Source organism: Pandoraea sp. (assembly GCF_041919235.1).
Lineage (GTDB): Bacteria > Pseudomonadota > Gammaproteobacteria > Burkholderiales > Burkholderiaceae > Pandoraea.
The window spans coordinates 1-57,671 of the sequence record NZ_JAYRUC010000008.1 but is presented as its reverse complement, the minus strand read 5'-3'; the positions used below and the strand labels follow the sequence as shown (position 1 = coordinate 57,671).

The window sequence follows — 57,671 nt, the reverse complement described above, 5'->3', positions numbered from 1 at the left end:
AGAAGCCAGCTTCGCACTGCCAGACGAGAGACCAGACGCGTAACGGGAACGCTGTTGTGCTTCGCCGCGCTGCTCGCGTGCGGGGCCACGGTGCCGATGCGTCTGGCCGACGCCGCCGGCACCGCCTCGCGCGCCGGATCGCGATCGCTGACGCTGGGCGTTCACGATCAGTTCGAGTTGCACGTGCCGGGCGCGCTCGAGCGCGTTGCCGTGGCCGATCCGGCCGTGGCAGACGTGGTCGTGCTCAAAGGCTCCGGCGGTCGGCCCGGCTCGGTGCTGGTCGTCGGCAAGAAGGCGGGGACTACGCAGATCGCTGCATGGCCGCGTGGTGGCGAGCCGGTGCGTTGGGAAGTGCACGTGACGGGCGATTTGCAAGGCGCCCTGGGCGACACCGGCACGGCGAGTGTCGACGCGCGGGGCAACGCGGCGCTCATCAAGGGACATGCGAATAGCGTCATCGAACACAGCGGGCTGCAATCGGCGGCCGTCGATGCGGCGGGCAAGGGCGGTGTCGTTGTCGATCGCTCGACGGTCGGGGAGACCGGCGTGGTGCAGGTCGACGTCAAGATCGTGGAAATCAACCGCAACATTCTCAATCAGTTGGGAGCGAGCTTCGGCGCGTCGAAGAAGAGCGGCTCGGGCGGCTTTGGCGTGAGCTCGGCGCTCAACTCCGCGTTCGGCGGCACGAGCGGTGTGCCGAACTTCGGCTCGTTCTTCGGCTCGATCACCCGAGGCGCGTTCAGCCTGTCGGCGGAGATCGACCTGCTGCAATCGAACGGTCTTGGCCGTGTGCTCGCCGCACCGACGCTGGTTGCGCTCTCGGGCCAGAGCGCGAGCTTTCTCGCGGGCGGTGAGATTCCGGTGCCGCAGTCGGGCGGCCTCGGCACGACCACGATCGTCTACAAGCCGTTCGGTGTGGGGCTGACGGTCACGCCGACGATTCTGTCGCCGAACCGGATTGCGTTGAAGGTGGCGCCTGAGGCGTCGGACATCGACTATACGAATGCCATCGTGACCGATTCGACCCAGATTCCTGCGATCACGACGCGCCGTGCGGACACGACGGTCGAATTGGGCGACGGCGAGAGCTTCGTCATCGGCGGCCTGATTTCGCGCACGACGACCGCTGCCGTCGACAAGGTGCCGTTGCTCGGCGATCTGCCGTTCATCGGCGCATTTTTCCGCAATCTGAAGTACAACAGCGCCGAGAAGGAGCTGGTGATCGTTGTCACACCGCATTTGGTCAAGCCGGTTGCCAAGGGGGTCGCGATGCCGTTGCCGGGCGATACGCGTGAGCGTCGTCCGGGGCCGGTGTGGGGCGCCTACCTGATGGGCGGGGCGAGCGACAGCGAATTGCCGGGATTCTCGAAATAACGCCGATACGGGCGCGAAGGCGGTATCGAGCGGCGCAAGGGCGAGAGCCAGGACAGGGCAGTAAGGAGTGCACACATGAACGCACCGACGCGAATACTGGACACCATGACAGAGTTGCATCGCTTCCTCTTCTGCAGTGCGCACGCCGGCCACGGTCAGTGGCTTTCGGCGGCATTGCGCGAGGAGGGCGTGGTGTTGCAGGAGGCCGGCCGTCCGGCGCAACTGCAGCAACGCATCGGCGATCTCGATCCGCAGGTCGTGCTGCTCGATTTCTCCGGTGAACCGACCGGCCAGGCCGACGAAGCCCCCGATGGCGGCATCGCCGGCGCGGTCGAACTCGCGCACATGCTCAAGCGTGTGGCGCCCAAACTGCCTCTGGTGGCGGTGGGCTCGATGGCGCGGGCCGACGGGATGAAGGCGGCGATCCGTGCCGGCGTCCACGATTTCATCGATATGCAATCGCCGCACGACGAAGCGCTCGACGTCATTCGCCGGGTGATCGATCAAACGCCGAAGGCGGGTATCGCCGCGCCGCAACGCCACGGCCGCTTCGTGGTGCTGCTCGGCGCGCGTATCGGTGTCGGCTGCAGCACGCTCGCCGCCCATTTGGCGCAGCTCGGACAGGAAATGTTCGTGGGCGCCCACCCCGACAAGGCGGCCAGGACCCCGAAGCCGGCGAACAAGGACGACAAGTTCGACGCCTCGCTGCTCGGTCATGTGGCGCTGCTCGATCTGGGGCTGCCCTCGGGGGACGGCCTGCTTTATCTCAATACGCAGAGCCAGTTCAGTTTTGCCGAGGCAGTGCAGAACCTGCGGCGTTTCGACGAGACGCTCGTGCACACGGCCGTCTCGCATACGCCCAGCGGTCTGGCGGTCCTGCCGCTGCCGCTCGACCTGGGCGACATGCGCAGCGTGGCTGCGGGCGACGCGCTGGCGCTCACCGACCGGTTGCGTGCGTTCTTCGATTTGATCGTGGCCGATCTGGGCGGCTTTTCGAATCCGGCGTTCGTCGCGAGCCTCGTGCGCGCGGCCGACGAGGTCTGGCTGGTGGTCGATCAAAGCGTGGGGGCCATCGTCTCGCTCGCCTCGATGCTGCGTGATCTGGAAGAAAAGAGTGTCGAGCGTACGCATCTGCATCTCGTACTCAACCGCTACGACCCGCGCTATGGCATGGCGGCCGACCAGATCGCCAAGCGATTCGACGTTCCGTTGCTCGCCACGCTGCCCGACCGACCGCTCGCCATGCTCTCGTCGACCAACCAGGGCAAGCTGATTCTCGATACCGCGCGCAGCGACCCGTACGTGCGCGCGTTGCAACCGCTGGTCGAACGATTGCTCAGCGCGCAACAGGCGCGAGCCGCAGCACATCGTCAGTCCTCGGGCTGGCTGGGCCGATTCATGGGAAAGCACTGATATGACCGACTCCATCGAATTTGCCGACGACAAGCGCGCGTTTGCCAATTCACAGCAGTTTCAGGACATCAAGACCGCAGCGCATGAACATCTGCTCGCGCGGATCGAGGAACTCGGCGCCGAGTTCGGACGTTGGAGCCGCAGCGCGATTCAGCAGTTCGTCGATCTGGAAATGGACGGCTTCGTGCGTTTGCGCCGTATTCCGATCAACGAATCGGAGCTGCGCCAGATCTCCGATGCGCTCACGAAAGAGCTGGCCGGATTCGGCCCCATCGAGGATCTGCTCGCAGACCCAGCGGTGGAAGATATCTTGATCAACGGTTACAACGACGTGTACGTCTCGCGTCAGGGCGTGCTGGCCCGCGAGGCGTTACGCTTCTCCGACAATCAGCATCTGCTGCGCATTGTGCGACGCATTCTTGCGCCGATCGGCCGCCGGCTCGACGAGTCGAATCCGATGGTCGATGCGCGCCTGCCCGACGGCGGGCGTCTGAACGTGGTGATCGAGCCGCTGGCGGTGGACGGCCCAGTGGTCTCGATTCGCAAGTTTCGCAAGGACCCGCTCAAGCCGTCCGACCTGCTCGCACTTGGCAGCTTCAACGAAGAGATTTACGGTCTGCTCGAAGCGGCGGTGCGCTCGCGTTGCAACATTCTTGTCTCCGGCGGCACCAGCTCGGGCAAGACGTCGCTGCTCAATGCGCTCGCGAGCTTCATTCCGGCGACCGAGCGCGTGGTGACGGTCGAGGACACCGCCGAACTCTCGCTCAACCATCCGCACGTGGTACGGCTCGAATCGCGTCAGGGCGGCTTCGACGGATCGGGCGAGGTGAGCATTCGCGATCTGATTCGCAACAGTTTGCGCATGCGTCCCGACCGGATCATCGTGGGCGAAGTGCGCGGCTCCGAAGTGCTGGAAATGATGCAGGCCATGAATACCGGCCACGAAGGCTCGATGGCGACGATTCACGCCAACTCGCCGCGCGAATGTCTCTACCGTCTTGAGATGCTCGCGGGCTTTGCCGGTTTTCAAGGCAGCGAGAGTAGTCTGCGCCGGCAGATCACGAGTGCGCTCGATTTCATCGTGCAGATCGGCCGGCTCTCCAGCGGACGCCGGCGCATTCTGTCCATTACCGAGGTCACGGGGGTCTCGGATACGGTGATCTCGACGCAGGAGCTCTTCCGTCACGAATCGGTCGTGGGTCCCGACGGCGAAGAGAAGGATCGCTGGGTCTCGCTCGGCCTTCAGCCGCATTCGCCGAAGTTGCAGCGCTATCGCGAGCAGACGCGCAACGCCGCTGCGGCCGCGGCCGCACAGGCGCAGGCCAACACGCCGCCGGATTCGGGCGGCGGTGGTGGCTTCTTCGGGCGCCGGCGATGAATGCCGTCGTGCGGTGGGTCATATGCATTGCGCTGCTGCTCATCGCGGCAGGGCTGGAGCTATGGCGCCGCACGCACCAGCGCGTACGCGCGCAGGCGACGAGTGCGTTTCTCGATCGACAACTCGCCCAGAACGCGCCGCGGTTTGCGGCAGGCGAGGGGTCCATCGAGCGCACGCCGCGCCGCAAGTCATTGCCGTGGGAGTTCTTCTTCGAGCGCGCGGGCGTGCAACCCAACCCGATGTTCTACGCAACGCTGGTCGCGCCGGGGCTGCTGCTGGTGCTGGTGTTCTGGGCTTGGCATGGGCCGCTCTCGGCCATCGTCATTCTGCTGATGTACGCCGTCGGTACGGTGATGCGCTACTGGTTCAAGGCGGCGCGCCGGCATCGCAACATCGTGCGTCAGTTGCCGATTTTTCTCGACGGCATGGTGCGCATGTTGACGGTCGGCAATAGTTTGCCGGCCGCGTTCCAGACGGCGGCCGGCAACGCCGACATGCCACTGCGCGAGTTGCTGGACCGGGCGGTGCGGCAGGTTCAGGCGGGTGTCGATCTGGACGTTGCGCTCAAGCAAATCGCGCGCGTGTACCACGTCGAGGAGATTTATCTGTTCGCATCGGTGGTCGATCTCTCCACCCGCTTCGGTGGACGCGCCGACCAGATTCTGTCGCGCATGGCCGGCTTTATGCGCGATCGCGAGCAGGCGCAATCGGAACTGTATGCGTTGTCGTCCGAGACACGGATGTCGGCGTGGGTGCTGGCGGCGCTGCCGATCGTTGTCAGTGCCGTGCTGATGTTGCTGAATCCGAAGTTCTTCGAGCCGATGTTCCAGGAGGGGTCAGGTCAGAAGCTGCTGGCGATCGGCTTGGGGCTGGAAGTGTTCGGCGGCTTCTTGCTGTACCGGCTGGCCAAGTCGCTGTGAGCGGGAGGAAAGACACTGTCATGACGCTTTCGTCGCTGTCGGGCAACTCGCACCTGTGGATGATGCTGGGCCTGTTGATGGTTGCGGCCGGGCTGCTGCTGGCGGCGTCGGCCCTCGTGTTGCGCGCGGTGCGTCAGGGGCGCAGTGAACGCATGATCGATCAGGTGCTGGCCAGCCGGCAGCAACAGGCGCTGGCGGCGCTTCGTGCGGCGAGTGCAACGGGCGGGCTGCGTGCCCAGGGCGATGACGACGGGCTGACGAGCGGCGAGGGGGGGCGGCGCGGTTGGCGCGCCTTGTTCGATCGCGCGGCGGCGCTTGGCAAACAGTGGTCGGAAACACGTCTCGGGCAGTATTTGATCGCGGCCGAAGATCGTTTGCTGCTCGCACAGTGCGGCTATGACAGCGTGCGCGCCAAATCGCTGTTCCTGTTTTCGCGGGTGGCGCTGGCGGTGGTGCTGCCGCTGCTTGTCTGGTGGTGGTTCCCGGGCAATGGCGGGCTCGGCACGATGCTGCGCCTGATTGGCGCGGCGGGGGCTGGACTGCTGGTGCCGAAGTTCTATGTGCAGCGCAAGGCGACCCAGCGCCGTCGCGATCTGGTCGACGAACTGCCCTTGCTCATCGATCTGTTGCGTCTGCTGCAAGGGGTGGGCCTGTCGATGGATCAGAGTCTGTACGTGATGGTTACCGATTTTCGCGAAGTCTTGCCGATCTTGTCCAAAGAGTTCGAGAGCGCCAATCGCCAGCATGCTTCCGGACGTGGGCGCGAGGCGTCGATGGCCCGGCTGCGCGAGGTGTACGACAACGACGATCTGCGTGCGCTGGTGCGGCTCATCGTGCAGGTGGAGCAGCACGGCGGTGCGGTACAGGAGCCGCTGCAGCAGTTCAGCGACCGCTTGCGCGAGCAACGTCGCCAGACCATGAAGGAGCGCATCGGCAAGCTCACGGTAAAGATGACACTGGCGATGATGCTGACCCTGCTGCCCGCGCTGATGCTGGTGGTCGCGGGGCCGGCCATCCTGTCGCTGACCAAATCGATGGAGGCCATGCAGTGATCCTACGAAGCGAGATATCCCGCCTCACGCGGGCCGCTGCGGCACCCCGCGTGCACGGCGAAGGCAGGGCCGGCCGCGCGACGGCGAGCGGACTGATTGTCGTGCTCTGTGCGGCGACGCTTGCCGGATGTGGCGGGCCACGCATCGGCGGTTACGGTGCGCCGACGGCTGCCGCGTTCATGCAGGCCCAGCAGAACGACGAGGAAATGGCCAAGGCCGCCAAACCCGATACGCGCGAACTGTACCTGTCGATGATTCGGCAGATGCAGGAGCAGGGCGCGTACTTCGCGTCGCTGGCGCACATCGATCAGTTCCGCATTCAGTACGGTGCTGCGCCGGATATCGACGTTCTGCGCGCCGACGCCTTGCGCGAGACGGGGCAACCCGACGCGGCCGAGCAGGCGTATCGGACATTGCTGAGCGGCAGCGAAGCGGCGGCGGCATGGCATGGCCTGGGGTTGATCGCGGCGCAACACAAGGATTACGCGAGCGCGGTGCAGGCACTGCGCGAAGCAGTGACGCGCGCGCCGACGCAGGCGTTCTATCTGAGCGATCTCGGCTTCGCGCTGTTGAACAATGGCGATACGGTCGCCGCGCGAGTGCCCCTCGCTCAGGCGGCCGAGCTGCGGCCCGAGAGTCGCAAGGTATTGAGCAATCTCGCCGTGTATCTCGTGGTGGCGGGCGAGCGCTCGCGTGCCGACGAGATGATGACGCGCGCAAAGATGCCGCAGACCACGCGCGATGCCATCGACAGACTTGCCGCCGAGATCGGTGCGCAGGTGAAGGCGCGCCGGGCGGCGGCGCAGGCTGCGGCAGCACGTGCTGCCGTGCAGGCGGCCGCATCGATCGCGCCGACCGCACAGAAAGCCGCGCCGATGGTGACGGCAGCGCGCGGCGCGGCGGGAAGTGAAGCAAGTGCGGCGGGCGTTGCGGGCGCGGATGCGCCGGTGGTCGTCCGTCTGACGCCGGGTGGGTCGCCCGACACGGGGCCAGGCAAGACGCCGGGCGACGCGGCCTCGGTTCCGGCGGCGATGGCGCATGCCACGCTGGCGCGGGCCACAGAGGCCACCCGCAGCGACATGCCGACGTCGATGCTCGAGCGTTTCAGCCATTCGGAGTAACGCGATGGCTTACTTATTGACGCGTGGCGCAGCGCCCAGGATGCGCGCCACGCAATATCACGGAGACGCCATGATGGCAGTCGAGAAACCACAGGCGACATCGGGCTTGCGACCGCGAGCGGTGGCGCGGTTCGCGGTGGCCGCGCTCGCGCTTTGGGCCGGCGCGGCCGCCGCGCAAAGCAATGCACCGATCACGGGATCGATGGGCGGCGTCGACGCGCGCGCCGTCGCCGCACCGACACCGGGGGCGCGGGTTGTGCCGTCTGCACCGTCTGCGCCGGCCGTGGCCGACGCCGGGTACACGCAAGGGGTTCAAGGGGCTAAAGGGGCGCGCACGGCGGAGGTGCCTGCGGCGCAACCGGCACGCGTGCCACGCGACGTGGTTCGGCGCGACACGCCGTTACGCGTGGGCGAGCACGCCCCTGACGGCATGTTGGGCGACGAGACCGAAGCGCTGCTCACGCTGCAAGCGAACAATCTGGCCGCGGGGCCGGGGCTACCGATGCTTGGTTCGACGGCTTCGCGCGCCTACAAGCGCTATCTGGACAGCTTTACGTACGCGATTCCTCAGTTCTATCCGACGATCGTCCAGAGCGACAGCGGGACGGGCAACAGCGGTGGCGGCGGTGCGGCGGCCGCGCCGGCAGCAACGGGGGCTGGCGCAAGCCAGTGACGCGTCATGATTGCGCGTGAGCGTGTGCGCCAAATGGGTCGTGCGGCCTTCGCCCGGGGGCGGCAACGCGGATCGGTGCCGATTCTGGCGTTCTCGTTCGTGATCGTGGTGCTGATTCTCGCGTTCGCCATCGATGCGGGCTACGCGTTCATGAAGCGGCGCGACCTGCAACGCGCGGCCGACATGGGAGCGCTCGCCGGTGCGCAGACGTTGCCGGGCTGTGCCAATGCGACGTCGTTTGCCACGGTCGTGCAGGCGAACGTGACGTCGAACATGGGCAGCAACGTCTCTGGCTTGCAGGTGACGTCGTCGTGCGGCATCTGGACTTCGTCTGCGGCATCGGCCACCGTACCTGGAACGTTTGTCGCGGCTAACTCGGGCAATGCCGCGAGCGGCAATGCGGTGTCGGTGACGCTGTCGCTGGCCGTGCCGTCGTTCTTCCAACTCACGGGCACGCGCACCATCACCGCCACGGCCATCGCCCGTAAGGCGCCCGCAGTCGTGACGTTTACGGTCGATTCGGGATTGCTGAAGCTTGATACGAACAAGTCGCTGCTTGCACCGTTGCTTCAGGCAGTCGGCATTTCACCAACGCTCTATGTCGCCGCGGCGCAGCAACTCGTTGGCGTCAACGTTACGCCGCAGGGATTGTTGCAGGCGCTTGGGGTCCCGGTCACGGGGGATGTCAGCGTTGCGTCGCTTTCGGGGGTGGCGGCGGTGAAGAATCTCACCGTCGGGCAATTGCTGAGTGCGACGAATACGGCATTGATCACGCAGAACGGCGCGCTCTCGGTGTCGGTCGCGGCGATGAACAATCTCATCAATGTGTTCGCCGGCAGCCCGGTGCTGAACCTGCCCATCAACTTGCTGGGTACGGCGACGACGCCCGGCATCATCGCAAACATCGACGCAGCGGGAGTGAGCGCTGCCAATGCACTCAGCGCCAATATCGGCGTGGCCGATCTGATATCCGCTGCCGTTGTTGGCGCGAACGGCAGCAACGCCGTGGCGATCCCGTCGCTCTCGATTCTTGGCGGAACGGTGTCGGTCGTGGCCCGCGTGATCTCGCCGCCTCAGGTCGGCGTAGGCGGCGTCGGAGCGACGGCGACCACGGCACAGGTGCGCCTGTTCCTGACGGTCAACTCGTCGGTCGGTACGCTGGGCGGGGTGCTCAGCGGTCTGGGCACGCAGTTGAATCTACCGCTCGTAATTGAGGCGGCGCAGTCGACCGCCACGGTGACGGCGCTGCAATGCGGCGCGACACCTTCCGCGACCATGCAAGTCAATTCCGGGTTGGTGAATGTCTGTGTGGGCGGCACCGCGAGCGGTGTGAATGTCGCAAGCAACCCTGCAAGCTGCACCACGCTCATGACGCAGCGTACGAACATCGCGACCTTGTTGGGTTTGGTGAACGTGGGCGGAAACGTCAACCTTTCGCTGGTGACCAATTCGCCTACGCCATACACCTTTACCGGACCGTTCCCGCAGGTCCACGACTTCGCGTCAAACCTGGATCTCTCTCAGATTATTGCGAAGATTGTCCCTGCGTTGCTCACGAGCTTGTCGCTCGACGTAAGTAAGTCTGGGACGTCGTCGTCAAACACGATCAGCACAGGTCTGGTCGGCAACGTGCCGACGGCGGCCTTCACCATCTCGACGGTCAACTCGTTTCTCAGTTCGGCGGCGGCTGGACTCCAGACGACGGCGAATGCCCTCGGCAGTACGCTGGGCGGTGTGGTAACGCTCAATTTTCCGCAAATCTTAGGGGGCTTGGGCGGACTCGTCTCGGGACTGGTCAATACGCTCGACGGAATCGTGAATGGGCTGTTTGGCGGGGTATCGGATCTAGTGTGCAATCTGTCGGGCAGCGCGGCGAATCAATGTCGCATCAATGCCGTGTCGGCATCGATCGGCACCGCCGACATCTCGCCCGTGCTCGGCAGCATTCTTTACACATTGCTCAACCCGTTGCTCAACCCGCTCAGCACGGTGCTTAACACGCTTCTCACGTCGTTGGGCGTCTCGCTTGGCACGACCACCGTCACCGTGGACAGCATCAACTGCCAGAACGGACTCGTACAACTGGTGTATTAGCGGCGCCGGACAGGCGCCAGGCAGCCAAGCGGCCAACACGGCCAGGCCCGACGGCCCGGCCGGACCGAAGCACCGAAACACCTCATGACGGACACCTCCGGGGTGTCCGGCAACCAGCGGACAAGCATGAAAAGCAAGCCAGTACGTGAAGACCTCGACGTGTACGTGTGGGAAGGCAAGTCGGACATTGCCGACCGCGTTGCGCATTGCCTCGCGAGCTTCGACATGGAAGTCATTCGCGCCGACGGCATCGATCTGTCGCGCGAGCGCACCAAGGCGCGCCCGTCCATCGCGGTGGTGAGCGTATCGGTGATCGAAGGCGCATCGACCAACGCGCAAGAGTGGCAGTTGGGCCACGGCATGCCCGTCATCTGGGTGGCGACCACGCCGCGCGAAAACGATCCCCGCGTCTACCCGCCCGAGTACAGCAACATCCTCACGCTCGACTTCTCCGGCGCGGAACTGCGCACGCTCATCTTCAAACTCTGCGGCGCCATTGCAGAAGCCGACCGCACCCCGGCGCCCGCCGACCCGCTCGTCGCCCAGTCGAGCGCCATGCTCGACCTGCTCGCCGAGGTCGACGCCTTCGCCGATTGCGATTCGAACGTCCTCATTCATGGCGAGACCGGCGTGGGCAAGGAGCGGATTGCGCGTCTGCTCCACGACAAGCAGACCCATTACGGGCAAGGGCCGTTCGTTGCCGTGAACTGCGGCGCGATTCCCGACGGCCTGTTCGAGTCGCACTTCTTCGGGCACGCCAAAGGCGCGTTCACCGGCGCCCTCTATTCGCACAAGGGCTATTTCGAGCAGGCTAACGACGGCACGCTCTTCCTCGACGAAATCGGCGATCTGCCGCTCTATCAGCAAGTCAAGCTGCTGCGGGTGCTGGAAGACAGTGCCGTCACGCGCCTCGGTTCGGCGCAGCCGGTGAAGCTCGACTTCCGGCTCGTGGCCGCCACCAACAAGAACCTCAAGACGATGGTGCGCGACGAATTGTTTCGTGCCGACCTGTTCTACCGACTCGCCGTGATCGAGCTGCATATCCCCAGCCTCGAAGAGCGCGGGCCCGTCGACAAGCTCGCCGTCTTCGCGGCCTATCTCGGCAAGGTCGTCGGCGACAGCGAGATCGGGGCGCAAGTGCCGCCGTGGCTGCGCGAACGGGTCGAGTGCGGGGTGTTTCCCGGCAACGTGCGCGAGATGCGCAACATTGCGGAGCGCGTTGGCATCATCTATCGGCAACTCGGCGGCTGGGACGAACGGCGCATCCGCCCGATCTTCGATGCGCTCGCCATCGGCGCGCCCGCCCGCGCCGACGACGCACTGCGCAGTGGGGCGCTGGCCGAGCGAGGCCGCTGGGACGCGACCGAGCGGGCGCGCATCGTCGCCGCGCTCGACGCCAACGGCTGGCGCCGTCAGGACACCGCCAACGCCCTGGGCATCAGCCGCAAGGTGCTTTGGGAAAAAATGCGCAAATATCAGATTCTCGGCAACGATTCGGAACTGGCCAGCGAGGAAGAGGGCGGTGCCGGCGGCGCACCCTAGCGATGGCGCCGAAGCGCCGCGCACCCGGCCCGCAATGTTGGCAAACCGAAGGAAACGGCTGAAAAGCGCACTTCCTGACGATAGCCGGACGTTACCCCCCGCCAAAACGATCCGTGCCTGCTTGTCACGTCTCTTGCGTGGGCAATGCCTCAATTTCCACTTGGATGACGGGATTTGTCTGACATGTAGGTTCCCTTCGGCGGAACTCGCGTGGACCCCGGAGTTGCGCGGTATCAACAGATGAAATCGGGCGGGCGCAATAACGCATTCCCCGCTTGGAAGAGCGCGCCTCAATGGATAGAATTGTTGGCTATTGCGGGCATGCGGTTATCATTCCACAAATTCGCAGGTGTCAGATCCTCGGGACGGCGTCCGGGGGGTGAGTGAAAGCGGCGAACAAGGATCGTGAAACGATCCGGTCGATAACAGGAAAACAGATCAGATGAAAATCAGTGATTGCCGGGGGCGGTTTTGGTTGGGCGTGGGGGTGGCATGCCTGGCGGCCTGGGGGATGTCAGCGCGGGCTGCAGACGCGGTCAAGGACGTGACGGGCGCAACATCCGCACAGCTCGCGGCGCCGGCAGCGCCTGCGCAATCGGCCACGGCTCCGGCAGCCGCTTCGGGGGCGATCCAGGAACTGCGAGATCGCATTCAGAACAAGGAAGTCTCCGAACTTCGCACTACCTACAACGGCCGCTATGGTGCGAGCCTGTTGTTCTATCCGCAGACGATTGGGTACTACGTCGCGCTGTTCCACGAGGGCCAGTTCTGGCGCGTGGTCAAACTCAGCAACGAGAAGAAGGCCGAAGCGCTGTATGCCGACTTCGTGCGTCAGACGCAGGTGCTCGCCGATGTCGAAATTCGCCGCATCAAGCTCGAAGCCCAGAAAGCACTGATGGAGCGCCAACTGGCCGCGAGCGAAGCGCGTCTGAATGCGGTGCAGAACGATCTGACGATTCAGCGTCAGCAGGAGCAGGCGCTGGCCCAGAACCAGCAGGCTGTGCGTGAGCAAGCCTCTGCGCTGGAAACGGAACGTACCGCTGCCCGTCTGCGCCTGAACGACCTGCAAGGCCAGATCCGCTCGCTGGAAGCCGAGCAGAACAGCGCCGACTCCGATCTCGTGCGCTCGGTCAAGAGCACAGTCAACCGCAAGCCGCCGCATCGTCGTTGAGTCGATGGCCCATCGGCCATTGTTCGGCCGACGCCTGTCGATGTGGAAAAAACCGCCTTCGGGCGGTTTTTTTATGGTGCGCGACACGCTGACCGTGACGCGAAATGTCGGGCGCGCACGGGGCGCGAGGTGTCGTGCACGCTGGCGCTACACGCATTTGACGAGGCTGTCGACTCGTGAATCGCGCATGCTGGCCATATGTCTCGCATTTGCAACTCGAAACGCGCCGTCGCACGCACAACCCTTTGGTGGCTTGGGGCGGCAAAACCCTTGTCGCGCCACACTGGTCACGGCGCGCGGCTCGAATTATCCTAGCTAAGCCTGTCACGTACGACGTTCGGCACTCAGCACCTGTCCGGACTGGCGAGGGAGCCGGCGCCCAGTTAGAATAGCGCCCACTTTGTGCAGCGCAATAAAGCGATTACCCAAACCTTATGACGCAAAACATACGACACGGGCAGCGCCCTCAGGCTTTGCCCGCGCTCATCGTGGCGGCCATCGGCGTGGTCTTCGGCGATATCGGCACCAGCCCGCTCTATGCGCTCAAGGAGTGTTTCGATCCGCAGCACGGCATTCCGTTCAACCAGCAAGCCGTGTTCGGCATCATCTCGCTGCTGTTCTGGGCGCTGGTGATCGTCGTCTCCCTCAAATACGTGCTGTTCGTGATGCGCGCGGACAACCGCGGTGAAGGGGGCGTACTTGCGCTCATGGCGCTCAGCCTGCGCAGCGTGCGTGCCGGCAGCAAATGGGCGTCGGTGCTGATGATGCTGGGCATGTTCGGCGCCTGCATGTTTTACGGCGACGCCGTCATCACCCCCGCCATCTCCGTGATGTCGGCGGTCGAGGGGCTGGAAATCGCCGCCCCTTCGCTCTCGCGCTTCGTGCTGCCGATCACCATCGCCATCCTGATCATCCTGTTCTCGATGCAGAAATCGGGCACGGCCAAGGTCGGGCGTCTGTTCGGCCCGGTGATGGTGACGTGGTTCCTGCTTCTCGGCGTGCTCGGCGTCAGCAACATCGTCGCCGCGCCTGAGATCATCAAGGCGATCAACCCGTACTACGGCATCCACTTCATCCACACGCACGCCCTGCAAGCCTATATCGTGCTCGGTTCCGTGTTCCTGGTGCTGACCGGTGCAGAGGCGCTGTATGCCGACATGGGGCACTTCGGCATTCGTCCGATCCGGTATGGATGGTCGTTCCTCGTGTTCCCGTCGCTGGTGCTGAATTACTTCGGTCAGGGCGCGTTGCTGCTCACGAATCCGAAGGCCATCGCGAACCCGTTCTTCCTGCTCGCCCCCGACTGGGCGCTGATACCGCTGGTGATCGTCGCCACTGCGGCTACCGTGATTGCATCGCAGGCCGTGATTTCCGGGGCGTTCTCGCTGACGAGTCAGGCCATTCAGCTCGGTTATGTGCCGCGCATGAAGATTCTGCATACGTCGGATCGCGAAATCGGCCAGATCTACATGCCGGTGATCAACTGGGCGCTGCTGGTGGTCATCATCTGGATCGTGCTGGCGTTCAAGTCGTCGAGCAATCTCGCGGCGGCGTATGGCATTGCGGTGACGACAACGATGGTCATCACGACGATTCTCGCTTGCGTGGTCATGGTCAAGGTCTGGAACTGGAACAAGTTCCTCGTAGCGCTGATCATCACCGGTTTCCTCGTGGTCGACTTCGCGTTCTTCGGTGCGAACCTGATCAAAGTCGAAGAGGGCGGCTGGCTCCCGCTGGCGCTGGGCGCGTTCCTGTTCTTCATGCTGATGACCTGGCACAAGGGCCGTCAATTGCTGCGCGAGCGCACGGCCGCCGACGGTATACCGCTCGCCCCGTTCCTGCAGGGCCTGCTCGCGCATCCGCCGCATCGCGTGGCGGGCACCGCGATTTACCTGACCGGCGGCAATTCGCTGGTGCCGGTGAGCCTGCTGCACAACCTCAAGCACAACCGCATCCTGCACGAACGTACGATCTTCCTGACGTTCCGAACCGTCGATGTGCCTTACGTCGAGGACGCCAACCGCCTCGAGGTCAAAGACCACTCCGGCGGGTTGCACAGCGTCGTGGCAACGTTCGGTTTCAACGAGACGCCCGACGTGAAGGAAGTGCTGAATTGGCTCGAGCAGAAGACGGACATGCACTTTGAGTTGATGGACACGTCGTTCTTCCTCGCGCGTGAGACGGTGGTGCCGACCAAGCTGCCGGGGATGTCGATCTGGCGCGAACGCCTGTTCGCATGGATGCATCAGAACGCGGCCAAGCCGACCGACTTCTTCAGCATTCCCGCGAACCGCGTGGTTGAACTCGGAACCAAGATCGAGATTTGAGGCGCGGCCAGTGCCCCGTTGGCCGGGGCCGGGCGCGAAGTTCGACATTAGCCGGTGGAGCCGTCTCTCTGAGCTGCACCGGCTTTTTTGCATCTGTTGGATAAACAAAAGGCCCGCGATCCGGAGATGGCGGGCCCGTCGCGCATCGCGATTCGCGATTCGCGATGCGCGGCTCAGGCGGCCGCGCGTCGGTCTTCTTGCCTGGTTCAGCGCTTGAGTTTGGCGAAGGCGGCCGCCATGGCGTTGACCGTCTCCGGCTCGCGTTGACGTTGCGCGCCACCGCCGCGCTGGCCACCGCCGGCACCGCCGCGTCCGCTCCCACTTCCACCGCCGCTGCCTGGGCGATCGCTCGCCCCCGCCACCGGCAGATCGTCGTTCAACCGCATGGTGAGCGAGATGCGCTGACGGCGCGGATCGACTTCGAGCACCTTCACCTTCACGATGTCGCCAGCTTTCACGACCTCGTGCGGATCCTTGATGAACTTCGTCGACATGGCGGAAACGTGCACCAGGCCGTCCTGATGGACCCCGATGTCGATGAACGCGCCGAACGCGGCCACATTCGTCACCACGCCTTCGAGCTGCATGCCCGGCTTGAGGTCGGTCAGCTTCTCGACACCTTCCTGGAACGTCGCCGTCTTGAACTCCGGTCGCGGATCGCGGCCCGGCTTCTCGAGTTCGGTGAGGATGTCCTTGACGGTCGGCAGGCCGAAACGCTCGTCGACGAATTCAGTCGCCGAGACGCTGCGCACGACCGAGCCATTGCCCATGACGTCGCCAATGGTCTTCTTGATCTTCGCCAGAATGCGCTCGACAACCGGATACGCTTCCGGGTGCACCGACGAGCGATCGAGCGGATTGTCGCCGCCGTTCACGCGCAGGAAGCCTGCGGCCTGCTCGAAGGTCTTGTCGCCCAGACGCGGCACCTTCTTGAGGGCTTCGCGATTCGCAAACGGGCCATTGCTGTCGCGGAAGTCCACGATGTTCTTCGCGAGCGTGCTGTTCAAACCTGACACGCGCGCGAGCAAGGGTGCCGAAGCGGTGTTGACGTCCACGCCCACGGCGTTCACGCAGTCCTCGACCACGGCATCGAGCATGCGCGCCAGCTCGCGCTGGTTCACGTCGTGCTGATACTGGCCTACGCCGATGGCCTTCGGCTCGATCTTGACGAGTTCGGCCAGCGGATCCTGCAGGCGGCGGGCGATCGACACTGCGCCGCGAAGCGAGACGTCGAGTTCGGGAAATTCCTTCGCCGCGAATTCAGATGCCGAGTACACCGAAGCGCCCGCTTCCGAGACCACGATTTTCTGAAGCCTGAGTTCCGGATGGCGCTTGATCAGCTCGAGTGCGAGCTTGTCGGTTTCGCGCGAGGCCGTGCCGTTGCCAATGCTCACGAGTTCCGCGCCGGTCGCGGCGGCGATCTTCGAGAGTCGCGAGAGCGAGCCGTCCCAATCGCGGCGCGGCTCGTGCGGGTAGATGGTGTCGGTGCCCAGCAGCTTGCCCGTGGGGTCGACCACCGCCACCTTCACGCCGGTGCGCAGACCCGGGTCGAGGCCGATCACGCTCTTCGGGCCGGCCGGCGCGGCCAGCAACAACGCCTTGAGGTTGCGAGCGAACACGCGAATGGCCTCGCTCTCGGCGCTTTCGCGAATTTGCGTGAGCAGTTCCGATTCGAGGTGCGGCTGCACCTTGACGCGCCAGCACCAGCGGCACACATCGCCGAGCCACTTGTCGGCGGCGCGGTTCTGCTGGCGAATGCCGAAGTGGCCCGCGATCACGCCTTCGCACGGATGCGGGATCTGGGCGTCGAGTTCCTCGCCCAGGCCGAGCTTGACCATCAGAATGCCGAGGTTACGACCGCGGAAGAGGGCGAGCGCGCGATGCGACGGCACGGCGGCGATCGGTTCGGCGTAGTCGTAATAGTCGCGGAATTTCTCGCCTTCCTCGTTTTCCTTGCCTTCGATGACCTTCGACGAAACGACCCCCTGATGCCATAGGTAATCGCGCAGTTTGCCGAGCAACTCGGCCGTCTCGCCGAATTGTTCCGACAGGATGTCGCGCGCGCCATCGAGCGCGGCCTTGACGTCGGCCACGCCCTTTTCGGCGTCGACGAACTTGGCGGCTTCGATTTGCGGGTCGAGCGTCGGATCGGCGAGCAATGCCTGCGCGAGCGGTTCGAGACCGGCTTCGCGGGCGATTTGCGCGCGGGTGCGGCGCTTCGGCTTGTAGGGCAGATAAAGGTCTTCGAGCGTCTGCTTCGTGTCGGCAGCCTCGATAGCGGTGCGCAACTCGTCGGTCAGCTTGCCCTGCTCGTCAATGCTCGCGAGGATCGACGCGCGGCGTTCCTCAAGCTCGCGAAGATAAAGCAGGCGCTCTTCGAGCGTACGCAACTGCGTGTCATCGAGGTTTTCGGTCACTTCCTTGCGGTAGCGAGCGATGAAGGGCACGGTGGCGCCTTCGTCCAGCAGTTTCACAGCCGCCGCGACCTGACGCGGCTGCACGCTGAGTTCGTCGGCGATACGTTGAACGATCTGAAGGGCTACGTTTTGCGTCATGAGTGTTGCGAGTTACCCAAGTGCCAGGAGCGGGGCATTTTGCCATAAACCGCGGGCGCGTCCGGGCAGGCAATGTTAAAATTTGGCATTACTCTGCTCAACCTCATGATTTCCTTCGCAAAATTGTTTTCGCGCCTGTATTCGTGCCGTCCTGCCGCAGTGGGCGCGTTCGGCATCGTGACGGCGATGGCCGTCGTGCCGGGCGCGTCGTTCGCGCAGGGACTCTCGGCAGTCGAGGCCGCCGGGCGCACGACCGAACAGCTCCGCGTGCCGCATGTGCCTTTCGACGCCACGGCCGATCGTACGCCGTCGCCGGCCAGCCAGGCCGACGCCGCAGCCCTCGCCGAGGACGACAAGCCCGTCGCGTACGACGCCCCACTCGATCTGCACCCGGCTGACGACGATTTCGCGGGCCGGCGTGCCGTGCTCGATCGTCAGCGTGCCTGGATCGACTATCGTTTCGAAGAGGCGAAGTACGAATGCGCGTCGAAGTTCTTCGTGAATTACTGTATCGACAGCGCGCGTGACAAGCAGCGCACGGCGCTCAAGGCGGTTCGCAGCCAGCGGCTGGTCCTCGAAGATCAGGAGCGCAAGGCGCGCGCGCAGGAACGTGATGAGCGTCTCGCCGAGAAGCGCGCTCAAACCGCAGCGGAAGCCCCGCAGCGGGCCGCAGAACGCGCGCAGAACGTCACAAGCTATGAAGCCAAGCAGGCCGAGTATCAGCAGCGTGTGACCGAGCGCACCGGGCAGGCACCGCAGCGCGCTGCCAACACTGACCAGTACAATGCCAAGCAGGCCGAGCAGCAGCGCAAGCTCGACGACGCGAAGGCGACGGCGGCGCAGAAGGCGGCCCAGCGCGAAGAAAACGTACGCAAGTACGACCAGAAGCAGAAGGACGCCATCGAGCGTCAGAAGAAGTCGGATGCGCGTCGCAACGAGTCCCAGTCGGGCAGTTCACCGGCACAGAAGGCGATGCCGGGACAGTAGGCGATGTCCCGGGCGACGCCGCCATTTGCGTTGGGCGTTGGGTGTTGGGCATTGGCCGCCGGCCTGCCCGCGAGCGTCATTGTTTGACACGGCTTTGGGTGACGACGGTTGTCGCCGGAGCCGGAATCTTTTGAGATTCGCAGGAGAGTGGCCACGATGCAGCACGATCTTCACTCCGTTGGGCGTCGCATCATCGAGTTGCAGATCGAACACCGCGATCTCGACTTCCTGATCGACAAATTGCTGACGGCGCCGACGTACGACGAACTCCAGGTCACGCGGCTCAAGAAGCGCCGTCTGAAAATCAAGGACACGATCACCCTGCTGCAAGTGCAGCAAATGCCGGATCAACCCGCCTGAGCGGGTGCTTCGCGCGACGTTGGCGAGTTTGGCCTGAACGACCGCGCGATTTTTTTCCATTGCCAGCGTTGCGAATCCCGTAGGTGAGATTCGCGGCGCCTTTGAGCTCTCCTGCCGTTTTGACCGATTCCGCCGCACCCAGCGATTCCCCCGACATCCCCCAAAGCCCCGAGGCGCCCACCTTTCACGGACTCAAGCCGCTTGCCGCCAAGCGCGAGCGCGAGTTGCAGGAAATCTTCGGCGACGGCGGGATGCTTGCCCGCGCGATCGACGGCTACCGCTCGCGTGAGCCGCAGACCGAGATGGCGCGTGCGGTGGCCGCTGCCATGGACACGCACGACACGCTGATCGCCGAGGCGGGGACGGGGACGGGTAAGACATATGCATATCTCGTGCCTGCCATGTTGTGGGGCGGCAAGACGATCATCTCGACCGGCACCAAGCATTTGCAGGATCAGATCTTCGCACGCGACATTCCCACGGTGCGCCGGGCGCTTGCCGTGCCCGTGACGGTGGCGATGCTCAAGGGCCGCGCGAACTATCTCTGTCATTACTATCTGGAGCGTGCCCAGCAGGAGGGCCGCTTTGCTTCGCGCCACGAAGCCGCGCAATTGCGCGAGATCGTGACGTTCGCGCAAATCACGCACAGTGGTGACAAGGCGGAACTGGCATCGGTGCCCGAGAACGCGCCAATCTGGGCGCAAGTCACGTCCACGCGCGATAACTGTCTCGGTCAGGAATGCCCGCGCTACAAGGATTGCTTCGTCATGCAGGCGCGCAAGGAAGCGCAGCAGGCGGACCTCGTGGTCGTTAATCATCACCTCTTCTTTGCGGATGTGATGTTGCGCGACACGGGGATGGCCGAACTGCTGCCGAGCGCGAACACGGTGATCTTCGACGAAGCGCATCAGTTGCCGGAGACGGCCACGCTTTTCTTCGGCGAGACGGTCTCGACGGGGCAGATGTTAGAACTGGCGCGCGACTGCGTGGCTGAAGGGTTGATCCATGCGCGCGACGCGGCTGACTGGGTCAAGCTTGGTGCCACGCTTGAGCGGGCGGCGCGCGATGTGCGTCTCACCTTCGGGCAGGACAACACACGCATGTCCGCCGCACAACTGGCGGACGATCATGCGCTCTTCGGCGCGCTCGACAGCGTGGACGTTGCGTTGCAGGACGTGATCGAGACGCTCCAGCACCAGTCAGAGCGGGCCGAGGCGCTGGGCGCTTGCTTGCGCCGCGCGCTGGAACTGCACCAGCAACTGGAGCGTTGGCAGACGGGCGCGGCCCCGCCCACGCCTGGCGAATCGCCACTGCCGCTGCTCGATCCGGATGCGCCGCGGGTCACGGACGGCAAGCGCGAAAAGGCCTCAAAGTCCGCCAAGGCCGCCAAGGCCGCCAAGGCCCGCGAGGCGGACGCGGTGCGCCTCGCGGCCGAAGCGAAGGCGGCGCAAGCGGCACCGATGGGCGAGGGCGAGGTGGGAAAAACCTACACACCGCCTGAAACCGTGCGCTGGATTGAGGTCTTTTCACAGGCGGTGCAGTTACATCAGACACCGCTCTCGATTGCGCCGATCTTCGCGAAACAACGTGCGGGGGCGCCGAGGGCCTGGATATTCACGTCGGCCACGTTGTCGGTAAAGGGCAATTTCATGCACTATGCCGCGCAGTTGGGGCTCGATGCAGGCAAGTCGCTCACGCTCGCCAGTCCATTCGATTACCCGAATCAGAGCCTGCTGTATGTGCCGCGCGGGTTGCCGCAGCCGTCATCGCCGGGGTTCACCGACGCGGTGCTCGATGCGGCCTTGCCGGTACTGGAAGTGAGTGGCGGGCGGGCCTTTGTCCTGTGCACGACGTTGCGCGCGGTGAACCGGGCGGCTGAGCGTCTGCGTGAGGAGTTCGACCGGCGTGGCTGGCCTTATCCGCTGCTCGTGCAGGGCGAGGCGAGCCGCACCGAATTGCTCGATCGTTTTCGCGCGCTCGGCAACGCTGTGCTCATTGGCAGTCAGAGTTTCTGGGAAGGGGTGGATGTGCGTGGCGAGGCGCTCTCGCTCGTCATTATCGACAAATTGCCGTTCGCGCCGCCCGACGATCCGGTGCTGGCCGCACGGCTCGACGCACTGACGAAGAAAGGGCTCAGCCCGTTTGCCGTGCACCAGTTACCGCAGGCGGTCATCACGCTCAAGCAGGGGGCAGGGCGGTTGATTCGCTCCGAGGAGGATCGTGGCGTGTTGATGATTTGCGATCCGCGCCTGGTCGATAAACCCTACGGGCGCCGGATCTGGCAGAGCCTGCCGCCGTTCAAGCGCACGCGCGAGTTGCCCATCGTGCGGGGCTTTTTCGACGAGATCGCTGCCAGCGAAGGCGGCTGAGATGCGCAGGCGCAGCGCGCCTCGATCGAGCGGAATCCTTTAATCCTGGCACGGCGCGTAATGCCGCGTAATGCCGCGTAGTACCGTGTATTGTCGCGTCATGCGGTTCAGTTGAGCATGTGTGGCGCTGGGTCGTCCGACGCGAGGCGCCGCAGGATGGCGAAAAAAATGCCGCTTCGATTTTGCATCGAAGCGGCATTTTTTGCCTTAACCGACGGGCCTACAGGCCTTCCGATCGGATCGGCTGCGCTGGCTTAACGCCAGATCTGCCACCAGGACTTCTTGTCGCTGCCGTTGCCGTCCGTGCGATGGCCGACCGTCAGATAGCCACTGTTCGGATAGGTCTTCTCCATCACGCGGCGAGCGTCGTCACGCAGTTCGGTCATGCCGAGTTTGTCGTACGACTTGATCATGATGCCCAGCGCATCTTCCAACGCCGGCGCTTGATCGTAGTCCTTGAGCGCGCTTTGCGCACGGTTCACGGCCGCAAGGTACGCACCGCGGCGATAGTAGTACTCGGCGGCATGCACTTCGTGGGCGGCCATGGCGTTGACAGCGTAGCGCATACGCAGTGCAGCGTCGTTTGCGTACTTGCTGTTCGGATAGTGCTCTACCAGATACTTGAAGCTGTCGTAGGCCGCGCGCAGCGCCTTCGGATCGCGTTCGCTGAGGTCCTGACCCGAGAAGCGGCCGAACAGGCCCAGATCGTCGTTGAAATTGATCAGGCCCTTGAGGTAGTAGGCGTAATCGATCGACGGGCTGTCCGGATGCAGCCGAATGAAGCGGTCAACGGCGGTCAGGGCCTGCGCCGGCTCGTTGTCCTTGTAATACGAGTAAGCCGTATTGATCTGCGCTTGCTGCGCGTGCGGGCCGAAAGGATCGCGACCTTCGAGCAACTCGTAGTACTTGGCGGCCTTCGTGTAGTCGCCAGCATCGAAGCTGTCCTTCGCTTCCGAGTATAATTTGGTCGTCGACCAACCGGCCGTTTCGTCGACCTTCTCCGGCAAAATGCCGCAGGCGGCCACACCGCCGACCACGACTGCGGCCAGCGTCAGATGTTTGACAAGTTTCAGGGCTTGCATGCTCGTTGGCTTCACTTCTCGATGACCCATTCAATTCTGCCGGATTATAACGTAACCGCCTCATTCGCCACGGAAAATGCGGAGGATTCGTCTGACGACGACCTCGACTCGCTTCCCGAGGCTTTCCCGAGTGCCGCCCATGGCCCCCTTCCGGGGGCTTCCTTATCGATGGCCGCGCTGTCGGACGGGGCTGGCGTCAATGCGCCGCTGAGCGCGACGCTGCCCGAATCGCTCGCCGGTGAGCGTCTCGACAAAGCGCTCGCGCAATGTTTTTCCGAATACTCCCGCAGTCGGCTGCAAGCGTGGGTCGAAGACGGCCGTGTGACGCTCGACGGCGAGATTGCCAAAGTCCGTCAGAAAGTGGCCGGCGGTGAAGTCGTCCTCATCACGCCGGCCGCGCTGCCCGAACAACTCGCCTTCGCACCGGAACCGGTGCCGCTCGACGTCGTCTACGAAGACGCCACGCTCGCTGTCTTCAACAAGCCTGCCGGCCTCGTGGTGCACCCGGCGGCGGGCAACTGGTCCGGGACATTGCTCAACGGCCTGCTGTATCGCTATGGGCAAGCCGCCGCCGAGCTGCCGCGTGCGGGCATCGTTCACCGGCTCGACAAAGAGACGTCGGGCCTGATGGTCGTGGCGCGTACGCTGATTGCGCAAACCGATCTGGTCCGTCAGTTGCAGGCCCGCACGGTCAAGCGTCATTACGCCGCGTTGGTGTGGGGACGTCCGCCGCAGCGCACGGTCGTGGACGCACCCATCGGCCGTGACCCGCGAGAGCGCACCCGCATGGCGGTCGTGCCGGGACAGGGTGGCAAACCGGCGCGTACGCGTGTCGTGACGGTCGCCACCGCAGAATGGGACGGTTCTCCCGTGTCGCTCGTGCTTTGCTCGCTCGATACGGGGCGCACGCACCAGATTCGCGTTCATCTCTCGCACCTCGGTCATTCGCTGCTGGGCGATCCGCTCTACAAACCCCGCCACAAGCGTCCCACGCTGCCGGGCGATTTCGCGCGACAGGCGCTGCATGCCTGGCGACTGGGGTTGATCCATCCCGACGAGGGCCGTCCTGTGCACTGGCAAGCGACGTTGCCCGATGACATGCGCGGACTCATGGCCGCGCTCGGTCTCGAATTCGATTTTTCTACGCTCCCCGAATCGCTAGATGACTTCTTCCCTGCCTGAACAAGATCGGATGCCTGCGGATTGGATCGTGCCCGACTGGCCCGCCCCGCAGAATGTCCGCGCCATATTCACAACGCGGGCCGGCGGTGTGAGCGAAGGGCCGCAAGCCACGTTCAACTTGGGTTACAAGGCAGATGACGATCCTGCTGCGGTACGCATCAATCGGGCGTTGCTTGCGGCACGCACGGGCGTGCCATCGGCGTGGGTCGCGCAGGTCCATGGGCCGCGTGTCGTCGATGCGCAGGCGGCCCTCGATGCGGTGAATGCTGGCGATCCGCTGCCTGCAGATGCCAGTGCCACGAACGCAGCAGGGCTCGCGAGCACCGTCATGGTGGCGGACTGTCTGCCGGTGTTGCTGTGCGATGCGCAAGGCCGTGCCGTGGCCGCCGCACATGCGGGGTGGCGCGGACTGTGCGCCGGCGTGATCGAGCGGACTGTGCAGGCACTGCGGGAGCGGCTGCCGAGGGAAGATGCCGCTGCGCAAGTCATCGCCTGGCTCGGCCCTTGCATCGGCCCGCAGGCGTTCGAAGTCGGTCCCGAGGTGCGCGAGGCATTTCTTGCTGCAGCGACGCCGGACGAACGCGAAGTCACGCAGGCCGCGTTTGTCCCGCACGGAGATCCCGCCGTTGGAAAATCGCTGGCGGACTTGTGTGCGCTTGCGCGTTTGCGACTCGCCCGCGAGGGCGTGACGCAGGTCTCGGGCGGACAGTGGTGCACCGTCAGCGATCCGGCGCGGTTCTATTCATACCGGCGCGACCGCACGACTGGCCGCATGGCAGCGCTTGTCTGGCGCACGGCCTGACGCAGCGTGACGCGGTTCAGGGCGTCGTGCGTGTGTCGCAGGTCAGTCTGACGGCGGGGGCGGTGCGATCTCGCGATCCGGCGCCGCAAACGTCCCTGTCGCCCCTGTCGCCCCTGTCACGTCTGCCGCCGCCGTCGCGACGTGTTCGCGCCGCAGCGCGCGTACACGCCGGATGCGGCTTCCTGCAATGTAGAGGACAAGCAGCGCGGGGCCGAGTCCGCCACCGACAAAGATGACGACGCCCAGCCCGACGGACGGCGCGGTGATGGCTACCATCGCAATGACATAAAGCCAGCCGAGAATGACGATAAACATCGGGGCAAACGCGCATTCAAAAATAGGTGGGGCGACGGGACAATGCACCAAGGACGTTCGCCGCAAGCATTGACAGGCCTGCACGCGCACGCAAGAATGCTTCACAGGCGGGGCGCATCGCTAACAACGAAGTACGCCGCCGCGTTTCGGGCGTCGGCCCGTGAACGCAACGGACGTGACACTCAGGCTATCATGAATCGCGCCAGTGCCAACCTCGATCCGGCCTCGTTTGCCGCCTCGTTTGCCCAGCAGTTTCCCTCCGCTTCGCTCTCCGCTCAGGACATGTCGCAGTGGTTCAAGGCCGCTCAACAAATGTTCGGCGCCTTGCAGGGAGCGGCTGGCCCGTCATTTCCTGCTGCCCATGGGGCGGCGGCCGCGGCGAATCCATTCGCGGGACTTTTCGAGCACTTCGGCAAGGCGGGCAACCTGCCGCCGCCAACGCAGTTGCACGTCGATCCGGCACGTCTGAACGCGCTTCAGACGGACTATGCCCGCGAATTTTCCGAACTTGTCGCCAGCTTCAATCAGCCCGGCCTGGACACGGCGCCCGCCTTGGGCGACCGGCGTTTTGCGGGTGACGGCTGGCGAAATCCGTTCTATGCGTTGCCAGCCGCGTTGTATCTGCTCAATGGGCGCTTCCTTCTGCGCATGGCCGATCTGGTCGATGCCGATGCCAAGACGCGGGAGCGGATTCGTTTTGCGATCGAGCAATGGGTGGCGGCGAGTTCACCGGCCAACTTCATCGCAACCAATCCTGATGCACAGCAGCGCCTCGTGCAGACGCGCGGCGACAGTCTGCTCGCCGGCATGCAGCACCTGCTGGTCGACATGGGCAAGGGCAAGGTGTCGCAGACCGATGAGACGGCCTTCGAAGTTGGACGCAACGTGGCGACGACCGAAGGCGCCGTGATCTTCGAGAACGATCTGATCCAGCTCATTCAGTACAAGCCGCTCACGCCGACGGTGCATCAGCGCCCGCTGCTCATCGTGCCGCCGTGCATCAACAAGTACTACATCCTCGATCTGCAACCCGAGAACTCGCTGGTTCGCTACGCGGTGGAGCAGGGCAATACGGTGTTCGTCGTGTCGTGGCGCAATCCTGATGCATCGCTCGCGCACAAGACGTGGGACGACTATGTGGGCGAAGGACCGATGGCGGCCATCGACGTCGTGCGCGAGATCAGCGGGCAGCCGCAGATCAATGCGCTGGGCTTCTGCGTGGGCGGCACGTTGCTCGCCACGGCCCTCGCCGTGTTGGCCGCGAAGGGCCAGAAGGGCCGCAAGTCGCCAGTGGCGAGTGTGACATTACTGACCACGCTGCTGGACTTTTCCGATACTGGCGTGCTCGACGTTTTCGTCGACGAGCCGCATGTGCAATATCGCGAGCAGACGATCGGCGCGGGGCCGGGGCGGCCGCCGGGCCTGATGCGTGGTGTGGAGCTCGCGAATACTTTCTCGTTCCTGCGTCCGAACGATCTCGTCTGGAATTACGTAGTCGACAGCTATCTGAAGGGCAATGCGCCTGCGCCGTTCGACCTGTTGTACTGGAACGGCGACGGCACCAATCTGCCGGGGCCGATGTTCTGCTGGTATCTGCGCCATCTTTATCTGCAGAACGAACTGAAGCAGCCCGGCAGGGTGCAGACGTGTGGCGTGCCGGTGGATTTGGCCGCCATCGATGCCCCGGCCTATATATTTGGCTCTCGCGAGGATCACATCGTGCCCTGGACGTCGGCGTTCCGTTCGTTGCCGTTGCTGAGCGGTGAGCGCCGCTTCGTGTTAGGCGCGTCCGGTCATATCGCCGGGGTGGTCAATCCGCCGGCGAAGAAAAAGCGCAGCTACTGGCGCAACGACGACACGGGTATCGATGCGAACGACTGGCTGGCAGGCGCGACGGAGCACCCCGGCAGTTGGTGGAGCGACTGGAGCGAGTGGCTCGCGGGTTACGCGGGAAAACGCGTCAAGGCGCCAAAAGCGTATGGTAATGTTGCTTATGCACCCATCGAACCGGCGCCCGGCCGCTACGTGAAGGCCAAGGCCTGAACGGTTGGAAGACAACGGGCATCCCCCCCGGTTCGACTCATTTGAAAACGAGGAAAGAGACATGACGGATATCGTGATTGTGTCGGCTGCGCGCACCGCAGTCGGTAAGTTTGGCGGCTCGCTCGCCAAGGTGGCTGCGCCGGACCTGGGGGCAATTGTCATCGACGAAGTGCTCAAGCGTGCGAAGCTCAAGGGCGAGGACGTGAGCGAAGTCATCATGGGGCAGGTGCTGACGGCGGGCTCGGGGCAGAACGTGGCGCGTCAGGCATCGATCAAGGCGGGGCTGCCCATGATGGTGCCGGCCATGACCATCAACAAGGTCTGCGGCTCGGGCCTGAAGGCCGTGATGCTCGCTGCCAATGCCATTGCCGCAGGCGATGCCGACATCGTGGTGGCGGGGGGGCAGGAGAACATGAGCGCTGCGCCGCATGTGCTGCCGGGGTCGCGCGACGGTTTCCGCATGGGCGATGCCAAGCTGGTCGACACGATGATCGTCGACGGCCTGTGGGACGTATACAACCAGTTCCATATGGGCGTCACGGCCGAGAACGTCGCCAAGGAATATGGCATCACGCGCGAAATGCAGGACGCGTTTGCCGCCGCATCGCAGAACAAGGCCGAGGCCGCGCAGAAGGCAGGCCGCTTCGACGCGGAAATCGTGCCGGTCATGATTCCGCAGCGAAAGGGTGATCCGCTGGTTTTCAAGACCGACGAATTTGTGCGCCATGGCGTGACGGCCGAATCGCTCGCGGGCCTGAAGCCGGCGTTCGCGAAGGAAGGCACGGTGACGGCGGCGAATGCGTCGGGCATCAACGACGGTGCCGCCGCCGTGGTCGTGATGTCGGCCAAGCGCGCCGAGCAACTGGGGCTCACGCCGCTTGCCCGCATTGTGGCGTACGCGAACGCAGGCGTGGACCCGAAGGTGATGGGCATCGGCCCGGTCCCGGCATCGCAGCGTTGCCTGTCGCGTGCGGGATGGAAGGCGAGCGACCTGGATCTGATGGAGATCAACGAAGCGTTTGCGGCGCAGGCGCTGGCCGTGAACCAGCAGATGGGCTGGGACACGTCGAAGATCAACGTCAACGGCGGCGCCATCGCCATCGGCCACCCGATCGGGGCGTCGGGTTGCCGCATTCTCGTCACGCTGCTGCATGAAATGGCGCGTCGCGACGCGCGTCGCGGTCTGGCCTCGCTGTGTATCGGTGGCGGCATGGGCGTGGCGCTGGCGCTTGAGCGCGTCTGAAGTTTATCGGGACATCGTCCGAGAAGAATCCAATCGGTATCGCCCGTGCGTGCAACGCGCACGGGTTCATACCGGAGTAGTCAGGAGACGAAAGGCACGCGCGGGAACGCGCGGTCTGCGCGTCGGTCAATTGGCAGTCGCAACAGGCGGCAGATGTGCCGTTATTTTGGGGGAAGCGTTCCATGACTCAACGCATTGCATACGTGACTGGTGGGATGGGCGGTATCGGTACGTCCATTTGCCAGCGGCTGCACAAGGATGGCTTCACCGTCGTGGCGGGCTGCGGACCGAATTCGCCTCGCCGAGTGAAGTGGCTGGAAGATCAGAAGGCGATGGGTTTCGATTTCATCGCCTCCGAAGGTAACGTCGGTGACTGGGAGTCGACCAAGGCCGCGTTCGACAAGGTGAAGGCCGAGGTCGGCGAGGTCGACGTGCTGGTGAACAACGCCGGCATTACGCGCGACATCGTCTTTCGCAAGATGACGCGCGAAGACTGGGATGCCGTCATCGACACCAACCTCACGAGTCTGTTCAACGTCACCAAGCAGGTGATCGACGGGATGTGCGAGCGCGGCTGGGGCCGCATCATCAACATTTCGTCGGTGAATGGACAAAAGGGGCAGTTCGGTCAGACGAACTACTCGACGGCCAAGGCCGGCATCCACGGTTTCACGATGTCGCTGGCGCAGGAAGTGGCGACCAAAGGCGTGACGGTCAACACGGTATCGCCGGGTTATATCGGCACGGACATGGTGCGCTCCATCCGCCAGGACGTGCTCGACAAGATCGTGGCGACGATTCCGGTCAAGCGCCTGGGCGAACCGGGCGAAATCGGTTCCATCGTGGCATGGCTGGCGTCGGAAGACTCCGGGTTCTCCACGGGGGCGGACTTCTCGCTCAACGGTGGCCTGCACATGGGCTAAGCGGCGACGGGGCGGGGACGCGTGCGAGCCGATGGGCGCGCCACGCCGTGTCCCCCGTCGCGGGTTAGGGCTTTGCCGCATAGCAGCAAACGTCCTAGCATCGATAATATGTGACTAACCCCGACCGTCGGTCGGGGAAGTCCTTCATAAATGCAGGAAACCCACCGCATGACCGCGAGCAAGAAGACTGACGAACGCCTGATAAAAAAATATCCGAACCGGCGTCTGTACGATACCCAGACCAGCACGTACATCACCCTTGCCGATGTGAAGCAGTTGGTGCTCGAGACCGAGGAGTTCAAGGTCGTCGATGCCAAGTCGGGCGAGGATCTGACCCGCAGCATTCTGCTGCAGATCATTCTGGAAGAAGAGACCGGCGGCGTGCCGATGTTCTCGAGCGCCATGCTGTCCCAGATCATTCGATTCTATGGGCATGCGCTGCAGGGCATGATGGGCACGTATCTCGAGAAGAATATTCAGACCTTCATCGAAATTCAGAACAAACTGGCCGATCAGTCGAAGGGCATCTATGAAGGCGCGGCCTTCAACCCGGACGTCTGGGCGCAATTCATGAACATGCAGGCGCCGATGATGCAGGGCATGATGACCAACTACATCGAACAGTCGAAGAACCTGTTCGTGCAGATGCAGGAGCAGATGCAGAGCCAGGCGAAGAACATGTTCAGTACGTTCCCGTTCCCCGGCACACCCGGTGCGCCCGGTGCGCCCGGTGCTCCGGGCAAGGACCCGAACAAGAAGCCCTGACGCGCGTGGGGACGTTGCGATGTGGCACGGGGCGCACATCGCAATGGCATGGTGTGGTACGCAGCAGGACGCAATGACACGTAGCGGCACTTGGCGGCACGTAGTGTCAGGTAGTGTCAGGTAGCGCTACCCATCTACCTGCAACGATAGTTGGAACGTACTGCAGGCGAACAGGGTAAAATACGCGGTTCTTTGCCGCAGGGTAGCGCTCGCGGCGGTTTCGGCGGCAGGCAGTTCCCGTGGTTGCGCGCATTGCGATGGCATTGCCGGTGAAGCGCATGGAACGACTGATGCCTGCACTTCGCCGGTCGATCGTTTCACGTATTTTCTAGATCAGGATTTTGCCCCATGTCCCGCCCATCGCCCGCCGCCACCCCCAAGGTCGGCTTCGTTTCGCTCGGCTGCCCCAAGGCTTTGGTCGACTCCGAGCAGATCCTGACCCAACTTCGCGCCGAAGGTTACGACATCGCAGGTACCTATGACGGTGCCGATCTCGTCGTCGTCAACACTTGCGGCTTCATCGACGACGCCGTGCAGGAGAGTCTCGACGCCATTGGCGAGGCGCTGGCCGAGAATGGCAAGGTGATCGTGACCGGTTGCCTGGGCGCCAAGAAGGACGCCGCCGGTCAGGACATCGTCAGTGCCGTACACCCGAAGGTGCTGGCCGTCACCGGCCCGCATGCCGTGGGCGAGGTCATGAGCGCGGTGCACCTGCATCTGCCCAAGCCGCACGACCCCTTCACCGATCTCGTGCCACCGGCGGGCATCAAGCTCACGCCGCGCCATTACGCGTATCTGAAAATCTCCGAAGGCTGCAATCATCGCTGCACGTTCTGCATCATCCCGTCGATGCGCGGCGATCTCGATTCACGCCCGGTGGCCGAGGTGATGCTTGAGGCCGAGAATCTGTTCAAGGCCGGCGTGAAAGAGCTGTTGGTGATCTCGCAGGACACCAGCGCGTATGGCGTCGACGTCAAGTACCGCACCGGCTTCTGGTCGGGGCGACCCCTCAAGACCCGCATGACCGAGCTGGTCACGGCGTTGGGCGAATTGGCCAAACAGTACGGCGCATGGGTGCGGTTGCACTACGTCTATCCGTACCCGCATGTCGACGAGATCATTCCTTTGATGGCCGAAGGCCACATCCTGCCGTATCTCGACGTGCCGCTGCAGCACGCGCATCCGGACGTGCTCAAGCGCATGAAGCGTCCCGCCTCGGGCGAGAAGAATCTCGAGCGTATTCAGGCGTGGCGCAAGCTGTGCCCGGATCTCACCATACGCAGCACGTTCATTGCGGGATTCCCGGGTGAGACGGAAGCGGAGTTCGACTATCTGCTCGACTTCCTGCGCGAAGCCGAGCTGGACCGCGTCGGTTGCTTTGCCTATTCGCCGGTCGAGGGCGCGAAGGCCAACGAGCTGCCGGGCGCATTGCCCGACGACGTGCGTGAGGAGCGCCGTGCGCGCTTCATGGAAGTGGCAGAAACGATCTCGGCGCAGCGCCAGCAGCGCAAGGTCGGCACGACGATTCAGGTCATCGTCGACGAGATCAATCAGGACGGCGGCGTCGCCCGCTCGGCCGCCGATGCCCCGGAAATCGACGGCCTCGTCTACATCGAGCCTACGCCCAAGGCGGCCAAGCGCTTGCGCGTTGGCGAGTTCGTGAACGTGACGGTGACCGGTGCCGATGGCCACGATCTGTGGGGTGAGGTGGTTTGATGACGCCAGCGCAGTCGCCATTCCCGCAGGTGCTGGCCATGGGGGAAGCCATGGTCGAGTTCAACCAGTCGCCCGACGACGCCCGTCAATATTTGCAAGGCTTCGGCGGCGACACGTCCAATTTTGCGATTGCGGCGCGCCGTCAAGGCGTGCGCACGGGCTTCATGAGCGCAGTGGGCGATGACCGCTTCGGCCGCATGCTCCTCGATTTGTGGCGTGAGGAAGCGGTCGATACGAATTTCGTTCGCATCGATGCACAGGCGCCGACGGGCGTCTATTTCGTGTCGCATGACGCGCACGGACACCATTTCGACTATCTGCGCGCGGGTTCCGCCGCAAGCCGCTATCGCGCGCAGGATCTGCCGTGCGACGCGTTGGCCGGCGCGTCGTTTCTGCATCTGTCGGGGATTAGCCTCGCGATCAGCGTGAGTGCCTGCGACGCCGCTTTCGAGGCGATGTCGACGATCCGCGCCGCCGGCGGCAAGGTATCGTTCGACACGAATCTGCGGTTGAAGCTTTGGCCGTTGGCCCGGGCGCGCGCCACGATGCGCGAGGCGTTCAGCCTGACCGACGTCTGTTTGCCGAGTTGGGACGATGTGACGGCCGTCACCGGTCTGGAAGATCGCGACGCCATTCTCGACGTGCTGCTCTCACAGGGGGTCAAGGTTGTGGCGCTCAAGCTGGGCCGGGAGGGGTGCTACGTCGCCACGCCGGACGAGCGCCGCATCGTCGCGCCGTATGCCGTGCAGGCGGTGGACGCCACGGGGGCCGGCGACTGTTTCGGCGGGGCATTCGTGGCCCGTCTGGCGCTCGGTGACGACCCGTTCGCGGCGGCACGCTACGCGAACGTGTGTGCTGCGTTGTCAACGACCGGCTACGGCGCGGTCGCGCCCGTGCCGCGTGCCGAGCAGGTACTCCAGCGACTGGCCGGCTGATCCGGCCCCGTCGGCGCGCGACTTCACGGGGGCTGTCGATGCCCTCCGGGCGCCTTTGCGGCGAGCGGGGGCGTCTAGCCAACATACCCCGGCGCGCGCAACCAGCCATCCCATCGAAGGTTCCCTCCACTGTGCCTGCCATCGCAGGAACCGCCACGGCGGTATACTCGTCGCAAACCTATATCCACCCGGAGAAGAGACATGCAACGAGAGGTCGTGATCGTGAGCGGTGTGCGCACCGCCATTGGTGATTTTGGCGGTAGTCTGAAGGATTTTGCACCGACGCAGCTCGGCGCCATCGTTGCCCGTGAGGCCATGGCGCGCGCGAAGGTGGGCGGCGACGAGGTCGGCCACGTCGTGTTCGGCAACGTTATCCATACCGAACCCAAGGACATGTACCTCGCGCGCGTGGCGTTCATCGAGGCGGGCGTGAGCCAGCATGCGCCAGCGATGACCGTGAACCGCCTGTGCGGCTCGGGTCTGCAGGCCATCGTTTGCGCAGCGCAATCGATCCTGTTGGGCGATACCGATGTGGCGATGGCGGGCGGCGCGGAGAGCATGAGCCGCGCGCCGTACGTGATGCCCGGTGCCCGCTGGGGCACGCGCATGGGCGAGGCACGCCTCGTCGACATGATGCTCGGTGCGTTGCGCGATCCGTTTGCCAACATCCATATGGGCGTGACGGCGGAGAACATTGCAAAGAAGTGGGGCATCACGCGTGACGATCAGGATCGTCTGGCGGTCGAGTCGCATCACCGCGCGGCGCGCGCGATGGCGGCGGGGTACTTCAACGACCAGATCGTGCCCGTGACGATTCAGTACAAGAAGGCGGAGGTGGCGTTCACGACCGACGAGCACGTGCGCGCGGACGTAACCCTGGAAGACATGGCGAAGTTGCGGCCCGTGTTCGAGAAGGACGGTACCGTCACTGCCGGGAATGCTTCGGGGTTGAACGATGCCGCCGCCGCCCTGATTCTGATGGAGCGTGCCGAAGCCGAGCGTCGCGGCGCCAAGCCGCTGGCGCGGCTGGTGAGCTATGCCCACGCCGGCGTCGATCCGAACTACATGGGGATCGGTCCGGTGCCTGCGTCGCGCAAGGCGCTTGAGCGAGCCGGTCTCAAGGTCGACGACATCGATGTCGTGGAAGCCAATGAAGCGTTCGCGGCCCAGGCGTGCGCCGTCACACGCGATCTCGGGTTCGATCCGGCCAAGGTGAATCCGAATGGGTCCGGCATTTCGCTGGGACACCCGATCGGTGCGACCGGTGCGCTCATTACGGTCAAGGCGCTGCACGAGTTGCAGCGCATCGGCGGCCGCTACGCGCTGGTGACGATGTGTATCGGCGGCGGTCAGGGCATTGCAGCCGTGTTCGAGCGCGTGTAAGTTACTTCCGGGGGCCGGCGTGGTTGCCGGCCCAAGCATTTCCGGAGCCGTGATGACGCAAGACAACCGCAAGCCCCTCGATACGCCGGAAGCCAACGGCTGGCACTGGCAGACCAACGTGTTGCACGCCGACACACAATTGCCGGCCGGTTTTGCCGCGATGCCGGTCCCCGTCGCGCGCGCGTCGACGGTGATCTTCCCCGATCTGGCCGCCATGCGCTCGCTCGACTGGAAGAACGACAGTCAGTGGCGCTATGGCTTGCACGCCACGCCCACGTCCATGGAGTTGATGCGGCGTCTCGCGGCGCTCGAAGGCGGCAAGCACTGCCTGCTGTTCCCGTCGGGCCTCGCCGCGATCTCCAATGTGTACTTCGGTCTCGTCAAGAGCGGCGACGATGTGCTCATTCCGGACAATGCCTATGGTCCGAACCGTGAGCATGGCGATTGGCTCGCCGAATCGTTCGGTATTACGGTGCGCTATTACGATCCGATGGTCGGCGACGGCATCGGTGCGCTCATTCGGCCCAACACGAAGTTGATCTGGCTGGAGGCGCCGGGCTCGGTCACGATGGAAGTCCCCGACGTGCCGGCCATTGCCCGCGTCGCGCGCGAGCGGGGCGTGCTCACGGCGATTGACAACACCTATTCTGCGGGGCTCGCCTTTCGTCCGTTCGATCACGGCGTGGACATCTCGGTGCAGGCCCTCACCAAGTATCAATCGGGCGGCAGCGACGTGCTGATGGGGGCGCTCGTCACGGTCGATGACGATGTCCACTATCGTCTGAAGCAGGCGCGCATGCGCATGGGCGTGGGCGTGTCTGTCGACGATTGCAGTCTTGTGCTGCGCAGCCTGCCGAACATGCAGCTTCGTTTCGAGGCGCACGATCGCGCCGCCATGGCGCTCGCGACGTGGCTCGCCACGCGTCACGAAATTGCGGCCGTGCTGCATCCGGCGTTCGAGGATTGCCCGGGTCATGTGTTTTTCCGTCGTGACTTCACGGGCGCGGGAGGCCTGTTCTCCGTGGTGTTCGACGAGCGCTACACGCAGGCGCAGATCGATGCGTTCATCGAAGCGCTGCGTTTGTTCAAGATCGGTTTCAGTTGGGGAGGGGCGCACAGCCTTGTCGTGCCGTATCGCGTGCCGTCCATGCGCACCGCCATGCCTTGGCCGCACAAGGGAGCGCTCGTGCGTTTCTATGTCGGTCTCGAAGACGTGCGCGATTTGCAGGCGGACATCGAAACGAGTCTGAAGGCCCACCTCGGCGCATGAGAGGGTGATCGGCGGTAGCGCACGGCAGGGCGGACAGCGAATGCCGCCCGCTACTCGCCACCCGCCACCCGCCACCCGCTGCCCGCTGCCCGCTGACGATGTTCAGTCTTTGCGGAACAGCGACAAGAGCCCGTCCAGTCCGGCGTAGTTGAACGCGACGGAAGCCTTCTCCCGGACCACGGGTTTGGCGCGAAACGCCACCGACAATCCCGCAATCGCCATCATCTGCAGATCGTTCGAGCCATCGCCCATGACGATGGCCTGATCGAGGCGTGCGCCGAGCTGTGTCGCAACTTCGGTCACGGTGCGGGCCTTGACCTCGGCATTGACGATCTCGCCGAGCACACGGCCGGTGAGCTTGCCGTCGACGATCTCCAGCGTATTCGCGCGGGTCACATCCAGATTCAGACGTGCCTTCAATCGTTCCGTGAAGAACGTAAAGCCCCCCGACACCAACAGCGTGCGGATGCCGAGCGCCTGCACGCCGCGCAGCATGGCTTCGGCGCCCGGCGAGAGCTGCAGACGTTCGTCAAAGACCTTCTCCAACGCGCCCGCGTCGAGTCCCTTGAGCAGTGCGACGCGTCGCGTGAGACTCTCGTTGAAGTCCTTGATCTCGCCGCGCATGGCGGCTTCGGTGATGGCGGAGACTTCCGCCTTCAGTCCGCAGAAATCGGCAATTTCATCGACGCACTCGATGGTGATGAGTGTCGAGTCCATGTCCATGGCCACCAGCTTGAAATCCGTGAGCCGGCGCTGGCTGTCGACGAGGACCACGTCGACCTCGTGCTGCTGCGCAAACGTATGCATCGCCGCGCGCAAGGCCGGGGTGTCGGCAACATCGGCGATGCGCGCCGCGCCCGGCGTGAATGTAACCTGGGCGCCAGGCACGAACGCGCCGACGGCGGCTTGCAGGTGTGACGGGAATGCCGTTGCGGGCGCAGCGGGCGAGGCGCTTGGCGCGCTGCCCAGAATGACGAGGTCGTTGGCCATCTTGAAATCGAAAGACTTGCGTTTTACGTGCGATCGACATTCTACCGGGTTGCGGCGATGGCGAGCCGCTTTCCTGGTTTCCCACTTTCCCGCTTTCCCCCGGTTTCCCCCCGGTGGCCGGGCATTCCAATCGCCGAACGTCCCCATTCTGCTCCGGGACGCCACCTTGCCACCCTAGCTATCGTGCGCGATCCGGCGCGCGTGGCTCGGCGGGAGTGCGTCGAACTTGTGCCAGACACGCCGCAGATGCCGACTCGAACCGAAGCCGGTACGCTCTGCGATGCGCTCGAGATCGAGCTGGCTGTTACCGAGCATTTCGCGCGCGAGCGCGACGCGCAGGCGATGCAGGTAGTCGATCGGTGCCACACCGGCATGCTCGCGAAAGAGCCGCGTGACATGCCGCTCGCTCGCACAGGCAATTTCCGCCATCAGGGCGAGTGACCAGTCGTGCGCGGGGTCTGCGGCAATGGCGTCCTGCACCCGATGCAATGCCGGGTGCAGATGATTGCGGCCTTCGAGCCAAGGGGACAACTGCGGGTCGGCGCCCGCCCGCCGGGCATAAACCACCATTTGCCGCGCGACGGCAGCGGCACACAGCGGCCCGGCCGCATCGGCAATGAGGGTGAGCATCAGATCGAGGCCGGTCGTCACGCCGGCACTCGTCCACACGTTTTCGTCATGCACGTAAAGCCGGTTGTCGGCGACCCGGGCGCTCGGGGCCAGTGCGCGCAACGCGTCGCAACTGCTGTGGTGCGTGGTGCAGGCACGGGCGTCGAGCAGTCCGGCACGCGCGGCCAGCAGCGCGCCCGTACAAATGCACGCCAATTGCTGCGTGGGGCGAACGACCTGCCGAAGCCACGCGACGGCACGGGTTTCGGCGTCGTCCGCCGAGGCCTCCGAGGCCTCCGAGGCCACTGACGCGTCGGGCGCTGCCGCACCGGTGGCCGGCGCTTGCACCGGTAGCGGCTTCTCGACGGTCCCGGAAATGACCAGCCAGGCGTTCTCCGGCACCGTGTCCGGCAGCACATCGAGCGGCGAGAGACACAAGCCGATCGACGTCGTCACCAAGTCCTGGGTGCCGACGTAGCGCAACACGAACTGCACGTCGTCCTGTTGATGATTGGCGATGCGCAAGGCTTCTGCCGGTGCTGCGACATCGAGCAGCAGCACATTCGGCATGACCAGCAGGTAGACGGGTTGCAGTCGCGGCATCGCAGCAGGCGTTCAGGACGAATTCGGACGGTGACGGCTGATAGCGACCTTACACTGCCGCGAGGGCTTCTTCAACCGTGACGATGCGGGCAAAGCGGTCGACGAGCACGGTTTCCGTGCGCTCCTTCAACTCGGCGACCGACAGCTCGCGCCCGGTGCGCGGGTGCCGCATCGGGAACGTGAGCGTGGCTTCCGTGACGAAATCCACCTCGTAGCCAGCGTCTGACGCCGCGCGGGTCGTCGTCTCGCAGCACTGTTCGGTGCGGATGCCGGAGACGATCAGTCGCGTGATGCCATGCTCGACGAGCCACGCACCAAGCGTGGAGCCAGCCAGCGCACTGTGCTTCACCTTTTCGAGCGTGAAGGCCGGGGCGATGCGCAGTTCTTCGAGTGTGCGCACGAAGCCCGATTCCCGCGAGAACACGTCCGACCCGATGTGGAAAACCTGCACGACCGGTACGCCACGCGCCACGGCACCGTCGACGAGCGCCTGCTGACGATCGAAGTACGTGGCGAGATCGTCTTCACGCCAGTAGGGGCGTTGACGGAACGACTCCTGGGCGTCGATGACGAGCAGGGCAGTGCGGCCGGTCTGGGCGGTTTGGCTTTGCGACATGATGGACTCCGTAAGTCGAGGAACGATGACGCCATATTACGGGGCGTCCTGGTGCCTCGACAGGCCGCTCGCGGACCAGAAGCGGACCGATTCGGACATTGCTTGATGCTGGCATTGGCGCGGTGCGCCGGCCCGATCGCGGCTGCGAGATGCGGTCAGAGCGCGACGTGGGTGCCTGCGCCGGCCGCTTGCGCGCGTTGATACAGCGCGGCGGCGAGCGCAACGTCCTGCGCGCCCATGCCGAGCGATTTGAATAGCGTAAGCGCTTCGGTGTCGGTGCGCCCGGGGTGGGCGCGCACGACAAGCTCACCGAGTTCCGCGAGCAGATCTGCCGGGCCGATTCGGCCCTCGGCGGCGGCAGCGAGATAGTCGCCGGACTCGTTCATCGTCGATTCACGCCGATCGACGAACAATTGCGCGCGTGCCATGAGCGCCGTGTCGGCCTCGCGGTGACGCGGCGTGCTGCTGCCCACCAGATTGACGTGCGTGCCCGGTGCGATCCAGTCGGCCCGCAGCACCGGGTCGGTGGCGTTGGTCACCGTGACGACGATGTCGGCGTCGCGTACGGCCGCTTCGACGCTGTGGGCGGCTTCGAGCGCAAACCCATAGTTCGGTTGCTCCCGGTCGACAAATGCTTGCGCGGTCTCGAGCGAGCGACTTGCCACGCGCACGTGATGCAGCGGGCGGGCCGCGGCCAGCGCTGCGAGATGCCAGTGCGCCTGGTGACCGGCGCCGATCAGCGCGAGACGCCCCGCGTCATGGCGCGCGAGCAGCCCTGTCGCCAATCCCGTCACGGCGGCGGTGCGAATGCCGGTGATTTCCGCCGCGTTCATGACGGCGAGGAGTTCGCCGGTCTCGCCGCTCATCAGCAGGACGCAGCCCTGATGCGGGTCCCGGCCAAGGGCGCTGTTGCCTGGGAAGAACGTGCCGACTTTCGCGCCATAGACCGGCATGCCGGACGCCGTGGCGCTCAGGAACGCGGGCATCATGCCCAGCATGCCTTTCGCGCCGAGCGCCTGCGGGGGACGAACGATCTGGCGCAAGGGCAAATGAATCTGTTCCCGGGCGAGCGCGGCGAACATGTCGGACATCACGGGAATCGCGTCGGCCACGGGCATGAGCGCGGCGATTTGCGCGGCGTTGAGTAGCAGTACCGGCGGCGTTGGGACAGTGGCGGACATACGAGATCCTTGTGAGCGCGCCGGACGATGCCGGGGGCGCGCAAGCGGCGACGCGACCGTCGGGTCGCGTCTGGGGCTGCATCAAGCTGCATCAGGCGAGCGTGATCCGGCTCACCCGTTGGCTTCGGCGGCGAGCGCCGCTTCGATGTGTCGATTGAACGTTGCCGTGTCGGTATTGGTGCCGCACAGCAATACCCCCACGCGCTTGCCCATGAGCGGGGCTCGCAGCGGCCCCATCAGCGCGGCGGTCGCTGCCGCGCAGGCCGGTTCCACGGCCAGCTTGAGTTGACGGAACAGTGTGAGCATTCCCGCGCGCATCTGATCGTCGGTCACGGTGACGAGTTCGTCGATATGACGGCGGCACAGCGTATAGCTGTATAGCTCGGTGTGAGGCGCCATCAGGCTGTCGGCAATTCCGCTCATCGGTCCCATCTTGACGGGACCGCCCGTGGCGAAGCTCTGCGCCATCGCGTCGGCGCCGGCCGGCTCCACGCCGTACACCTTCACGTGCGGTGCGAACAGCTTGAATGCCGTCGCGACCCCGGCGATCAGCCCGCCACCGCCGACGGGCACGATCACGGCGTCGAGATCGGGGGCCTGCAGCGCCCACTCGTAGCCGAGTGTGGCCGTCCCCAGCACCGTGCGGTAGCCGTTGAACGGGTGTACGAAGTAGCGGCCTTCCTCCTGCTCCACGCGCTTGACGACCTCGAACGCCTCATGGACGTTTTCCGCCAATATCAGCTCCGCGCCGTACTCGCGGCACAGGGAGGAGCGCGCCGGGCTGGCGGTTTTGAGCATGACTGTCTTGGCGCCAACGCCGGTTGCCCGTGCTGCATAGGCGACTGCCACCGCGTGGTTGCCGGCAGACACGCATGTCACGCCCGCCTTGCGCTGCGCGTCGTCGAGCGACAGGAGGTTCGAGAACGCGCCGCGCGCCTTGAACGTGCCCGACGCCTGCAACAGTTCGTATTTGAACGTTACTTGCGTATCGCCCAGCGTAGGGAAGTCACCGCGCGTGAACACCGGCGTCGTTCGGACATAGGGAAGCAGCGCCTCGTGCAGGGCGGCGATGGCGTCTTTGGTCGGAACGGGTTGGCCGTCGAGGGTTTCGGCGTGTGGGACAGGGGTCGATTGCGTCACTTGGGCTTGGTCTCCGTGGTCGTGGAATCCCGGGGCGCGCACGCACACCGGTGAAGGGGTGTGCGCCACGCGTCCCGGGCCCGTTGGGCGTTTGCCGGATCAGCGCAGGCCGAGCTTACGGCTGCGCAGCAGCGCGGTAATACTGATGAGGGCGGCGAAAATCAGGTAGAAGCTCGGCGCGAGCTTGTTGCCCGTTGTGCCGATGAGCCATGTGATGATAAACGGTGCGAAGCCGCCGAACACCGTTGCCGCAATGTTATAGCCGAGCGAGAGGCCGGTGGTGCGCACCTGCACCGGGAACAATTCCGTGAGCAGGGCGGGCAGGGCGGCGAAGTACGTCGTCATCAGCAAGCCGAGCACGATCTGGAACACCATGAGCGAGCCGAATGTCGGGTTTGCATCGAGGAAACGGAACATCGGATAGACGAGCAGCAGCAGCGCGACAGCCGCCGCGAGCATCGGCCTGATTCGGCCATGCGTATCCGACCAGTGCCCGACGATCGGGGCGACGATCAGTTGCACGACGCCCGTGAGCAGCACCGCCGAGAACGCCGCCGAGGGCGGCAGCCCCAGTTGCTTGACGGCATACGTCGGCATGTAGAGTACCAGGTAGGTCGCGACCGTGGCCATGACCACGACGCCAATGGCGAGCAGCAAACGCTCCTTCTGGCTCGCGAAGGTGTCGCGCAGCGGGCTTTGCGTAGGCTCGATGTCGAGGAATTCGGGTGTCTCGTCCAGACGGCGGCGAATGTAATACGCCACCGGGCCGATCAGCAGGCCGAAGACGAACGGCACGCGCCAGCCCCACGACGCCATTGCTTCCGGCGACAGATTGCCCGTGAGTACCGCACCGAAGCCTGCGGCCAGCAGCGTGGTAAGCCCCTGCGAGGCAACTTGCCAGCTCGAGAAGAAGCCGCGGCGTTGGGGCGCGTGCTCGGCGAGAAACGCCGTGGCGCTCCCGAATTCGCCGCCCGCCGAGAAGCCCTGCACCATGCGGGCAATGACAAGTCCCACCGGCGCAAGTACGCCAATGGCGGCGTACGTCGGCATGAGTGCGATGAGCAGTGTGCCGACCATCATCAGCAGAATCGAGAGGGTGAGGGCGGCTTTGCGGCCGGCGCGGTCAGCGTAGGCGCCGATCACGACCGCACCCAGCGGGCGCATGAAGAACGACACACCGAACGTGCCGAGCGTAAGCAGCAGCGAGACCGTGTCGTCGCCGGTCGGGAAGAACAGTTTGGCGATGGTCACGGCGAAGAAGCCGTACACCACGAGATCGAACCACTCGAGGGCGTTACCGATCGAGGCCGATACGATCACACGCCAGGCGTGCGGGGAGGTGCGGGCGGCCGGGGCCGTCGCGTTGGGGGCTGCGCTTGCGCTCATGGGCGAGATCTCCAATACCTGTCTGGCGTACGTGCTTGTTGGCTTGCGAAGGAAGGTCGTTTGCGCCCTTGTGATAGGCGTCTGTCACTGCATGCTGCGTGATACGAAATGCGTACTGCGTACTGCGTAATGTGTAATGCGTGTTGTCATGGCGAAAGCCGGATCGGCACCGCCAAGGCAACGGGCCGCATCCGCAAGCGGAATACGGCCCGGTATGACGACGATCGATGCGCCGGCCCGAAGCGATTCAGGCGGTGGCTCAGGCGTCGACGGTGTTGCTGCGAATCAGCTTGCGCAGGAACGCTTCGCACTGCGCGATCTGTTCGAGCGACACGAACTCGTTGGGCTTGTGCGCTTGCTCGATATTGCCCGGGCCGCATACGATCGAGGGCACGCCCGCTCGTTGGAACTGACCGGCTTCGGTGCCGTAGGCGACCTTGCGCTTGTCGGTGTCCTTGGTCAGTGCGCGCACGAGTTGCGTGATGGCGTCCTGCTCCGAGGCGTCCAACGCAGGCGCTGCGGCGATGCGCTTGAACTCGATGCCCGCGTTCGGATGCTCCTTCTGCATTCTCGGCACCAGCACATCGACCGCGTATTGCTGGATGCGCTGGAAGATGCCGTCGGCGTCCACGCCCGGCAGATTGCGATACTCGAAGACGAACTCGCACAGCGCCGGAATCGTGTTGAGCGCGATGCCGCCCGAGATGGTGCCTGTCTGCGCCGTGGTGAACGGCACGTCGAACAGCTCATCGAAGGGGCCGTTCTGCCTGAAGTGATCGGCGAGATCGCGGATGTAGCAGATCAGGCGGGCGGCGTATTCGATGGCGTTCGAGCCCTTCGGCGTGAGCGACGAGTGCGCCGCATGGCCGCGCACACAGCACTGATACGCGTTGATGCCTTTGTGCGCGACGATCACGCGCATGCTCGTCGGCTCGCCGACGATGCAGCCATCCGGGCGAATGCCGCGCTCACGCAGCTCGGCGAGCATGACCGGTGCGCCCACGCAGCCGATTTCCTCGTCGTAGGAGAACGCGAAATGGAACGGCGTCTTGAGCTTGGCGTCGCGCATCTCCGGCAGCATCGTCATGACCGAGCCGATGAAGCCTTTCATGTCGCACGTGCCACGGCCGTACAGGTTGCCGTCGCGCACCACCGGCTTGAACGGATCGGTGTCCCACGGCTGGCCGTCGACCGGGACCACGTCGGTGTGGCCCGAGAGTACGATGCCGCCCTGGGTGTTGCCGTCTGCGGCCGGCAGCGTTACGAAAAGATTGGCCTTGCGCTCGGTGGCGTCATACGACAGCCACGGCTCGACGCCCGCATGCCGGAGGCTGTCGCGCACCGTCTCGATCAGGCCGAGGTTCGATTCGCGGCTCGTGGTGTCGATGCTGACCAGCTTCGTGATCCAGTCGAGCGACGCCGGCGAGGCTTCGCTGCCGACCTGCGGCGCATTGGCGTGTTGGGAAGCACTTGTCATTCGAATCTCCGGAAATCCTCCAGTCATACGCGTCACGCGTATCGGTACTGGGGAAATATTACTCAAAAACAATTTAGAGGTAAAAGATTGTGTGAACAACCATTCCTGCGTCGCGGGAATCGGCGCGCCGGGCTGGGGTTTGCCCGGATGCACTCGACCGGCGAATGGCCGACACGGCTGCGATGTATGCGGGTTTTGCGTGGCAGTCTGACGTGTCGGCGTGTCGGCGTGTCGGCCTGTCGGCATACCGGCGTACCGGCGTACCCGCGTGTTGACGCGTGTTGACGCGTTGACGCTGCCATGGCGTCGCGGGCGTCAGGCGGCCTTGGCGCCGGGCGAGCCGAGCGCTCGCAGCGTCTCCTTGATCGCGCGCACGCGGTCGGTCAGTTGGGCGTGTTTGACTTCGATGCGCAGCTTGTCTTGCCCGGCGAGCTTGATATGGCGCTGCGTCTGCACCAGTTCGATGATGCGCATCGGATCGACGGCAGGTGTCGGCTCGAATTGCAGGGCGATGGCCTCTTCGCTGGCGTCGATCTTGACGATGCCCAGCGGCTTGGCCAGCAGTCGAAGGCGGTGCGTCTCGATGAGGGCCTGCGCCTGTTGCGGCAACTTGCCGAAGCGGTCGACGAGTTCTTCCTGAATCGTGTCGATGGCGTCGGCGATCGTGCCGTTGGCGAGCCGCTTATAGAGCGAAAGACGCTCCTGCACGTCGCCGCAGTAATCGCTCGGCAGGATAGCCGGGACGTGCAGGTTGATCTCGGTCGTGGCGGCGAGCGGCGCGTTGAGATCCGGTTCGCGACCGGCTTTGAGCGCGGTCACCGCGTCGGCGAGCATGTCGGTGTAGAGCTGGAAGCCGATCTCGTGGATTTCGCCCGACTGCTTGTCGCCCAGCACTTCGCCGGCACCGCGAATCTCGAGATCGTGCATCGCGAGATAGAAGCCTGCGCCGAGTTCTTCCATCTGCTGAATCGCTTCGAGGCGGCGCTGTGCCTGCTTGGTCAACGCCTTTGGATCGTGTACGAGCAGATACGCATAAGCCTGATGGTGCGAGCGGCCCACGCGGCCGCGCAACTGATGCAGTTGCGCGAGACCGAATTTGTCGGCGCGATGCATCAGGATCGTGTTGGCGCTCGGCACGTCGATGCCCGTCTCGATGATCGTCGTGCACAGCAGCACGTTGGCGCGCTGCGAGACGAAGTCGCGCATCACGCGTTCGAGGTCGCGTTCGTGCATTTGCCCGTGGGCGACAACGATGCGGGCCTCGGGCACCAGTGCCTCCAACTGGGCCTTGCGGTTCTCGATGGTTTCGACTTCGTTGTGCAGGAAGTACACCTGACCGCCGCGCTTGAGTTCGCGCAGCATGGCCTCTCGGATGACGCCCTCTTCTTCGCGCCGCACGAAGGTCTTGATCGCGAGTCGCTTCTGCGGTGCCGTGGCGATGACCGAGAAGTCGCGCAACCCTTCGAGCGCCATGCCCAGCGTGCGTGGAATCGGCGTGGCGGTCAGCGTGAGCACGTCGACCTCGGCACGCAGGGCCTTGAGCGCTTCCTTCTGCCGCACGCCGAAGCGGTGCTCCTCGTCGATGATGACGAGGCCCAGCCGCTGGAAGTGGATATCGTTCGATAGCAGCTTGTGCGTGCCGATCACGATATCGACCTGGCCCTCATTGATGGCCTTCACGCTCGCGTTCACTTCCCTGGTGGTCTTGAAGCGCGAGAGTTCGGCGATCCGCACGGGCCAGTCGGCAAAGCGATCGGAGAACGTTTGCGCGTGTTGCTCGGCGAGCAGCGTGGTGGGCGCGAGCAGCGCGACCTGCTTGCCGTCGAGCACGGCAATGAAGGCGGCGCGCAGGGCCACTTCGGTCTTTCCGAAGCCGACGTCGCCGCAGACCAACCGGTCCATCGGGCGCCCGCTCGTCATGTCGCTCATGACGGCCGCAATGGCGGCGGCCTGGTCGGGCGTTTCCTCGAAGCCGAACGTGTCGGCAAACTTCTCGTAGTCGCGCGGCGAGAGCGCGAAGGCGTAGCCCGAGCGTGCGGCACGACGGGCGTACAGATTGAGCAGTTCGGCCGCCGTATCGCGGATCTGCTGCGCCGCTTTGCGTTTTGCCTTGTCCCACTGCCCGGAGCCGAGCGAGTGCAGCGGCGCGGTGTCGGGATCGGCACCGCTGTAGCGCGAGATCAGATGCAACTGCGAGACGGGCACGTAAAGCTTGCTGTCGGCTGAGTATTCCAGATGCAGGAATTCGGTTTCGCCTTCGCCGAGGTCCATGCTGACCAGTCCCCGATACCGCCCGATGCCATGCTGGCTGTGAACGACGGGGTCGCCCACCTTGAGCTCGGCCAGATCGCGCACCATCGAGTCGACCGACGTTGCCTGTTCCTGACGGCGCTTGCCCGCGCGGCGCGCGAGGCCTTCGTAGAGCTCGTTCTCGGTGATGAACGCGAGGTCTTCCGTGGGCAGCAGAAAGCCGGCGGCCAGCGGTGCAACGGTGATGGCAAAGCGTGTGTCGGTCGTCAGGAAGTCTTCGAGCGACTCGACGGCGCCGGGGCGCAGGTCGTTGTCATGCAGCAGTTGCAGCAGCGTCTCGCGACGGCCGGCCGAGTCGGCGCACAACAGCGCGCGTGCCGGTGTGCGGGCGAGGTAGGCGCGCAGAGCGGCCAACGGGTCGTCTGCGCGGCGGTTCACGGCCAGCGGCGGCAACGGCATCGCCCAACTGCCGTCGCCCGGCGAGGGCAGCGTCAGACGCGCGAACGGCTTGGCGAGCGTGAAGAAGTCCTGATCGAGCAGGAATAGCTGCTCGGGCGGCAGCACCGGGCGCTCGCGATCGTGCGACAGGAAGTTGTAACGTTGACGGGTGTCGTTCCAGAAGCGGTGGATGGCCGTGTCGAGATCGCCCACGAACACCAATTGTGCGTCGGCGGGCAGGTAATGGAACAGCGTGGCGGTCTCTTGGAAGAACAGCGGCAGGTAGTACTCGATGCCCGCCGACGGCACCCCGTTGCCGATGTCCTTGTAGATAGGACTGCGGCTAGGGTCGCCCTCGAACACTTCGCGCCAGCGGCCGCGAAAGGCGGTACGGGCGGGCTCGTCGAACGGGAACTCGCGCCCCGGGAGCAGGCGGACTTCCTTCACCGGATACAGGCTGCGTTGCGTGTCGGGGTCGAATGCGCGAATGCTGTCGACGGTGTCGTCGAACAGGTCGAGACGATAGGGCAGCGCCGAGCCCATCGGGAAGAGATCGATCAGCCCGCCGCGCACGCAGTATTCGCCGGGACGCATCACCTGACTTACGTGCTCGTAGCCCGCGAGCGTGAACTGCGACTTCAGGCGCGCTTCGTCGAGACGCTCGCCCTGTGTGAAGAAGAACGTGTAGGCGGCCATGAAGCTCGCGGGCGCCATGCGGTAGAGCGCAGTGGTCGCGGGCACCAGCACGATGTCGCAGCGCTTCTCGCCGAGATCGTGCAGCGTGGCGAGCCGTTCGGAGACCAGATCCTGATGGGGCGAGAACGTGTCGTAAGGCAGCGTCTCCCAGTCCGGCAGCAGCCGGACGCGGGCCTCGGGCGCGCACCACTTGAGTTCCTGCTGCAGGCGCAGGGCGTCGTTGGCCTGAGCGCACACAACCGCGAGCAACGGCACGCGCTCGCGGTTGTCGTGAAAATAGCGGGCGATGAGCAGGGCGTCGCTCGAGGCGTGCGCGCCGGCAAAAGCGTAACGCTGTCCCGCTTTGACGAGCGGCACAGGCGCGGTACTACGGGATAGAGCGTTGGCGGAGGACATAGATAAACGTTGCAGAAATGGCAAACCACGAGGTGCTATTCGCATAGGGCCCCGTGACAGTCAGCGCCTATTATAAAATCCCTGCTTTACCCTTACCTGCGTTTTATCGTGAGCGACCGACTTTTTGCCGTCATCCCGTGCGCCGGGGCTGGCGTACGCGCCGGGGCCGACGTGCCCAAGCAATACCGAAGCGTGGGTGGGCGCGCCATGCTTCACTATGCGCTCGCCGCGTTCGACGCCTGTTCCGAGTTTGCTCAGACCGTGCTGGTGCTGGCCCCCGACGATCATCATTTCGATGGGCGGCGTTTTGGCACGCTGCGCTTCGCGGTGCGCCGCTGCGGCGGGCCGTCGCGGCATGCGTCGGTGCTCGGCGGGTTGCAGGCGCTGACCGAGTTCGGCGCACAGGACAGCGATTGGGTACTCGTGCACGACGCGGCGCGTCCCGGCATTACCCCGGTGCTGATTCGCGCGCTGGTCGAGGCGCTGCGCGACGATCCGGTGGGCGGCATCCTCGCACTACCGGTGGCCGATACGCTCAAGCGCGAGCAGGCCCCGGCAGCGAAAGACGGCTTGGCCGCCGTGCAGGCGACCGAATCTCGCGATGGCCTCTGGCAGGCACAGACACCGCAGATGTTTCGCGTCGGCATGTTGCGTCAAGCGCTTGAAGACGCGCTGGCAAGCGGCGCGGAAGTCACCGACGAAGCCAGCGCCATCGAGCGCATTGGCCACGCCCCGAAACTGGTTCGCGGTAGTTTGCGCAACTTCAAAGTGACCTATCCCGAGGATTTTGCCCTCGCTGAGGCCTTTCTCGGCGCCGCCAAGTCCGTCTGAAGGTTCGGACGAGCATTTGTCGGTACCGATCCGACGCACCGATTTTTCGCATCCGGCGACACACCATGACTGAACAAGCTGTTTCCAATTCCCTGCTCGCAACGTTGCCCAAGCTGCGCATCGGGCAGGGCTACGACGTGCACGCCCTCGTGCCTGGCCGTGCCCTTGTGATGGGCGGTGTAACGATCCCGTTCGATCGTGGTCTGCTCGGCCACTCCGACGCCGACGTACTCCTGCACGCCATCACCGATGCCGTGCTCGGCGCGGCGGCGCTCGGCGATATCGGGCGGCATTTTCCGGACACGGATCCCACGTTCAAGGGCGCGAACAGCGTTGTATTGCTGATGGAGGCCATGCGCCGCGTGCGTGAGCAAGGTTATGAAATCGTCAACGTCGACTGCACGGTGATTGCGCAGGCACCGAAGCTCGCGCCGCATATTTCGGCCATGACGCAATCGATTGCCGACGCGCTGGGCGTTACTTCCGCGCAGGTGAACGTGAAGGCAAAGACCAACGAGAAGTTGGGCTACCTCGGCCGGCAGGAGGGAATTGAGGCGCAGGCGACGGCGTTGCTCGTCGCGCGTTGAGGGGCGAAGTGGGTAAGGAGGTATCGAGGTATCGAGTTATCGAGTGACCAGGCCCTGCGGGGCCAGCGTGCCAGCGGCAGACTCTAACCCGCGCGCAAGCAAACGGCGCGGCCAACGCACGAACTGACCCCGAACTGTTGGGTGGAAACGTTACGTTGGCAACGTCAGGTCGGCAACGTCACGTCGGTAATATCTGGTCGGTAGTATCACGTCGGTAATATCACGTCGGTAATATCAGGTCGGTAATATCAGGTCGGTAACGGCTCAGTTCTGAATGGTGCGGAACTGAGCCGTTGTGCCTTGGCGGCTTGCGCCGTGCCGGACTACTCAGGCGGTCTCGGCGGCAATCACCTGGGCGGCGGCGTTGATGACTGCGGCGATACGACCGACGTCGCGCAGTTGTGCGGTGCTCATGCCGTGCTCGCCCTCGAGCAGGTGATAGTGCGACTTCACGCAGAAATGGCACTTGCCGACGATGGACGCTGCGAGTGCATACATCTCGAAGCGGCGTTGATCGACGCCACCGCGCGTGGCATAGCCGTTCATGCGAAGCTGAGCCTTCTCGTTCTTGAGCTCGGCGTTGTCGGCCATCTCGAGATACGGATACCACGTGTTGTTCATGCCCATGAGCGCGGCGGCGGTCAACGCGCCCTCAAGCTCTTCCGGGGGCAGTACACCGGCTTCGCGAATGGCCTTGACGAGCGGCTGGCTCTTGGCGGCGAAGGCGGCAGCGAGGGCCACACCCACGGCGTCATTGCCTTCCAGCGAGGAGCGGGCGATGGTGCCGTCGAGGTTCAGCCGGATGTCCTTGGCGTAGTCAGGGATTTGCGCCTTAATCGCGGTGAGGAATTCCATAAATTTCTCCTATTGCTTTGGGCTGAAAAAGCCCGCTGACGCGGGCTTCGAGACGACGCTTACAGCGTTGCGCCGCCGACTGCGCGGTTGCACGGGCAGAGTTCGTCGGTTTGCAGGCCGTCCAGAATACGCAGGACTTCCTCGGGGTTACGGCCGACGTTCAGGTTGTTCACGGACACGTGCTGAATGACATTGTCCGGGTCAACGATGAACGTTGCGCGCAGGGCCACACCGGCTGCCTTGTCACGCACGCCGAGTTGGTCGATCAGCGCACCGGTCGTGTCGCCGAACGAGTAGTGGTTCAGCTTGTTCAGGTCCTTGTGCTCACGGCGCCATGCCAGCTTCACGAATTCGTTATCGCCCGAACCGCCCATCAGGACAGCGTCACGATCGGCGAAGTCGTTGGCCAGCTTGCCGAACTCAACGATTTCGGTCGGGCACACGAAGGTGAAGTCCTTCGGGTAGAAGTAAATGATCTTCCACTTGCCCGGGAACGAGGCTTCGGTGATCGTTTCGAAAGCCGACACACCGTTTTCTTCGTGGTTGTTGAAGCCAGGCTTGGCAGCTTCTACCGAGAACGCTTCGAGTTTGTCGCCGACAGTCTTCATCGATTTACTCCTAAATTAGTGCGGTTTATGTCGAGATGTCGCGAAGGACATCGCAACCAGCAACGGACCGGGACCGTCTGACCCCGGTCGACCAAAGCATTGTACGCTATCAAATAAGCGTATGCAATAGTTTATTTTAATGCGAGGGATAGTTAAATCAAATCCCGTCGATAGGATGTTGCGTGATGCTGCAGGGGCAGGCCTTGAGCATAGCCAAAATTCGCTGGCATCACACTTATTTAGCCAAAGGAAATGACACGATGATTTCAAGGCCGGTGCCGGGGCGCACGTTGCGCAGCGAGGCGTGGCCTTTGTAGCGTGTGGCGATGCGCTGAACGATGGCCATGCCCAGGCCGGTGCCGTCTGCCTTGGTGCGGGCGGTGTCGACGCGATAGAAGGGGCGGAAAACCAAGGGCAACTGATCCTCGGGAATGCCGGGGCCTGTGTCGCGCACGCGTATCTCGACGCGTTCGCCGAGCACGCGTGTTGCAATGTGGACGTTGGCGACATCGGTTTGGGCGTCGCGGCCGTACTTGCGCGCGTTCTCGAGCAGATTGGTGATCAGGCGCTTCATATCGGTGCGCTCGGCAACGACGGGGGCGGCGTCGGCGAGTTCGGTGCTGATGTGCAGATCTTCGCGCCCGTCGAACGCGGCGGCGGTTTCCCGGGCGATCTCCGACAGGTCGAGCGATTGCATCGTGCGCGAGGCGGGACGGGCGTAATCGAGGAAGCGGCCGATGATATCGTCCATTTGTTCGATGTCGCTGATCATGTCACGTTTGACCGATTCGTCTGACGGACTCATCTCGGTTTCGAGGCGCAGGCGGGCGAGCGGGGTGCGCAGATCGTGCGAGATGCCTGCGAGCATCAGCGCGCGGTCGGCTTCGAGGCGATCGAGTTCGTCGACCATCTGATTGAAGCTTCGATTGGCCTCGGCGGCTTCGCCCATGCCGCGCTCCGGCAGCGGATCGGGGCGTTGTCCTTCGCCGATGGCGCGGGCCGCGTGAGCGAGCCGGGCGAAGGGGCGGTTCACGAGCGCCGTAATGAAAGCGGCGCCGATGAGCGAGAGTGCCAGCGCGAAGGTTCCCCAACTGAAAAGCTGAAGGCCGGTTGCGGTGTCGATCCGATCCTGCTCGATGGCGACCCAATAGTCGTCTTCATCGATCTTGAAGCTGATCCACATCGCAGGAATTTCATTGACCGAGGCGGCGATGACCGTGTCGGTGCCCAGGCGCCGTTGCACGTCGCGCGCGATCAGATCCTGCACCGCGCTGCCCGGCTGCTTCTCGATCTTGTCTGCTGGCTCGCGTGGATACACACGAATCCCTTCGTTGCTCTCGAGATCCTGCAGCAGTGCGCGCCGCAGATCCGGTTCGGAGTAGAGCAGGGCGGTGCGTGTGAGCTTGACGATGGACACGAGCTGCTGCGCGACGCGTTGCGCGCGCGGTTCGCGTTCGATCACGCGAAAGCTCTGGTACCAGGCGGCCAGGCTGACGCCGATGAGCAGTGCGATAAGGAAAAAGGTACGCCAGAACAGGCCGCCGAACAGCCCGCGTACCATCCGGATCGGATGCATGGGGTTGCTCCGTCTAAAGCGTGTATTGTGCGTGTCGACAGACCCGCGGCGCAGGCGGGCGGGTGCCCGGGCGAGAAGCCGCGTGCGTTATCGGAGACGGCATGGAACACCGCGTGGAACACGATGCAACGCCGGTGCGCGAGCGTATCGCGACCGGCGTTGTTTTGATGCGTGAGACGTGAAGACCGCCGATCACGCGCCGCCGTCCGGGATGAACACGTAGCCGAGGCCCCAAACGGTCTGGATGAAGCGGGGGCTGCCCGGGTCTGGCTCAATGAGCTTGCGCAGACGCGAGATCTGAACGTCGAGGCTGCGATCGAACACTTCGTATTCGCGCCCGCGTGCCAACTCCATCAGTTTTTCGCGCGACAGCGGTTGACGCGGATGACGTGCGAACACCTTGAGTACCGAGAACTCGCCCGTGGTGAGCGCGATTTCCTGTCCGTTCTTCGTGAGTGTGCGCGTGGCGAGGTTCAGGGCGAAGTCCCCGAACTCGAACGTTTCCATGGTTTCGCTGGGCGCACCGGGGAGTTCGGGGGGGGCCTGACGGCGCAGCACGGCATGAATGCGGGCGACGAGTTCGCGCGGATTGAAGGGTTTGGGCAGATAGTCGTCTGCGCCCATCTCGAGGCCGACGATACGGTCGACATCCTCGCCTTTGGCCGTTAACATGATGATCGGCGTGCGGTCGTTGGCGCCGCGTAGACGGCGGCAAATCGATAGACCGTCTTCACCGGGGAGCATCAGATCGAGCACGAGCAGATCGAAACGCTCGCGCACCCAAAGCTTGTTCATGGCCGTCGCATTCTCAGCCACAAAGACATTGAAACCCTGTTCCCCGAGGTAACGACGCAACAGGTCGCGCAGGCGCGGATCGTCGTCGACAACCAGAATTTTGGGAGAGTTTTTGTTTTCCATGCCACGTATCTTAGCCCGAATGTTGCGAAGTGAGGAAGCTGCCAAAGCGGGTTACAAAGGGTTACACAATTTACCCTACGCCTTGCGCGCTGACCATAGGCAGTGGGTACACTTGCACCCCTGCCAGGGCGAAAACCTGATGCATGGCATGAAGGACATACGCACAAGATGAGATGGGCTGCTGAGTTGACGCTACTGTTCGGGGGAATCATGCTCTGGGGGCACCTGGGCGTGGCGTATGCGCGTCCCGTGTCGCATTTCGGTGCGCACGCTCATCGGGCGAGCGTCCACCGGGTGCAGCACGTCGCGCCGATGCCGCGAAAGTCGCCGAAGCCTGCGCCTGCGCCGCCGCCGAGCGATGCCGGGGCTGAGCGCAACAACGACGAGCTTCCGAGAACGCCGCCCGATCGTCGTCCCAATGGACATATGTCGGCTGAGGACCGTCGCCTGCTTCGGCAGCACATTCAGGACGCTGTGCGCGAGTTGTATACCCACTGATGCGCCGCATGCATCGTCAAAGCTCGACAAGCCACGCAGACGTCGGCCAACGCGGCCCCCGAAAACGCCAGTGATGTCACGTTGACGCGAGCGCCTCATGAAACCGAATCCAGATCCGCCAGCCTCCGACGACGCTGGCTTTTTTTTCGCTCGCCGTCTGCGGATCGAATCGACGACGGCGGATCGCGCGTCGACTGTCACGTCGTTTTTCGCGCGTTCGATGCATTGCAGGCGCATGCGAGGTCTGCTTGCCGCCGCGTGGCTGACGGTGCCGCTCGCGGGTTTCGCGACGGGGACGGAGCACGCAGGGGCAGAACCGGCGGCGCGTTCGACGTCATGGCGGACTGCGCAAGGGTCTGGCGATACCGAGACGCGTTTGCTCACGGTCGACGACGCGCGTTACCTGCTCACCCGCACCGGGTATTCGCCCGACGCTCGCGAGCTTGCACCGTTTGTTGGATGCACGCGAGCGCAAGCGGTCGACCGGCTGCTGGCGCAGGCGCGGCGTACGGCCGTGACGCCGCCGCCCGATTGGGCCGACGACCCGCCGCTGTATGGGGGCGGTGTCAAACCGATGACCGACGCGCAGCGTCGCGAGCGCAACCAGCGGCGCAACCGCATGGTGGCGTCGCTCGCGGGATGGTGGGCGCAGGAGATGGCAAGTACGCCGTCGCCGCTCACGGAGCGCATGACGATGTTCTGGCACAACCACTTTGTGTCGAGCGACGACAAGGTGCGCGAGCCGGTCTTGCTTTATCGGCAGAACGTCTTGCTGCGTGCGAATGCGCTCGGCAATTTTGCGGCGTTGCTGCACGACGTGTCGAAGGACCCGGCCATGCTGATTTATCTCGACGGGGCGGGCAGCCGCAAGGGACGTCCCAACGAGAACTTTGCACGCGAAGTGATGGAGTTGTTCACGCTGGGCGAAGGGCATTACACCGAGCAGGACGTGCGCGAGGCGGCGCGCGCGTACACGGGCTGGAGCATCGATCGGTCGACGATGACCTACGTCTGGCGTGCCAATTTTCACGATGCCGGCATGAAGACAGTGCTGAACCGGACGGGCGAGTTCGATGGCGACCAGATGCTCGACATATTGCTGGCGCGTCCGCAGACGGCGATCTTCATCACGGGAAAGTTGTGGCGCGAATTCGTTTCGCCGACGCCGGATCCGGCGCAGGTGGCGCGCATTGCGGGGATTTTTCGTGCGAGTGGATACGACATTCGTGCGGTATTGCGTGCGTTGCTGCTGACACCGGCTTTCTGGGATGCGCGAACGCGTGGGACATTGGTCAAGTCGCCGTCCGAGTTCGTCACGGATACCGTGCGCGCGTTCGACGTCGGCTACGACGATCCTCAGATGCTTGCTCGGCAGATGCGAGTGCTTGGGCAGGACTTGTTTCGTCCGCCGAATGTGAAGGGCTGGCCGGGGGGCGACGCGTGGATAGACAGCTCGACGTTGCTTGCGCGCAAACAGTTTGTCGAGCGCATGTTCCGAGCGACGGAGAACGTGAATGCGGCGGGAGCGTCGATGGCGTTGCCGTCAATGCCGTCAATGCCGTCGCGCGTTGGAGTAAAGCGTAAGCCACTTCACACGGCGCAAACGATGCCGAGAGCGGTCGCGGGTGTGCGCTTCGATCTGTTGCGTTGGCTGCAACCTTACGCGCTTGGGCCGGAGGATGTTCCGGATGGGGCGTCGCGCGGGGCGTTGCAGCGCGCGGTGTTGCCGTTCAAGGCGGTGGCGCCGGAGTCGGCGGGTGCAAGCAGTGCGGCCTACCTGCAGGCGTTGCTGATGGATCCGGCGTATCAGTTGAAGTGATGGCCTGCTGGGGTGAGGGTGCGGGGTAGGCGTTATCGGGCGATGCTGCGGCATCCATGGGGTGCGGGGCGCGGGAGAGGTGAGATGCTTAGACGCGATTTTCTGACTTTCGCCGGTGGACTTGGCGCGGCGTGGCTGTCGCCGATGCCTGCGTACGCGACGGCACGCGAGTTGACCGGGGTAGGGCGTGGCGAGCGGGGGCATTACGGCAATCTGTTGATTCTTATCGAACTCAAGGGTGGGAATGACGGGTTGAACACGGTGATTCCGTATGCCGACCCGTTGTATGAGCGTTTGCGTCCGGCTATTGGTATCAAGCGCGATGAGGTCGTGCAGTTGGATGAGCGAAGCGGCTTGCATCCGGAGATGCGTGCGTTGTTGCCGATGTGGCAGGCGAAGGAGTTGGCGATTGTGCAGGGGGTGGGGTATCCGGCGCCGAATCTGTCGCACTTTCGGTCGATCGAGATATGGAATACGGCGTCGCGCTCGGACGAGTATTTGCGGGACGGATGGTTGTCGCGCGCGTTTGCGCAGCGGGCGGTGCCGCCGGGTTTCGATGCCGACGGGGTGATCGTGGGCAGTGCGGAGCTTGGGCCGTTGGGCGGTGGGGCGCGGGCGGTGACGTTGACGCATCCTGCGCAGTTTCTGCGCGAGGCGGGGCTTGCGTGGGGGAATGCGGCGCGGGTGAGCAATCCTGCGCTGGCGCATGTGCTGCGCGTGGAGAACGACATTGTGAGGGCGGCGGACGGGTTGCGGCCGCGTCAGGGGCAGTACGTGTTGCGCGCGCCGATGCCGCCGGGGGCGTTTGGCGGCGTGGTGAAGACGGCGTTGCAGGTGGTTGCGGCGGCGGATTCGCCGGCGGGCATGCCGTTACCGGGGCGCGGGGTTGCGGTGCTGCGTCTGACGCTGAATGGGTTTGATACGCATCAGAACCAGCCGGGACAGCAGGCGAATTTGTTGCGTCAGTTGGCGCAGGGGATGATGGCGTTGCGGGCGGGTCTTACGGAGTTGAATCGCTGGCAATCGACGATGATCGTCACGTATGCCGAGTTTGGCCGGCGTGCGCGCGAGAACGAGAGCCGTGGGACGGATCATGGCACGGTGGCGCCGCATTTCATTGCGGGAGGGCGCATTCGCGGCGGACTTTACGGGGAGATGCCGCGATTGAATGGGCTTGACGGCAATGGCAATCTGCCGTTTGCCGTTGATTTCCGAGACGTGTATGCGACGGTGTTGGAGCGTTGGTGGGGGTTGAATCCGCAGTCGGTGTTGGGCGGTGTGTTCAGGCCGTTGGACGTGGTGCGTGTGTAATGGGCTGCGATCGAGGGCTGCTTTGTTGTTGAGCGGCGGTCGTTATCGGCGGGGGGGCTCGAATCGATATGCGGGATGGACGCGGTTGGTTGGATCCGCTGATCGAAGAGGCGATGTCGCGGACCTTGGGAGGCGTGGCGCGTGATTTGAGGAGGCGAGTGTCAGCGTGCGCGCCAGGCGAGCCAGAACTTGCGCAGCGGGGTGAGGTCGATGCGTTGGTGGAGGACCTGGTAGTCGCTGGCGGCGACTTCGTCCATGAGGGCCAGTTGCAGGGCGGCGAGGGCGAGGAGCGGTTTTTGTTTGCGGCGATCCTGTTTGGAGATGGTGGCGGCTGCATCGGCGACGGCCTGATGGGCGCGGGCGTGTTGGAACTTCATGAGTGCTGTGAACGCGGGCGAGTATTTGCCGTTTTGCAGATCGGCGGCGGTGACGCCGAAGCGTTGGAGTTCGTCGATGGGGAAGTAGACATAACCGGCGCGCGCGTCGAGGCCTGCATCGGTCACGCGTCGAGCGAGCGTGATGGCGTGGCCGAGTGCGCGGGCGAGGGCTGGTGTTTGCGGGTCATTGAAACCGTAGATGTGAGCGACGAGTTCGGCGGGTGCACCGCCGGCGGCGTCGCAGTAGTGAGAGAGGCCGGCGAAGTCGAGGTAGCGCATCTGGGCGAGGTCCATTTCGGCACCGTGGAGGACAGCGTCGAAGGCGGGGCGAGCGAGTGCGGCGTCTTTGATGACGGGGGCGAGGGCGCGGGTGACGGGGTGAGCGGGGGTGCCGGCGAAGAGGCGCGCGAGTTCCTGGCGCCACCAATCGAGCTTGGCGTGGGCGACGCCGGGGTCACTGACGGCGGCGTGAATGTCGGAGATTTCCTGACAGAAGGCGTGGGCGGCGTAAGCGGCGTTGCGTTTGGACGGTGGGAGTTGGAGGAGCGCGTAGTAGAGTGCGGAGCCGGGGGGGGCGGCTTTCTGGCGGCAGTATTCGTGGGATTGCGCGGGGGTTGCGGGGGAGCCGGAGCTGTTGTCGGCGGTCTCTTGGGGTTGCATACGAAAGGGGTATCGGTTTGGTCAGGTGCCCGGACGTTGGGTGGGGCGCGCACTCGGGGCAAATGCCATGAATTGGAGCGAATTCTAGCATTGAGGGTTGGGTAGCGCTGGGGTGGCGTCGGGGTGGGGTGAGGCGCGTGGGGGCATTACGGGCGATTGCCGGTGAATTTCACTTCGTGTAGAATTCTCGGCTGCTTTGACGCATGCGGGCGGGGGCGGTAAGCCGCGCCTTTTCGTGTCCGATCGGACGCGCATGCCGTCGACCCGATGCTGGGGTGTCGTACCTTACAAGGTTACCGACGCCCACGGGCTGCGAGGATGGCGAAATTGGTAGACGCACCAGGTTTAGGTCCTGACGCCCGCAAGGGTGTAGGGGTTCGAGTCCCCTTCCTCGCACCAACTCCCCGTTTTGGCATCGGTTACGTAGGTCTCACTTCTTCCCGGAAAATCTCGCAAACGCTCGCCGAATAAGGCGGGTAGGGATTTTTGCGTCGATTCTGATTGTTCCCCACTTGCTCAAAAACTCACCTCTTCACACCTAAAATCGTGCCGGGTCCCCCATTTTTTACCCGAGGTTTCCCCACGAAATGGCATCAATTCAAAAGGTGGCGAAGGGCTGGCGCGTGCAAGTGATGGTTGATGGCCAGCGAGATAGCAGGACGTTTGATACGAGAGCGGCAGCGATGGCATGGTGTAGTGGTCAACTGATCCCGGACACTGCGTTAAGTTGTAGAAGTTCAGACTTGATCTGACAGTAAGGCCTTGCCAAGAGGCGGGGTTACCCGTTTTGATAGAGGTGCGAATCTTCATCAAAACAGCGCGCAAGCGCCAAGGAGTAACCCCGTGAGTAGTCT

At 64.2% G+C, this 57,671-nt stretch carries 46 protein-coding genes and 1 tRNA gene; 30 read left to right on the top strand and 17 right to left on the bottom strand.

From position 1 onward, the window contains the following. Window positions 1-96 precede the first annotated feature (96 nt). The 11 genes from ACE3UG_RS08300 to ACE3UG_RS08250 all read left to right on the top strand — a co-directional run bounded on the left by ACE3UG_RS08300 (window position 97) and on the right by ACE3UG_RS08250 (window position 15,065). Window positions 97-1,374: a type II and III secretion system protein family protein gene (locus tag ACE3UG_RS08300; protein ID WP_374622503.1), complete on the top strand. Its 1,278-nt coding sequence runs from the start codon at window positions 97-99 to the stop codon at window positions 1,372-1,374. 75 nt (window positions 1,375-1,449) lie between these two features. After that, window positions 1,450-2,787: a hypothetical protein gene (locus ACE3UG_RS08295; protein WP_374622178.1), complete on the top strand. Its 1,338-nt coding sequence runs from the start codon at window positions 1,450-1,452 to the stop codon at window positions 2,785-2,787. Between the two features lies 1 nt (window position 2,788). Next, complete coding sequence (locus tag ACE3UG_RS08290) at window positions 2,789-4,165, top strand: CpaF family protein (protein WP_374622175.1); 1,377 nt, start codon at window positions 2,789-2,791, stop codon at window positions 4,163-4,165. 8 nt (window positions 4,166-4,173) lie between these two features. Continuing rightward, window positions 4,174-5,085 carry a type II secretion system F family protein gene (locus ACE3UG_RS08285; RefSeq protein WP_374622173.1) on the top strand — a complete coding sequence of 304 codons (912 nt, stop codon included), beginning with the start codon at window positions 4,174-4,176 and terminating at the stop codon, window positions 5,083-5,085. 20 nt (window positions 5,086-5,105) lie between these two features. Beyond that, window positions 5,106-6,137 (top strand): type II secretion system F family protein, encoded by a 1,032-nt coding sequence (locus tag ACE3UG_RS08280; RefSeq protein WP_374622171.1) that lies wholly within the window; start codon window positions 5,106-5,108, stop codon window positions 6,135-6,137. Beyond that, window positions 6,134-7,258 carry a tetratricopeptide repeat protein gene (locus tag ACE3UG_RS08275; protein WP_374622169.1) on the top strand — a complete coding sequence of 375 codons (1,125 nt, stop codon included), beginning with the start codon at window positions 6,134-6,136 and terminating at the stop codon, window positions 7,256-7,258. Before ACE3UG_RS08280 ends, ACE3UG_RS08275 begins: the two co-directional genes overlap by 4 nt. A gap of 70 nt (window positions 7,259-7,328) precedes the next feature. After that, window positions 7,329-7,931 (top strand): DUF3613 domain-containing protein, encoded by a 603-nt coding sequence (locus tag ACE3UG_RS08270; RefSeq protein WP_374622167.1) that lies wholly within the window; start codon window positions 7,329-7,331, stop codon window positions 7,929-7,931. A 6-nt stretch (window positions 7,932-7,937) separates the two neighbouring features. Further along, window positions 7,938-10,025 (top strand): pilus assembly protein TadG-related protein, encoded by a 2,088-nt coding sequence (locus ACE3UG_RS08265; RefSeq protein ID WP_374622165.1) that lies wholly within the window; start codon window positions 7,938-7,940, stop codon window positions 10,023-10,025. A 126-nt stretch (window positions 10,026-10,151) separates the two neighbouring features. Next, window positions 10,152-11,567, top strand: coding sequence for a sigma 54-interacting transcriptional regulator (locus tag ACE3UG_RS08260; protein WP_374622501.1), 1,416 nt, complete (start codon window positions 10,152-10,154; stop codon window positions 11,565-11,567). A 442-nt stretch (window positions 11,568-12,009) separates the two neighbouring features. Then, the gene (locus ACE3UG_RS08255; protein WP_374622163.1) at window positions 12,010-12,738 is read left to right on the top strand and encodes a DUF2968 domain-containing protein; all 729 of its coding nucleotides are present in this window, start codon (window positions 12,010-12,012) and stop codon (window positions 12,736-12,738) included. Window positions 12,739-13,172: 434 nt separating this feature from the next. Beyond that, complete coding sequence (locus tag ACE3UG_RS08250; protein ID WP_374622161.1) at window positions 13,173-15,065, top strand: potassium transporter Kup; 1,893 nt, start codon at window positions 13,173-13,175, stop codon at window positions 15,063-15,065. A gap of 206 nt (window positions 15,066-15,271) precedes the next feature. Here the strand turns inward: ACE3UG_RS08250 and ACE3UG_RS08245 are convergent, their stop codons facing one another. Then, the gene (locus tag ACE3UG_RS08245; RefSeq protein WP_374622158.1) at window positions 15,272-17,620 is read right to left on the bottom strand and encodes a Tex family protein; all 2,349 of its coding nucleotides are present in this window, start codon (window positions 17,618-17,620) and stop codon (window positions 15,272-15,274) included. Between the two features lie 105 nt (window positions 17,621-17,725). Between ACE3UG_RS08245 and ACE3UG_RS08240 the strand changes: the two genes are divergently transcribed. The 3 genes from ACE3UG_RS08240 (at window position 17,726) to ACE3UG_RS08230 (ending at window position 21,336) form a co-directional block, all read left to right on the top strand. Then, window positions 17,726-18,607, top strand: coding sequence for a hypothetical protein (locus ACE3UG_RS08240; protein ID WP_374622156.1), 882 nt, complete (start codon window positions 17,726-17,728; stop codon window positions 18,605-18,607). A 156-nt stretch (window positions 18,608-18,763) separates the two neighbouring features. Beyond that, window positions 18,764-18,967 carry a YdcH family protein gene (locus tag ACE3UG_RS08235; RefSeq protein ID WP_374622154.1) on the top strand — a complete coding sequence of 68 codons (204 nt, stop codon included), beginning with the start codon at window positions 18,764-18,766 and terminating at the stop codon, window positions 18,965-18,967. A gap of 101 nt (window positions 18,968-19,068) precedes the next feature. After that, on the top strand, window positions 19,069-21,336 hold the full coding sequence (locus tag ACE3UG_RS08230; protein WP_374622152.1) for an ATP-dependent DNA helicase: 2,268 nt from the start codon (window positions 19,069-19,071) through the stop codon (window positions 21,334-21,336). Window positions 21,337-21,590: 254 nt separating this feature from the next. On the opposite strand, the gene ACE3UG_RS08225 is transcribed toward ACE3UG_RS08230, so the two are convergent. After that, window positions 21,591-22,418, bottom strand: a complete 828-nt coding sequence (locus tag ACE3UG_RS08225; protein WP_374622149.1) for an outer membrane protein assembly factor BamD — start codon at window positions 22,416-22,418, stop codon at window positions 21,591-21,593. Window positions 22,419-22,439: 21 nt separating this feature from the next. On the opposite strand from ACE3UG_RS08225, the gene ACE3UG_RS08220 reads away from it, so the two are divergent. Both ACE3UG_RS08220 and pgeF read left to right on the top strand, forming a co-directional pair. Next, entirely contained in the window at window positions 22,440-23,600 is a 1,161-nt protein-coding gene (locus tag ACE3UG_RS08220; RefSeq protein WP_374622147.1) for an RluA family pseudouridine synthase, read from the top strand. Next, window positions 23,581-24,402, top strand: a complete 822-nt coding sequence (gene pgeF / locus ACE3UG_RS08215; RefSeq protein ID WP_374622145.1) for a peptidoglycan editing factor PgeF — start codon at window positions 23,581-23,583, stop codon at window positions 24,400-24,402. Before ACE3UG_RS08220 ends, pgeF begins: the two co-directional genes overlap by 20 nt. A gap of 42 nt (window positions 24,403-24,444) precedes the next feature. On the opposite strand, the gene ACE3UG_RS08210 is transcribed toward pgeF, so the two are convergent. Continuing rightward, window positions 24,445-24,717 (bottom strand): hypothetical protein, encoded by a 273-nt coding sequence (locus ACE3UG_RS08210; protein WP_374622143.1) that lies wholly within the window; start codon window positions 24,715-24,717, stop codon window positions 24,445-24,447. A gap of 192 nt (window positions 24,718-24,909) precedes the next feature. Between ACE3UG_RS08210 and phaC the strand changes: the two genes are divergently transcribed. The 8 genes from phaC (at window position 24,910) to ACE3UG_RS08170 (ending at window position 34,995) form a co-directional block, all read left to right on the top strand. Next, a complete protein-coding gene (gene phaC, locus ACE3UG_RS08205; protein ID WP_374622141.1) occupies window positions 24,910-26,760 on the top strand; it encodes a class I poly(R)-hydroxyalkanoic acid synthase in 1,851 nt (616 codons plus the stop codon). A 61-nt stretch (window positions 26,761-26,821) separates the two neighbouring features. Beyond that, the gene (locus ACE3UG_RS08200) at window positions 26,822-28,003 is read left to right on the top strand and encodes an acetyl-CoA C-acetyltransferase (RefSeq protein ID WP_374622139.1); all 1,182 of its coding nucleotides are present in this window, start codon (window positions 26,822-26,824) and stop codon (window positions 28,001-28,003) included. A 182-nt stretch (window positions 28,004-28,185) separates the two neighbouring features. Then, window positions 28,186-28,926 carry a 3-ketoacyl-ACP reductase gene (locus ACE3UG_RS08195; protein ID WP_374622137.1) on the top strand — a complete coding sequence of 247 codons (741 nt, stop codon included), beginning with the start codon at window positions 28,186-28,188 and terminating at the stop codon, window positions 28,924-28,926. A 168-nt stretch (window positions 28,927-29,094) separates the two neighbouring features. Continuing rightward, window positions 29,095-29,691 carry a polyhydroxyalkanoate synthesis repressor PhaR gene (gene phaR / locus ACE3UG_RS08190; RefSeq protein ID WP_374622135.1) on the top strand — a complete coding sequence of 199 codons (597 nt, stop codon included), beginning with the start codon at window positions 29,095-29,097 and terminating at the stop codon, window positions 29,689-29,691. A gap of 348 nt (window positions 29,692-30,039) precedes the next feature. Then, window positions 30,040-31,407 carry a 30S ribosomal protein S12 methylthiotransferase RimO gene (gene rimO, locus ACE3UG_RS08185; RefSeq protein ID WP_374622133.1) on the top strand — a complete coding sequence of 456 codons (1,368 nt, stop codon included), beginning with the start codon at window positions 30,040-30,042 and terminating at the stop codon, window positions 31,405-31,407. Next, window positions 31,407-32,342, top strand: a complete 936-nt coding sequence (locus tag ACE3UG_RS08180; RefSeq protein WP_374622131.1) for a sugar kinase — start codon at window positions 31,407-31,409, stop codon at window positions 32,340-32,342. The genes rimO and ACE3UG_RS08180 overlap by 1 nt, the downstream gene beginning before the upstream one ends. Window positions 32,343-32,543: 201 nt before the next feature. After that, the gene (gene bktB, locus ACE3UG_RS08175; RefSeq protein ID WP_374622129.1) at window positions 32,544-33,725 is read left to right on the top strand and encodes a beta-ketothiolase BktB; all 1,182 of its coding nucleotides are present in this window, start codon (window positions 32,544-32,546) and stop codon (window positions 33,723-33,725) included. Window positions 33,726-33,777: 52 nt separating this feature from the next. Then, a complete protein-coding gene (locus ACE3UG_RS08170; RefSeq protein ID WP_374622127.1) occupies window positions 33,778-34,995 on the top strand; it encodes a cystathionine beta-lyase in 1,218 nt (405 codons plus the stop codon). A 102-nt stretch (window positions 34,996-35,097) separates the two neighbouring features. Here the strand turns inward: ACE3UG_RS08170 and serB are convergent, their stop codons facing one another. The 8 genes from serB to mfd form a co-directional block, all read right to left on the bottom strand. Continuing rightward, window positions 35,098-35,985, bottom strand: a complete 888-nt coding sequence (serB, locus tag ACE3UG_RS08165) for a phosphoserine phosphatase SerB (protein ID WP_374622125.1) — start codon at window positions 35,983-35,985, stop codon at window positions 35,098-35,100. A 174-nt stretch (window positions 35,986-36,159) separates the two neighbouring features. Continuing rightward, window positions 36,160-37,197, bottom strand: a complete 1,038-nt coding sequence (locus ACE3UG_RS08160) for a GlxA family transcriptional regulator (RefSeq protein ID WP_374622123.1) — start codon at window positions 37,195-37,197, stop codon at window positions 36,160-36,162. A gap of 49 nt (window positions 37,198-37,246) precedes the next feature. Continuing rightward, a complete protein-coding gene (locus ACE3UG_RS08155) occupies window positions 37,247-37,813 on the bottom strand; it encodes a cysteine hydrolase family protein (RefSeq protein WP_374622121.1) in 567 nt (188 codons plus the stop codon). A gap of 155 nt (window positions 37,814-37,968) precedes the next feature. Next, window positions 37,969-38,994: an ornithine cyclodeaminase family protein gene (locus tag ACE3UG_RS08150; RefSeq protein WP_374622119.1), complete on the bottom strand. Its 1,026-nt coding sequence runs from the start codon at window positions 38,992-38,994 to the stop codon at window positions 37,969-37,971. A gap of 111 nt (window positions 38,995-39,105) precedes the next feature. Beyond that, complete coding sequence (locus ACE3UG_RS08145) at window positions 39,106-40,134, bottom strand: threonine/serine dehydratase (protein WP_374622117.1); 1,029 nt, start codon at window positions 40,132-40,134, stop codon at window positions 39,106-39,108. A gap of 99 nt (window positions 40,135-40,233) precedes the next feature. Beyond that, complete coding sequence (locus ACE3UG_RS08140; protein WP_374622115.1) at window positions 40,234-41,520, bottom strand: MFS transporter; 1,287 nt, start codon at window positions 41,518-41,520, stop codon at window positions 40,234-40,236. A 259-nt stretch (window positions 41,521-41,779) separates the two neighbouring features. Then, window positions 41,780-42,997, bottom strand: a complete 1,218-nt coding sequence (argE, locus tag ACE3UG_RS08135; RefSeq protein ID WP_374622113.1) for an acetylornithine deacetylase — start codon at window positions 42,995-42,997, stop codon at window positions 41,780-41,782. Window positions 42,998-43,312: 315 nt separating this feature from the next. Then, window positions 43,313-46,777: a transcription-repair coupling factor gene (gene mfd / locus ACE3UG_RS08130; RefSeq protein ID WP_374622111.1), complete on the bottom strand. Its 3,465-nt coding sequence runs from the start codon at window positions 46,775-46,777 to the stop codon at window positions 43,313-43,315. 108 nt (window positions 46,778-46,885) lie between these two features. Here mfd and ispD point away from each other — a divergent pair, with 108 nt between their 5' ends. Together ispD and ispF are read left to right on the top strand one after the other, a co-directional pair. Next, window positions 46,886-47,608 (top strand): 2-C-methyl-D-erythritol 4-phosphate cytidylyltransferase, encoded by a 723-nt coding sequence (ispD, locus tag ACE3UG_RS08125; protein ID WP_374622109.1) that lies wholly within the window; start codon window positions 46,886-46,888, stop codon window positions 47,606-47,608. A 65-nt stretch (window positions 47,609-47,673) separates the two neighbouring features. Further along, window positions 47,674-48,195: a 2-C-methyl-D-erythritol 2,4-cyclodiphosphate synthase gene (gene ispF / locus ACE3UG_RS08120; RefSeq protein ID WP_374622107.1), complete on the top strand. Its 522-nt coding sequence runs from the start codon at window positions 47,674-47,676 to the stop codon at window positions 48,193-48,195. A gap of 327 nt (window positions 48,196-48,522) precedes the next feature. On the opposite strand, the gene ACE3UG_RS08115 is transcribed toward ispF, so the two are convergent. The 4 genes from ACE3UG_RS08115 to ompR form a co-directional block, all read right to left on the bottom strand. Next, entirely contained in the window at window positions 48,523-49,050 is a 528-nt protein-coding gene (locus ACE3UG_RS08115) for a carboxymuconolactone decarboxylase family protein (RefSeq protein ID WP_374622105.1), read from the bottom strand. Window positions 49,051-49,109: 59 nt separating this feature from the next. Further along, window positions 49,110-49,658 carry a peroxiredoxin gene (locus tag ACE3UG_RS08110; protein ID WP_374622103.1) on the bottom strand — a complete coding sequence of 183 codons (549 nt, stop codon included), beginning with the start codon at window positions 49,656-49,658 and terminating at the stop codon, window positions 49,110-49,112. A gap of 235 nt (window positions 49,659-49,893) precedes the next feature. Next, entirely contained in the window at window positions 49,894-51,234 is a 1,341-nt protein-coding gene (locus ACE3UG_RS08105; protein ID WP_374622101.1) for an ATP-binding protein, read from the bottom strand. Between the two features lie 192 nt (window positions 51,235-51,426). After that, window positions 51,427-52,152, bottom strand: a complete 726-nt coding sequence (gene ompR / locus ACE3UG_RS08100) for a two-component system response regulator OmpR (RefSeq protein WP_010808867.1) — start codon at window positions 52,150-52,152, stop codon at window positions 51,427-51,429. Window positions 52,153-52,320: 168 nt separating this feature from the next. Here ompR and ACE3UG_RS08095 point away from each other — a divergent pair, with 168 nt between their 5' ends. The 3 genes from ACE3UG_RS08095 to ACE3UG_RS08085 all read left to right on the top strand — a co-directional run bounded on the left by ACE3UG_RS08095 (window position 52,321) and on the right by ACE3UG_RS08085 (window position 55,780). Next, window positions 52,321-52,650 (top strand): hypothetical protein, encoded by a 330-nt coding sequence (locus ACE3UG_RS08095; protein WP_374622097.1) that lies wholly within the window; start codon window positions 52,321-52,323, stop codon window positions 52,648-52,650. 235 nt (window positions 52,651-52,885) lie between these two features. Beyond that, window positions 52,886-54,469: a DUF1800 family protein gene (locus ACE3UG_RS08090; RefSeq protein ID WP_374622094.1), complete on the top strand. Its 1,584-nt coding sequence runs from the start codon at window positions 52,886-52,888 to the stop codon at window positions 54,467-54,469. 84 nt (window positions 54,470-54,553) lie between these two features. Then, window positions 54,554-55,780, top strand: a complete 1,227-nt coding sequence (locus ACE3UG_RS08085) for a DUF1501 domain-containing protein (RefSeq protein WP_374622092.1) — start codon at window positions 54,554-54,556, stop codon at window positions 55,778-55,780. 161 nt (window positions 55,781-55,941) lie between these two features. Here ACE3UG_RS08085 and ACE3UG_RS08080 read toward each other — a convergent pair whose 3' ends face one another. Further along, window positions 55,942-56,817, bottom strand: a complete 876-nt coding sequence (locus ACE3UG_RS08080) for a squalene/phytoene synthase family protein (protein ID WP_374622090.1) — start codon at window positions 56,815-56,817, stop codon at window positions 55,942-55,944. Between the two features lie 312 nt (window positions 56,818-57,129). Here ACE3UG_RS08080 and ACE3UG_RS08075 point away from each other — a divergent pair. After that, window positions 57,130-57,216 (top strand) — tRNA-Leu (locus ACE3UG_RS08075). 117 nt (window positions 57,217-57,333) lie between these two features. Here ACE3UG_RS08075 and ACE3UG_RS08070 read toward each other — a convergent pair. Beyond that, window positions 57,334-57,671: hypothetical protein (locus tag ACE3UG_RS08070; protein ID WP_374622088.1), on the bottom strand; the 338-nt coding region annotated here is incomplete at its 5' end.

Coding starts and splice junctions, on each gene's coding strand:
- ACE3UG_RS08300 (WP_374622503.1), top strand. CDS start 97: ATGCGTCTGGCCGACGCCGCCGGCACCGCCTCGCGCGCCGGATCGCGA.
- ACE3UG_RS08295 (WP_374622178.1), top strand. CDS start 1,450: ATGAACGCACCGACGCGAATACTGGACACCATGACAGAGTTGCATCGC.
- ACE3UG_RS08290 (WP_374622175.1), top strand. CDS start 2,789: ATGACCGACTCCATCGAATTTGCCGACGACAAGCGCGCGTTTGCCAAT.
- ACE3UG_RS08280 (WP_374622171.1), top strand. CDS start 5,106: ATGACGCTTTCGTCGCTGTCGGGCAACTCGCACCTGTGGATGATGCTG.
- ACE3UG_RS08270 (WP_374622167.1), top strand. CDS start 7,329: ATGATGGCAGTCGAGAAACCACAGGCGACATCGGGCTTGCGACCGCGA.
- ACE3UG_RS08265 (WP_374622165.1), top strand. CDS start 7,938: ATGATTGCGCGTGAGCGTGTGCGCCAAATGGGTCGTGCGGCCTTCGCC.
- ACE3UG_RS08260 (WP_374622501.1), top strand. CDS start 10,152: ATGAAAAGCAAGCCAGTACGTGAAGACCTCGACGTGTACGTGTGGGAA.
- ACE3UG_RS08255 (WP_374622163.1), top strand. CDS start 12,010: ATGAAAATCAGTGATTGCCGGGGGCGGTTTTGGTTGGGCGTGGGGGTG.
- ACE3UG_RS08250 (WP_374622161.1), top strand. CDS start 13,173: ATGACGCAAAACATACGACACGGGCAGCGCCCTCAGGCTTTGCCCGCG.
- ACE3UG_RS08245 (WP_374622158.1), bottom strand. CDS start 17,620: ATGACGCAAAACGTAGCCCTTCAGATCGTTCAACGTATCGCCGACGAA.
- ACE3UG_RS08240 (WP_374622156.1), top strand. CDS start 17,726: ATGATTTCCTTCGCAAAATTGTTTTCGCGCCTGTATTCGTGCCGTCCT.
- ACE3UG_RS08235 (WP_374622154.1), top strand. CDS start 18,764: ATGCAGCACGATCTTCACTCCGTTGGGCGTCGCATCATCGAGTTGCAG.
- ACE3UG_RS08225 (WP_374622149.1), bottom strand. CDS start 22,418: ATGCAAGCCCTGAAACTTGTCAAACATCTGACGCTGGCCGCAGTCGTG.
- ACE3UG_RS08220 (WP_374622147.1), top strand. CDS start 22,440: ATGACCCATTCAATTCTGCCGGATTATAACGTAACCGCCTCATTCGCC.
- pgeF (WP_374622145.1), top strand. CDS start 23,581: ATGACTTCTTCCCTGCCTGAACAAGATCGGATGCCTGCGGATTGGATC.
- ACE3UG_RS08210 (WP_374622143.1), bottom strand. CDS start 24,717: ATGTTTATCGTCATTCTCGGCTGGCTTTATGTCATTGCGATGGTAGCC.
- phaC (WP_374622141.1), top strand. CDS start 24,910: ATGAATCGCGCCAGTGCCAACCTCGATCCGGCCTCGTTTGCCGCCTCG.
- ACE3UG_RS08200 (WP_374622139.1), top strand. CDS start 26,822: ATGACGGATATCGTGATTGTGTCGGCTGCGCGCACCGCAGTCGGTAAG.
- ACE3UG_RS08195 (WP_374622137.1), top strand. CDS start 28,186: ATGACTCAACGCATTGCATACGTGACTGGTGGGATGGGCGGTATCGGT.
- phaR (WP_374622135.1), top strand. CDS start 29,095: ATGACCGCGAGCAAGAAGACTGACGAACGCCTGATAAAAAAATATCCG.
- rimO (WP_374622133.1), top strand. CDS start 30,040: ATGTCCCGCCCATCGCCCGCCGCCACCCCCAAGGTCGGCTTCGTTTCG.
- ACE3UG_RS08180 (WP_374622131.1), top strand. CDS start 31,407: ATGACGCCAGCGCAGTCGCCATTCCCGCAGGTGCTGGCCATGGGGGAA.
- bktB (WP_374622129.1), top strand. CDS start 32,544: ATGCAACGAGAGGTCGTGATCGTGAGCGGTGTGCGCACCGCCATTGGT.
- ACE3UG_RS08170 (WP_374622127.1), top strand. CDS start 33,778: ATGACGCAAGACAACCGCAAGCCCCTCGATACGCCGGAAGCCAACGGC.
- serB (WP_374622125.1), bottom strand. CDS start 35,985: ATGGCCAACGACCTCGTCATTCTGGGCAGCGCGCCAAGCGCCTCGCCC.
- ACE3UG_RS08160 (WP_374622123.1), bottom strand. CDS start 37,197: ATGCCGCGACTGCAACCCGTCTACCTGCTGGTCATGCCGAATGTGCTG.
- ACE3UG_RS08155 (WP_374622121.1), bottom strand. CDS start 37,813: ATGTCGCAAAGCCAAACCGCCCAGACCGGCCGCACTGCCCTGCTCGTC.
- ACE3UG_RS08150 (WP_374622119.1), bottom strand. CDS start 38,994: ATGTCCGCCACTGTCCCAACGCCGCCGGTACTGCTACTCAACGCCGCG.
- ACE3UG_RS08140 (WP_374622115.1), bottom strand. CDS start 41,520: ATGAGCGCAAGCGCAGCCCCCAACGCGACGGCCCCGGCCGCCCGCACC.
- argE (WP_374622113.1), bottom strand. CDS start 42,997: ATGACAAGTGCTTCCCAACACGCCAATGCGCCGCAGGTCGGCAGCGAA.
- mfd (WP_374622111.1), bottom strand. CDS start 46,777: ATGTCCTCCGCCAACGCTCTATCCCGTAGTACCGCGCCTGTGCCGCTC.
- ispF (WP_374622107.1), top strand. CDS start 47,674: ATGACTGAACAAGCTGTTTCCAATTCCCTGCTCGCAACGTTGCCCAAG.
- ACE3UG_RS08115 (WP_374622105.1), bottom strand. CDS start 49,050: ATGGAATTCCTCACCGCGATTAAGGCGCAAATCCCTGACTACGCCAAG.
- ACE3UG_RS08110 (WP_374622103.1), bottom strand. CDS start 49,658: ATGAAGACTGTCGGCGACAAACTCGAAGCGTTCTCGGTAGAAGCTGCC.
- ACE3UG_RS08105 (WP_374622101.1), bottom strand. CDS start 51,234: ATGCATCCGATCCGGATGGTACGCGGGCTGTTCGGCGGCCTGTTCTGG.
- ompR (WP_010808867.1), bottom strand. CDS start 52,152: ATGGAAAACAAAAACTCTCCCAAAATTCTGGTTGTCGACGACGATCCG.
- ACE3UG_RS08095 (WP_374622097.1), top strand. CDS start 52,321: ATGAGATGGGCTGCTGAGTTGACGCTACTGTTCGGGGGAATCATGCTC.
- ACE3UG_RS08090 (WP_374622094.1), top strand. CDS start 52,886: ATGCGAGGTCTGCTTGCCGCCGCGTGGCTGACGGTGCCGCTCGCGGGT.
- ACE3UG_RS08085 (WP_374622092.1), top strand. CDS start 54,554: ATGCTTAGACGCGATTTTCTGACTTTCGCCGGTGGACTTGGCGCGGCG.
- ACE3UG_RS08080 (WP_374622090.1), bottom strand. CDS start 56,817: ATGCAACCCCAAGAGACCGCCGACAACAGCTCCGGCTCCCCCGCAACC.